This is a genomic window from Shewanella sp. SM71, from assembly GCF_025653905.1.
GTDB lineage: Bacteria > Pseudomonadota > Gammaproteobacteria > Enterobacterales > Shewanellaceae > Shewanella > Shewanella oncorhynchi.
The window spans coordinates 1-57,671 of record NZ_JAKKRW010000022.1; the positions used below are offsets into that span (position 1 = coordinate 1).

Here is a 57,671-nt window from a genome sequence, read left to right on the forward strand (position 1 = left end):
TGATAAAGAGACATGTGAAAATCAGGAGCGCAGCCATACCTTACGACCCCGAATACGAAGCTTACTTAAGTAAGCGGAAACAGGCAAAGGAAGGTCGAAACTCTTGGTTCGATCCTGTCTTAGCTGCTATATAGGGTGCTGGGTAACAGAACACGCCTTAGTGGAGGCTTGAGCCGTATGCAGTGAAAGTTGCACGTACGGTTCTTAGGAGGGCGGCACTTGGTAACAGATGCCGTCTATCCGACAAAAACGAGTTAGAGGCAGAGCATATTGAGGTTACTCATCTAAATCCTATAAGAATGTGATAGCTAAGTGAGTGCGAATAAATATCCTTTTATATGATTAAAATAGTTAGAAATTTATAATGTAAAACATCAATAATCATGTGCTTATTAGATGTTTTTCCGATTTTAGCTTTCTAAAAAAATTCTTATCTGATTGATTTTTATGTTTTAAATTACCATCTCCAAAACCGATGGTTGCGGGTTCGAGTCCTGCCACCCCTGCCAAATAAAACAACGGCTTGCATAGAAATATGCGAGCCGTTTTCTTTTGCGTTGAATAAAGCGTAAAAAATGATTTTGCTTGGATTGAATAACTTGCCATTTTTTAACACTACCAATTGCCGGTACTATTTCCATTTTTTTGTCGTAACCCTCCAACATAACTGCGGCTTGTAGGCTATTTACTGCCAATGCTTGTTCATCAAATAGGTTGTTGGCGAAGTCACTAATCCGCCAGTTTTTAGCTTGATAATCGACGCTAAAGCGAGTTACCACATAATCATCTGCAACTGTCATCGCCGTTATAAATTGAGCTGCCTGTGCTATCAAAGTCTTGGCTGTGTTCGAAATAAGATAGGCCAATCAAAGCCACGGTTATTTAAATCAAAACGGTATTTATCCTATCTAAAATTTACGAATGTGTGACTGGTTTGTGCCGTTACTTGTGTAAAAGTCTGCATTGAACCTTTGCCTGTCATGAACCCACAGTACATTGATCAAGACTATTAGCCGTCAGAAATGAGTATTCCACGACACTTTATTTTTTGTTCATCTTTGGGATCTTAGTTCCAAAATCTAAGATTTAGTTTGAATTGAAGGTCATAACAGTACAATATAAGAACTATATTGAATGCATCTTAAGTGTGTTCATCATCGTTCTGCTACTCGGCTAACAACTATGCTAAATATTGATGATCCTACACAAACCGAACGTACTCACGCGTTATGGCGCTTAGGCTTTAGACCTTTTTTCCTCGGGGGAGCAATATTAGCTGCGCTATATATCCCTTTGTGGCTATTAACTTGGTTTACTCCCCAATATAGCTTTTTCCCTTCATCCTTTTGGATCAAGATATTGCCGCTATGGTGGCATCCACATGAAATGCTGTTCGGTTTCGCTATGGCAATTGTGTGTGGATTTTTGCTGACTGCCGTTCAAAATTGGACCAACCAACCCACATTAAAGGGATGGCCACTCGCATTGACCTTTAGCTGCTGGTTACTGGCACGATTATTCCTCTTACTCCCAATGCAAGTTCCGCTCATTTTGCCCGCCTTGTTTGATTCCTTGTTCCTTGGTATGGCAAGCCTTACTCTATGGCGCTGCATTTATAAGGTGAAGCAATGGCGCAATATTGGTTTTCCGCTCATGTTGTTTGCCGCACTCGTGATTAACAATGTCAGCTATTACGCTTTATTTGAACGCGATTTTATCCTTGCCAACCAGATCTGGCAGGCGATGTTATGGTGGTTAGCCTTACTTATCACCATAGTCGGTGGGCGTGTCATTCCATTCTTTACCGCGATGCGCATTAAGGCCACCAAAGCAGAACCCTTAACTTGGATTGAATACCCGCTGATCCTGACAATGATCTTGCTCGTCATTCAATCACTCATCCACCTTATACCTCTGGAAGTCGAGCGAGGCTTACTGCTCATTGCAGGGCTCTTGCAGCTGGTCCGATTTGCACGCTGGTTACCCCATAAAACACTGAAAGAACCTATGCTGTGGTCCTTGCATCTTGCCTATTTAATGTTGCCACTCAGCCTGTTAGCCATGAGTTGGTATCTCGATAATGAATATGCCTATCGCAGTTTGCTTCACCTATTTGCTATTGGCTGTATGGCTACCCTGTGTCTTTCGATGATTTCCAGAGTGTCACTCGGGCACACAAGTCGAAATATTTATGAGGGCCCTAAGATGATCTTGGCATTTATTTGCCTACCGTTAGCGGCACTGCTCAGGGCGCTAATGCCCATCTGGTTTCCGGCCCACACCCAAGTCTGGTTATGGTTGGCTGGCAGTTGCTGGTTTATCGCATTTGCACTGTTTGTATGGCATTACTTGCCGATACTTTCTCGCCCCCGTATCGATGGGCGCCCAGGTTAATATTGATGTTAGGACAAAAGGATACAAAGTGAAAACTTATTTGAAAACAGTTACATTGCTAAAAATGATTTGCTTGCTCGCCATAACTACATGTACATCTGTAGCGGCTTCCGATACTAGCAATCAACAAAAATACCCTAACCAATATCAATCTTGGCAAGCGACCTCTGAACAGGTCGAGCGCGAGGATATGCTCGCCAATTATCCCGCCAGCATCATACTCTGGGCAGGATCTTCCTATGCCAAAGAGTACCATAGCCCACGTGGACACCATTTTGCCGTTGCTGATGTGACGCATACTTTACGTACAGGTGTCCCCCCTAAGGCTGGAGAGAAAGGATTATCCGCCAGTTGTTGGACCTGCAAGACACCGGATGCCCCTAGATTGATTGAACAACTGGGATTTGAAGGATACTCCGCTAAAAACTTTACCGATCTGGGCAAAGAGATCCAAAGCGTAGTGTATTGCAGTGATTGCCATGAATCTGGCACTAATAAGTTAACTTTACCTCGCCCCCATGCCCAAGAGGCTATGGCTAAAATTCACCTGCCATTCGATAAACAAGATACCGATATGCAAGGTGCGCAGGTATGTGGTCAGTGTCATGTCACTTACTATTTCCGTCCGGAAAAAAGTAATGTTGTAAATATTCCTTGGATTTTTGGCAGCACAGCCGACGATATTGAAAAATATTATGACACTCGCCGCTTCTTCGAATGGATCCATCCTCTTTCGAAAACGCCCATACTCAAAGCACGTCATCCTGAGTTTGAACACTGGAGTCGCAGTAAACATGCCGAAGTCGGTGTCACTTGCATTACCTGCCATATGCCAACCCAGCAGGATGCAAAAGGTGTTGAATTTACTAGCCATAAAGTTGATAAAGCCTTACCGCATTTTGATAACAGTTGCAGTGGCTGCCATAGCAGTAAAACCAAAATTGAAACCAAGCTCGCGGCCAATAAATTAACGATTGAGACCAAAGCCCGCGAAGTTGAAGCTCTGCTCGTCAAGGCCCACTATGAAGCCAAAGCGGCATGGGATGCAGGTGCTAAATGGGAGAATATGAATGAGCCCATTATGGCGATACGACACAGTCAGTGGCGCTGGGACTTTGCCATGTCTTCACATGGTTTATATGCACATAATCCACAAGAAGGTAAGCAGCTTTTAGATAAAGCCATCGAACAAGCGAACGAAGCACGTCATCTGCTCGCTGGAATATTGAAGCAACTTAACGTGACTCAAGTTACTTATCCAGATATCAGTACTAAGGAAAAGGCCCATCAAGCGATAGGGTTAGTTGAATCGGATTTAATCAAAGAAAAACAAAAGTTTATTGAAGATGATGTTAATAAAAACTGGCACCCTGTCGCAAAATATGGTTACTAGTTTATTAACGGGTAGCTGATAATTTGAGGGATTTTATAGCTCAAAAGCGAGAGGAAGCTCGAGTATTTATGCTTTGATTCAGTGAGCGTTATGCCAACAAGGCTTGGTCGGTTCTACAGCGATGCTCATCTTCCTTTGCACGAGCAATAACTGCAGTCGAAATGATTCATGTCATTTCGGCTGCAGTTATTGCTCATTGAGATGTTGGTCTGTAACGACAAATTAATCACTGTAATCTGTGTCAGATATCTGTAATTCAGTTTTTTAATGCGTAGAAAGCCGATCCTACTTTGAGGCAACTGATTGATGAAATTCTATTATTTTGGTTGGCTGCCAAAGTGATTGGTTTCGGTGCGAAACTAAAACCAATGTACAACTCTGTTCGCAAATAGCCTTGGCTACACGCTTTTCTGTCTCTTCATCCAATGCCGAGGTGGCCTCATCCATTATCAGAATCGGTGCATTTTTGATAAGCGCGCGTGCTAAGGCAAGCCTTTGGCGTTCCCCTCCCGATAACCCTGCGCCTTGCAGGCCGACTTCTTGGTAAATGCCCAGTTCTGATCTGTCTAATACTTCATCCAGAGCCACTTGGCGTGCCGCTTTATCTACGGCTTGATCGTCGGCATCAGGGTTACCAATACGAATGTTACTGGCAATGGTGCCTGTAAAGATGAGTGGATCCTGCGGCACATAGGCGAAAAAGCGGGCAAGTTCAGTTGCGGGAACTGACGTGAGCGGCACCTTGCCCAAAGTGATCAGGCCTAGGGTGGGATCATCAAAGCGCATCAATAGCTTAAGTAAGCTGGTTTTACCTGAACCGCTCGGGCCACAAATCAGCACGCGTTCACCTGATTCGATAGTGGCATTGATATTTTGCACCGCAGGGGGAAATGTTACGTTATTCAATTCGATTGTATGATTGTTCGGTGTCTTTTGTTGCGCTTGGCTTGGCTCTTTGAGCGTTGGCGCATGAGTCGCTTGTCGATAGTGTTTAATAGCCGCTAACTGATCATTAATGCTTATTGCCGCCACGGCGAGAGTCTCAAGTGGCGCCGCCGCGCGCATGGTCAACATCAAAACAGCGAGCAGCATTATCGTATTGTTTATACCGGATAGCACCAGGTAGAGTGCCATGCCTGCAATAGGTAAAAAACTGGCGATAGCCGACAGTAATGTTGCTATAGCAGCGGCGCGATTAGTTCGTTCCAATGCGATTTCTTGTGTTTGCCAGTTTTGCTCCACCCGTGTTGTTGCGCCGCTATATCCTGCTGCTGTGCGCAGTAACTCTAAGTGGTCGATCAGTTCAAGAGTTGACTGCTCTGCAGCCAATTCAGTGTTGTTTCGGTCCATATCTGCGCGGGCAAGGGCTCGTTGCGCCATACTCTGAATCACAAATGACATCAGCAACAAGCTAGCCAACATTAGTACCAGTGGTATGCCACCGATCAATCCTATGCCAAAGGTAATGCAGAGCGGAATAAGCGGTGCATGAATAAATACCTGAAATTGATGTGCCGGAATACTCATAAAGCCAGGAATACTCCGAGAGACAGTTTCTATGAGTAGTGTCCTGACACTCGGTGTAAACCAAGAGAGTTTCGCTTGTTGCATGGTCGTGCCTAATGCACTGTAGAGCGCATTGGCCAGCCTTGCGCCAGCCCAAAAACCTGAACGCGAAGCCAGTATTGTGGTGAGTATGGTTATTGCGGCAATCGATAGCACTTTTTGCGGTGATTGCTGCTGAGTAATGGCTAAAGCCAGTTGAATGTAGCATGCCGCTTCCAATATGGCCGCCACAGCCCAACCGCAGGCAACAGGTATTAAGTGCTTTATGGCTGCGTAATCTTGGGGACGATTTATCATTGGCCTTCTCCTTCCCTGTGATGCTTGAGTGCGAGCTTGTCATCCGCCAGCTCGGCAAGCGTTAAGTCATGGGTGACCATCACAATCGTTTTGTGGTTTGTTTTTGCGTGATGGCGTAGTGCTGTGAACACGTTAAACGCCGTTTCGCTGTCTAGGGCCGATGTGGGTTCATCAAGCAATATCACCCTAGCGGGTGAAAGAAACACACGGGCAAGATTAACGCGTTGTATTTCACCGCCAGACAGTGTGCTTGCATGAGTATTTAAGGGTTTATCCAATTGCGCACAGTGTAATGCTGCTAAGTAATCGTCATCCGTGGCACAAGGTGCGGTGAGCGCGAGATTGTCGGCGATGGAGGTCGCCAGTAGTCCCGCACTTTGTGGTAATAGCATGATCGCGCGATTAATCGAGGCTTCATCCATCTCTTTGAGTACCATACCAGCGAGTCGAATATCTCCGGCATGTAGCGGCTCCATGCCAGCTAATAAGCGCAGTAATGTGGATTTACCAACACCACTGATCCCTGTAACTGCTGTCACTCTGCCAGATCTAAATTGATAGTTAATGGGCACAGATTGATTGCTTGTAGACAGTGAAGGCACAACATTCGTGAGGGTGAGCGGCATAGGTGTATTAAGCTCAATATTGCCGCTACCAACAGGGACTCTCGACTGCTCAAGAAAATCCGTTAGCCGCTGAGCGGCAGCGCGGCCCGTGGCGAGATAATCAAGCCCATGCCCGAGCTTTAGGGCTGGCGTGACTATGGCCAGACTGAAGAACAAGGCTGCAGCAAGGTTTTCTGGGGGCCATTCATACCCGATGGCATAGACAATGGCAAAAGTACAGACAGCCTGCAGTAGTGATGTGGCCACGGCGACTGAAGTTGATACCTTGCTTACCCGCTCAAGAATATCCCCAATAAAATGTGTCGTTGCCTTTTGGTAATCGGCCATAGCACCAGTTTGTGCGCCATAAATGCGAAATACAGGCGCACCACGGGCGTAGTCATTTACTGCTGCAGTGATATTTCCCATCACATTGACTCGTGCTTCACCCTGTTTTGCAGCAAGCCTTGGGATCACCACCAAATAGAAAAGTGCGGCGACTAGGCCTGGGATAAGGGCAAGTAATGCCACTAAGTCCGCGCTTAAGATCAGCAAACCAATAGTGATAGCAGGGACAATGATAAAGGTCGCTAGCTCAGAGGGTAAATGCGCGATCATATGATGCAATGACGCTATGTCATCGACCATTAATCGCTTTAACTTTTCGCCCTTATATTTTGCCAAGGTACTTGGTGGCAACCTGACAAGATGCGCTGCAACATGACGCCTTAATCTTCCAGAAAATTGCGCCTCAGCATTGTGGTTAACCCAAGATGCGCCAGCGGATAGTAACGCTGACACGACCCCAAATATGAGCGCCCCCGCTAACCATAGCGAATGATGGCCTGCAATAAGTTGAATCATGCACCAGAGTGCACCTAGTGTCGTCACGCCAGCACCTACCGCTAGCAGCATTCCGAAAGTGAGTGCGGGAATCGCCGGACGTAGGGCGAAGGCTAATGTTGAAGTGGGACTGAAAAGTCGCTGCATTTTAATGTTCACCTAAAAAATCGAAGTGGAACAGGCTGGGCTTCGGTCTGGAAAGTGTGATTAACACAAGGCCAATGAAGCGATGAAGTCTTGATATTGCAGAGTAAAAAATAGTCTGAGTGCCAGAGTTTATGGGCAAATGAACATCCACGAGCCAAATTCCTTGTTTCATAAAAATTGAACCGCCATGAGATGGCGACCATATTAAGCGGTCATTTTTATTTATCAACACAGTGTTGATAAATTTTTTGAACGGCGATAATATAATTGATAATTATTCTCATTGGCAACAAATCTTTCGTATAAGGAGTTATTACACATGCCCCGATTTGGTAAGTTTTACCCACAATCAAAGTGGGTTATCGGTTCTCTTGCGCTGGGGCTTAGCGCTATTTCAGGCTCAACTATTGCTGACAGTGGAACTGCTCCGGATAAGCAATCCAAGCAACAAGATGCAGCGGGAAATATTGAAGTCATCACAGTTTACGGTCAGAAAATCGAGCGCACGCTGAAAGAAACGGCGAGCTCAGTGACAGTGATCACTGAAGAACAGTTGAGGAAAAATGCCGACCAATCAACGATTTCTGAAATTCTCGGCGGTACGCCAAACTTAATTTATGCCGGAAATACCGATGCGCCCATTATCCGCGGAACGGATACTAAAGGGCCTGTTGCAGCGGGTAATGCCTACTTATCTAAGCCTGTGCCTGGGGCAACTATCAGTGTTGATGGTAAATATCTGAGCCCCGCAGAACTGGATTTAGGTGCCGCAGGCGTGTGGGATGTGTCGTCTATTGAAGTCTACCGTGGTCCGCAAACGACCAGTCAAGGAGCCAACAGTATTGCTGGCGCCGTAGTCATCCATACCCATAACCCCACTTATACGCCAGAATTTGCAGCGCAAGCACTTTATGGCAGTCGAAATAAGCAGCGTTTTTCGGTTATGGCATCTGGTGCGCTAAGTAATGACTTTGCCGCAAGAATTAGCGCAGATTACAGCGCTAGAGATACCTTTGTTGATTACGTTAACCCAGAATTTACTGCCCATGATTTAGATTTTGAGTTTAAAAACCAAAATCTACGGGCGAAGTTGTTATGGGAACCCGAAAAATACAGCAACTTTTCCGCCATGCTGACTTATTCCTCCACTGAGGCTAAACGTCCCAGAAACGAGGTGGTATCAGAACCCTATGATGACTTAGAAAATCGTTCAATTTTTCAGGATAATCAAGAAGTCAGCAATCATGTTGGAATTTTTGATCTTGAATATGTGTTCGACAATGGGATGAAGTTGCATAACCAACTGCAGTATTCAGAAGGGCAGTTTGATTATCGCTTCGCAGCACCTTATCAAGGGATTGCAAAACGAGATAATGAAAACTTTTCGAATGATATAAGGCTGAACTTTGGTGACAAGAGTTCAGAGTTTAGTGGGGTTGTCGGTGTCTTCTACTGGGATGATAAAACCAACAACAAGCTGAACAACGTATTTGGTAATGCCGACGCCGACCTGAGACATACCAGTTTTGCCCCCTACGGTGAAGTCATATGGCGCTTCTCACCCAAGTGGGCATTCACCAGCGCTCTTCGTTATCAGTCTGATGAAATTAGCCACGATGGTATTGCCAGCTACATCCCAGGTGTGCGCCATCAATATGAAGAGACGTTTACGGCTTTATTACCTAAGGTTGTCCTGTCCTATGATCTGACAGATAACGTCTTGGTCGGCGCTATGATCAGTGAAGGTAAAATTCCTGGGGGAACAGGTATTAACTTCCGCGGCGGCGAATATTATACATTCGATGCCGAATCGGCATGGAACTATGAACTTTTTACCCGTATCGATCTGCTTGAACAACGCTTAATCATAAATAGTAATCTCTTCTACACCCGCTTTAAGGATTCACAACGTTCAGTTACTGACTACCTCGATGGACGTCCCTTTGGTTCTGTCATTATTAATGCTGATGAAGCGCAAAGCTATGGGATTGAATTAGATTGGAACTTTAAAGTTGCCGATAGTTTTAGTCTATATGGTGGGCTGGGTTTACTTGAAACTGAGATAAGTGAATTTAATGACTACCGTGGCGAGGAGTTTGTCGGCAACGAGTTTAGTAAAGCGCCGGGATATATGTTCAATATAGGGTTTGACTATTCAATCACTGACACTATCAAAGTGAGCGGTGATGTGCGCCATACGGATGGATACTTTTCAACGGATACCAATGAGCCTGAGTTAAGAGTGGGATCTTACACTACGGTAAACCTGAATTCTTCCTATCAAATCAACCAATATTTTGAAGCCTTTGTTTATGCACGCAATTTGCTGGATGAACGTGCACCCGTGGCAAAAATGGCTGACAGAAGTACTGGAGGCGTGGATGCATATTTACTTGAACCTCGAGAAATAGGTGTAGGCGTTAGGGCGAAGTTTTAGCGGCTAGCTTCTACCCGCGGTATTGGCTATTGCCATGCAGCGGGTAGCAAGAGCGGTTAGAATGGCTTTTTTGCCTTGGAAACCTTATCGATATGACACAAGTACCGGAGCAACCTACTCAAAAACGCCAGCGTGGCAGACCTAGCCGTATTTCCCGTGAGGCTATCGCCAGAGCTGCGTTGGAGATTGGGGTTGATCAAGCGACCATCCCTGCTATAGCCGCGCATTTAAAGGTCGATCATTCTTCCCTCTACCATCACGTGGCAGGTCGAAATGATGTTATCTCCATTGCTGCTGAGCTTGCTATCAATGAGCTGGACTGGCGAGCGCCAGCAGCCACCGATTGGCGGAGTGAATTGATCATATTGACCGATGCCATTTGGGCACTCTATGAGCGTCATCCTGGCCTCGCTGAGTCTATCCATCAGGCCAGTGTTACGCCGTCATCGGGTATACGTTCTTTTGCTGAATCGGTCGAAAAGCTGCAACGCAAAGGCTTCTCCCTCGATGAGGCTGTGCTTGCCGTTGATATCTTAGTTGACATGGTGGGGGAGTGCTTTTTGGGATGGTGGTCAACCACTAAACCAGAAGCCGATGGTCGGACACGTAAAGAGCGAATTATCGCAATTTGGGAAGATGAAGCCACCAAGCTCCCTGATAAAGCTGAGCAGATAAATGCGATGGTAGACATCATGAAGGTGGGCGCCCGCAAATGGTGGGAGCGAAAACGTGACTTAGTGTTAGCGGGTATTGCCGTTACCCATGCCCAAAAGGCAGGGGGATCCGATAAGGCTCAAACATAGCGCGTCGATATGAAAACCTCATAGCGGCTGCAGATTAGTACAAGATTTATTGCGTATAGGAAGTATCAGCTTGTGAAGGTGGTTTATGCACTGACGTGCTTTTTTGTGCTTTGTTTTGCCTCATTGCTGCTAGGCGCAAAGTATGCATCTGTAACGCAGATGCTGACGTTATCGGATGATGTCTGGTTGGTGTTATCTGCGAGTCGCTTGCCGCGGCTCTTTGCCTTGATTTGCTCAGGTGTAGGGCTCGCTGTCTGTGGTGTGATATTGCAGCAGATTGTGCAAAACAAGTTTGTTGAACCTGCTACTTGTGGCGGGCTTGATGCCGCCAAACTAGGCATATTAATTTCAATCATTCATGCCCCGAGTATGGGGGGCACCGCCAGAATGTTGGGGGCTTTAGTTTTTTGCTTGCTTGCGAGCTTAGCCTTTATTCTGATTATTCGTGGTATTCGGTATAAGAGTCCGGTGCTCATTCCAATTATTGGGATTATGTTTGGCAGTGTACTCAGTGCGATAGCGGAACTTTATGCATATCAAAACAATATGATGCAGAGTATGCAGGGATGGATGTTGGGTGATTTTTCAAAAATCGTGCAAGGTAACTACGAAATCATCTATCTGATCCTTCCCGTAGTCATACTGACCTACCTTTATGCACAGCGCTTTACCATTGTAGGAATGGGCGAAGGCTTGGCTACCACACTCGGCCTGAGTTATTTCAACCTAGTTATCTTAGGGTTAGTGCTGGTTTCCCTGACCATAGCGACCACAGTTATCACAGTCGGGAGCATTCCATTTATTGGTTTGATTATTCCTAATCTTGTCGCTATGCGTTACGGCGATAATTTAAAACGCACCTTGCCTATTATCGCCTTTGCTGGCGCAACGCTACTGATTATCTGTGACTTACTTGGTCGACTTATTTTGTATCCTTTTGAAATTCCTATAGGTCTAACGGCGAGCTGTTTAGGTGGACTCATATTTTTAGTTATCGTTTGGAAAATCAAATGAAAGACAGTGCATGGCGTTTTTTGAGCTGGGGGCTGCCTATTATGTTGGCAGTCACATTTTTATTGATGGGCTCAGGCTTTGATTTTGACTATGTCATACCGAATCGATTGGTGCGTTTGGGCACTATTTGCCTTGGTGGTGTCTGTATTGCGTTTTCTTCGATACTGTTTCAGACCTTAGCCGGAAATCGCATTTTAACGCCATCTATCATGGGGTATGAAGGGGTTTACTTGATTTTGCAGGCACTGTTGATCCTTATCTTAGGGACGGGCAGCAGTATTCTGATCACCGCTAACAGCAATTTCTTTGTCTCAGTCGTGGTGATGTTGCTTTACTCAATGGCGATTCACCGCTGGCTATTTAGCGGAGATCGACATGATGTGTTCTTCCTACTGCTTGTGGGCTTAGTGCTCACTGTGGTGTTAGGCAGTTTTACTCAGTTAATCCAATATTCTATCAGTCCCGGTGAGTTTTCTATTTTCCAGAGCTACAGCTTAGCGTCGTTCAACCGCGCTCAACCAGAGCAATTGCTTATCTCTCTAGTACTTGTCAGTGCCGTGTGTATTGCCGCTTGGAGAGTGCGTGCTGTACTTGATGTATTACTGATGGGGCGGGAGCAAGCTATCTCTCTTGGTATTGATTATCAAAAAGTGGTGCGCCTGCTATTGGGTCTTATCGCGGTATTGGTCGCAATATCAACCAGTTTAGTGGGGCCGACTGCTTTTATGGGGATATTTGTCGCGAACATGGCCTATGCACTGGCAAGGCATCCGTCGCACTCATTTACTTTGATAACAGGATGCGCCGTTGCTATCTCGGTTTTTCTGATCGCGCAAATGCTTGTTGAGCATCTGTTTAATTATCAAACCAGTGTTGGGCTGTTAATTAATCTATTTTGTGGCGCCTATTTCTTTGTCTTAATTCTTAAACCTCGGAGCGCAGTGTGATAACCGTCAATAACTTATATCAGTCTTATGGCGCGAAACCTGTGCTAAAAAATGTCACTGCACAATTTCCCGAACATCAAATGACTTCTCTCATCGGCCCCAACGGTGCCGGCAAAAGTACCTTACTGATGTCGATTGGTCGGTTACTGAATATCCAGCAGGGCGAGGTATTACTCAAAGGTACTGCTATCCACAATATTCCCTTGAAGGATTATGCCAAGCAAGTGGCAACCATGCGTCAGTTTAACAGCCTCAATTTACGCCTGACGGTCAGGGAGTTAGTGGCATTTGGTCGTTTTCCCTATAGCCAAGGGGCACTCACAAAGGAAGATCATCGCGCCATTGATGAAGCGCTGTCGTTTTTAGCTTTACAGTCATTAGCCAATGTATTTATTGATGAACTTAGCGGCGGACAACGCCAAATGGCTTTTCTGGCAATGGCGATTGCGCAGCAAACGGATTATTTATTGTTAGATGAACCGCTCAACAATCTGGATATGAAACACGCCGTTAGCATAATGCGGGCACTTCGCCATCTGTGTGACGATTACAAACGAACGGTAGTGTTAGTGGTTCACGATATCAATTTTGCGGCTAACTACTCCGACTATATTGTCGGTATGAAGCAAGGCGTTGTGCACTGCGCTGGACCCGTTGAAGAGGTTGTTACAGCGCAAAGGCTGAAAGCCCTGTACGAACTGGATCTTGAGGTGCTGAAAACGAGTCAAGGAACTGTATGTAACTATTTCAACTTCAACTTACAAGGAGAATACAAGTGACGTCGAAATGTAGAAGTGGGACTAAAGTGATAGCGATTCTATTATTTAGCTCGGCTTTTTTGCTGGCCTGCGACAATAAAACCGAGTCATTACAGCCTGCATCATCGGATACGAGTGCTTCAACGGTTGAGTTGGAGTTTGCCCCGATAGAGGTAGATCATAAGTTGGGCACTACTGTTATCACAAAACGGCCAGTACGCGTTGCCGCCTTAGATATGAATGAAGTCGACTATCTCGAACAGTTGGGTGTTCCCATTGTCGGCATGCCAAAGGATTTTGTTCCTTACTACCTGAAAGACTACAGCAACAATAGTGATATCGTTGATTTAGGCGCTATCGTTCAACCCAATATGGAACGTATTTATGCACTTAAACCCGATTTGGTGCTGATGTCATCCGTTCAAGCTAGTCATTATCAAGCGCTTTCCAATTTGGCACCAACCATTCATTTGGATATTGATTACCAAGACAGCAACAGCGATTACTTTGGTATAGTCACAAAACACTTATTGATGCTGGGTAAATTATTCGATAAGCAAACCTTGGCAAAACATAAAGTGGATGAACTGGAAACTAAGATCCAAGCCGCCAGAATGGTCATTAAGGACAGGCCAGAAAAAGCATTGGTGGTGCTACATAATAATGGCGCTTTTCGATTTTTAGGTATTCGTTCACGCTATGGGTTCATTTACAGTGCGCTAGGGGTTAAACCCGCTAGCTTATCAGAGCAGATGGGATTGCACGGTCAACCTGTATCAAGCGAGTTTATTCTTGAAAACAATCCCGACATCATTTACGTGGTAGACAGAACCGCAGTGATGGAGCGAAGCCCCGTATTGGATAAACAGTCCATAGATAACCCTCTCTTGCGTGAGACCAATGCTTGGAAGACGGGGAACATTATTTTTGTGGATCCCGAGGCTTGGTATATCACAGGTGCGGGCATAACATCCCTTAATATTATGATTGATGATGTGTTAAAGGGTTATGTAAAGTAGCTGGCTGCAAATAGTCTATGGACGGCATAGCTAATGACTCATGAGATAAGTTACCTCTTGTAACATTTAAGCCCTACGGCTTAGGTAAATCGGTTTGCAACTTTAGTAGTGCTTAACATACAATCGCCTGCCAAATTATCTGAGGAAGTAGGGTTTGAATAGTGTGATACAAACAAGACGCACCCTAGCAATATGGCTTGCTGCCATATTGGTGCTATTGTCTGTTGCCATTGCTGTTCACAGTGTTTCCCATGCTAGTGAAGACTCCAAGGCCAATTGTTCGCTGTGCTTACATCAGCACCTGTTGCAACATGCGCTAACCAGTACACCCTTTCATTTTCAACTCGCTCAACAGGGTTATATTTCGGTTGAGTTTCAGGCCGTTTCCTTTAAGCGACCTTTTAGTCGTTTCTTCAATAGTCGTGCTCCGCCCATAACAGCATAAGTTACTGTTTATTCAATTTATCTTAATTAACTTTGAGCGCCTTGGCTTAGCTAAGGCGCCGATGCTGTTTATTTTCGGAGTGAAAATGACTTCTTTTTATGTCCCTAAGCGCACTGCGCTGTTGCTGGGCGCCTTGTTTGTGCTCAATCCTATTTCAATGTTGTTGGCCGCAGAAAGCAGTCAATCGAGTTCACAAGCTATTGATACTGTGAGTGACGCAGTGCTTGACACTGACATTGAACGTTTAAGTATCCACTATCGCCAAGCCTATCGTGGCAATGTGTCCTCAACTGAACTTCCCCAAGCGATCAGTGTGTTAGACGAGCAATTGATAAAAGATGCGGGGCTGACGCGGTTTCAAGATGTACTGGACTATTCCGCGAGTGTGGCGCGGCAAAACAATGGCGGTGGTTTATGGGATAGCTTTTCCCTACGCGGCTTTCCGGGCAACGAAAACATGCCATCGGGGTATTTAATCAATGGCTTTAATGGTGGCCGAGGCTTTAGTGGTCATAGAGATTTATCAAACGTTGCCTATGTCGAGATTTTAAAAGGCCCAGGTTCAGCACTTTATGGCCGCTCGGAGCCCGGTGGCACAGTTAATATCGTCACTAAGAAACCCCAATATGAAACCAGTGGTTATTTAAAGGCGTCGGCTGGGAGTTTCGACCAATATCGGTTAGAAGGTGATGTGACCTCAGGTTTAACCGATAACTTGGCATTTCGGATTAATGGCGCTTGGCAGGAACACGATAGTTTTCGTGATTATGTGTTTAGCGATAAAAAAATCGTTACGCCGTCTGTGCGTTGGCAGATTTCCGAAAAAGCTTCCTTGCTGTATGAAATGGAATATCTCAAGCAGGAACAGCTATTCGATCGCGGCATTATTGTGCTCAATAACGATATTAATACCGTACTCCGCTCGCGTTATTTAGGTGAGCCTAATGATGGCGCAACGGAGGTGAATGCCACAGGGCATCAGCTGACCTATGACTATGAATTAAATGATGATTGGTCATTAACTGCTGGCTATAACTACCGAGACTCTAGCTTGAAGGGTTATTCGTCTGATGCTGAGTTAGCAAAGGGGCGGCAATCGCTATTTGATGATGGTCGCACGCTGACTAGGCAGCACAGATATCGTGACTACGCCTCTGAGGATAATTCACTGCGTCTAGAGTTAAGTGGTCATGTGGATACGGGTTTTATTCGTCATAATTTGCTACTTGGTGCCGATGCCTATCACTACAATTTGAAGACGGGACTGTATCGTTATCGGGGCAAAAAAGGTGAATACGCCATCGATATCTATGCCCCTCAATACGGTGGGCCTCAGCCAGAGGTGAGTTTGTTGTATGAGAATAACGAGACTCAAAAGGCGTGGGGGACCTATCTGCAAGATCAAATGGATTTAACTGAAAAGTGGAAGTTGCACCTTGGGCTAAGGTTCGATAGTTATCAGCAAGATATCAGTGAAGTCGCGAAAGATACTCTGTCAGAGCAAACCGATAGTCGAGTCAGCCCCAAGGTGGGGCTGGTGTATTTATGGTCCGATGCCTTAAGTTTCTATAGCTCTTATTCTGAAGGCTTTTTACCGCTTTCTGGAACTGACTTTGCGGGTAAGCCCTTCGAAGCGGAAGAGAGTCAGTCGGTTGAACTGGGGATGAAGTTTAATGGTACTTGGTTAAACGATCTTCCTATAAACGGTAGTTTAGCCGTGTTCGATGCCCAAAAGAGCAATATCTTGACCTCAGATCCTATCAATGTTGGTTTTTCTGCCACCTTAGGTAAAGCTAAAAGTAGCGGGGTTGAACTCGATTTAGCCGCCGAACTGACGGAGGATTTACAAGCAAAATTATCCTATGCCTATCTTAATACCCGTACCGCCAATGACAGCTTGAATCCTGATTGGGGCGTGCTCATTCCTGCAGGCAGTCCACTGGTGAATGTGCCAAAGCATACCGCGAGTGTGATTCTGAAACAGGATTTGAATAGGCTTTCTATTGATGGTCATCTAGGGCTTAGCTGGCGTTATGTGGATGCGCGTCTCGGTGATTCTGCCGATCCGAGTTTTCAATTGCCTTCTTATCAGTTAGTTGGGTTGTTTATGAACACCCACTTAAGCGACAACTTAAGCCTTGGAGTGAATCTGGATAACTTACTGGATGAACATTACATCGCGAGTAGCTATTCCGCTCTTTGGGCCGTGCCGGGTGAGCCACGTAGCATTAAAGTGAGTGTCAGCTATGAATTCTAATATCAGTGCTAACCCAGCGTTATCTTCAGGTTTTGCTGAGCAAGAACTGGGTCGTTCTATTGGCCGCACCCGGATTAATAGTATCGATATGATGCGCGGCATGGTGATGCTTATCATGTTACTCGACCATGTGCGGGAGCGGTTTTTCTTTCACATGCAGGTGAGCGATCCTATGGATTTGAGTTCGACCTCTTGGGGGCTTTTTGTGAGTCGCTTTGCCGCCCATTTTTGTGCGCCGGTCTTTGTGTTCTTAACCGGGGTTTCTGCATGGCTTTATGCCAATCGTAGCCATGGCGAGCCACGTTCAGCACGTATGTTTTTGATTAAACGCGGGCTGTTTTTAATCGCGCTGGAAATTTTTGTGATTAACTTCTCTAACCTCTCTTGGATGGTCAGCTATTACACCCTTTGGTTGCAGGTGATTTGGGTGATTGGTCTGAGTATGTTAGCGCTCGCTGCGCTGATAAACCTGCCTAGACCTTGGATGGCCCTTTTAGGATTTGCGATTGTTTTTGGCCATAATCTGTTGACGCCAATTGGTTTTCAGCCCAATGAGTGGGCTTACGGTCTGTGGACCATATTGCACGACCGCGGTTATCTCGTCAGCGAAGGTGCGCTTAGGGTTAAGGTGAGTTATCCCGTGCTGCCTTGGATTGGGGTGATCTTACTGGGTTATGTTGCAGGGCCACTTTTTAGTAATAAGCCGAACGGAAGCCATCTTGATGCATCGGCTCGCCAGCAAAAGCTATTGTTTTTGGGGATCAGCTGTTGGGTACTTTTTGCGGTGCTACGTGGGTTTAACCTTTATGGCGAAACCTTGCCTTGGCAGTCGGGAGCACATTTGGGTGAAACCTTGATGTCGGTATTCAATTTAACGAAATACCCGCCATCATTAAGCTTTTTACTGGTGACCTTAGGCGGCATGTTCTTTTGCTTAGTGGCCTTTGAGCGGTATTTTGCATCAAGTGGGAAAGTGGGAGGGGGATTGGCGCGAGTGGGCCATGGGTTGTCTGTGTTTGGCTCAGTCCCTATGTTCTTCTATATCTTACATTTGTACGTGCTGTTACTGCTTTATACTTTAGCGAAATTCATCTTTGGCGCAAACCATGGTGAGTACTTTGGCGTGAGCAATATAGGATGGGTTTGGTTTATCGCGGGCGTGTTAGCCATCGCATTGTATTATCCCGTTAAGCGATTTAGCGAATATAAAAAGCACAGCACTCAGGCTTGGATTAAGTACCTCTAATCTATTCTGTTTGATCAAGCTTTAAATGCAAAAGTCGCCAAGTGTTTACTTGGCGACTTTTTGCTTTGGTCAGAGCAATAATCTATTTAGCGATTATTCTGCGAGTAAGCTGCGTAGCATCCAGGCATTTTTCTCATGCAGTTGGATGCGCTGGGTGAGCAAGTCCGCAGTCGCTTCATCATTCGCTTGATTCACCAGCGGATACAAGGCCCTGGCATTGCGGATCACTAGCTCCTGATCGCTTAATAGTTCGCGGATCATGGTTTCGGCTTGAGTGACACCTTGATCTTCTTTTATCTCGGTCAGCGCGGCATAGGCTGAATATGAGCCGAGTGCTCTGGCGCCTAATGCACGTACACGCTCTGCGATAAGGTCGACCGCAAGGGCAAGTTCGGTATACTGCTGTTCAAATAGCAAGTGTAAGCTAGTGAACATTGGGCCAGTAACGTTCCAGTGAAAGCTATGGGTCTTAAGGTAAAGACTGTAGCTGTCAGCCAATAGTTGGTTTAGCCCTGCGGCGATTTCTTCTCTGTGAGCTTGATTGATACCTATGTTAATCATGGCGTTTTCCTTCTATTGTCTTACTGAGTGTGTTTAGTCTAATCTTCTGATATTAAATGTAAAATGAGTAAATTAGATTTTGTAAATCTATAAATTCGATTGAACTTCCGAGTGTTAAATCTCGTAAGCGATAAAGCCAGATATCATCTCCTTTCGCCGTGCTGCAGTAACAATGCCATGGCAGAACTGCTATCCTAGCGGCATATTGTGAGTCGATACTTTAATTGAATAAAACTGACCTTAATGAATAAATCAGCCTATTTAACCGCCATGAATGTGACAACTTGGCGAGTGCGCGACACTAAGGTGAAACCTTATTTAGTGATTTGGGATGAAAACGGTGAGTTACCAGAAGCAGAGCCGCTTATTGACGCTGTGCTAACGCTTATCGACATAAAGCGGGACGAATGTGATTTTGACTGTGAGCCCCATACGGGTAAACAGATCGTTTGGGATCTGCGACGTCACAAAGTTAGGCCACGTACCGCATGGTTAGTGTCTGAGCCGTTGGCCGATTTATTGGTGGGTTGGCAGGCTAAAAGCGCGCTCTGGCAGCAGATTTACCAATGGCGCGACCAAGTTAGCGGCCAAGCGCCAAGCAAGTCTTAAGCTCTACTCGTAAATACATTAATAACCAATACTTTGGAATACCGGCGTTGAACATCCCACCAGTAGATAGTCTATTCACAACACCATTCGCAGCACAATTGACAGCAGGTTTGCCTGTTGAGCTTGTGGCTCTCACGCTTGAAGATGTTCCCCAAATGGCGCAGCTTGAATCCTTGGCCCATAGCCATCCCATGAGCGAGGGGAATCTTGCCGATTGTTTTGGTCACTTGTACCGTGTCCTAGGTTTAAAGCTGAGTGCTCACTTAGATGTAGGTGCAAATACTGAGGCAAATATTGACGTCGATTCGGATTCAGATACTTATCACATCGAAGGACTTTTAGGGTTTGCGATAGTGCAGCAAATTATCGATGAAGTGACTTTATTGGATATTTGCCTATTACCGAGTCAGCAGGGCAAAGGTTACGGCAAGTTATTACTCAAAGCTGTGATGGCATCGGCCAAGGTATCGGGCGCTGTGGTGCTTATGTTAGAAGTGCGAGAGTCTAATCTCGGCGCCCGTGCTTTATATCAAAAGGCTGGCTTTATTGAATCGGGACGTCGCAAAGGTTACTACCCGATAGAGGGCGGTAAAGAAGATGCTATCTTGATGGATTTAGCGATAACCCAAGAATGAGTCGAGTATTAGCATTCATGTCGAAAAACGACAGCTATACGAACCACTCTTCATAAACAACAGTCATAAATAACAGCCATAAACAACTGTCATAAAAACAGCCAATAAAAAACAGCGCCTAAGCGCTGTTTTTCTATTTTAATAACCTTGAAATCTACATCACCTAAGCTCTGCATCTAAGCAAGAAGGTTATTTCACTTCTTTACCTTGGGCTTGCAGGTCCGCATGGTAGCTTGAGCGCACTAATGGGCCACAGGCTGCATGGGTAAAACCTAACTCATCGGCTAAGGCTTTAAGCTCATCAAACTCGGCTGGTGGCACATAACGTTCAACCGGCAAATGGAACTTAGACGGCTGTAGGTATTGGCCTAAGGTCAGCATTTCAACCTTATGTTCTCGCAGATCACGCAGTACTTGAGCGATCTCTTCGTTGGTTTCACCCAGTCCCATCATCAGGCCTGATTTAGTGGGCACATTTGGATGACGTTCTTTAAAGCGTTTTAGCAGATCGAGCGACCATTGGTAATTCGCACCTGGGCGCGCTTTACGATAATGCATGGGCGCCGTTTCTAAGTTGTGGTTAAACACATCAGGCGGCTCAGTCGATAAAATATCTAAGGCAGCATCGATACGACCACGGAAATCAGGCACTAAGGTTTCGATCTTGATGTCAGGATTTAGTTTGCGGATCTCACGAATACAATCGGCAAAATGCTGGGCGCCACCATCACGTAAATCGTCACGATCTACAGAGGTAATTACCACGTATTTCAGCTTCATATCGCGGATTGTTTGCGCCAATTTAACTGGCTCTTCAGCATCAGGCTTAAGCGGACGACCATGGGCCACGTCGCAGAATGGGCAACGACGAGTACAAATCGCACCCAAAATCATAAAGGTTGCTGTGCCGTGGTTGAAGCATTCCGCAAGGTTAGGGCAAGAGGCTTCTTCACAGACAGAGTGCAGGCCATTTTTACGCAGCGCTTGCTTGATGTCTAAAATGCGTTGATTCGATGCCGGCAGTTTAACCCGTAACCAATCGGGTTTACGCAACATAGTGTCGCGCTCTGATGGGACGATTTTGACCGGAATACGAGACACTTTATCGGCATCTCTTAGTTTTACTCCGGGTTGTAAACGTTCAGGCCTATTCATGACGCTGCTAATCCTTGATGATGAACTAGGTGTTGATAGCCCAGTAATTGGCTAAAAGTAATAGTAAGTTGCTCGCCCGCTTCAATCACGGTTTGTGGTCCGCCAAGTGCTTTGCATTGCACCATTTCAAGACCGGCATAACCACAAGGGTTGATGCGGCGAAATGGTGCTAAATCCATATCGACATTAAGGGCTAATCCATGGAATGAACAGCCTTTACGGATGCGTAATCCGAGGGAGGCAATTTTACGTTCATCCACATATACGCCCGGCGCATCGGCCTTGGCATAAGCGTTAATGTCGTACTTGGCGAGCATATCGACAATGCTTTGCTCTATATGAGTAACGAGTTGACGCACGCCGACTTTACTACGTTTTATGTCGAGAAGAGGATATACCACTAGTTGTCCAGGGCCGTGGTAAGTGACTTGGCCACCACGGTCCACTTGGATCACAGGAATATCGCCAGCATTCAAAATATGCTCGCTTTTACCAGCTTGGCCTTGGGTAAACACGGGGGGGTGTTCTACTATCCACAGCTCATCTGGGCTCTCACTATTACGCGTGTCAGTGTAGTGCTGCATGGCATGCCACACTGATTCGTAATCTTGTTTTCCAAGATGCCGAATGTGCAAAGTCGTGTCTTGCAAGGGCAACCTCTCCCCTTAGAATTGAGTGGCGCTATTATACGCCTCTTGACCATAAATGTAAGACAGATCACATTTCATGGCCTTGAGGAATATTTATAGTACGCGGCGTACGCCTTCGATGGCGGCAAGTTCAGTGTACAAAATTTCGATATGGTCTTTGCTGGTCACTGTCACGCGGATAGTAATGGAGTGATAGCTACCTTTGCTCGACGTTTTTGTCGAAGGTGAATAATCACCCGGTGCATGTTTTTGTACCACAGCCACGACTTTGTCAGTTAGCGTTTCGTGGGCTTCACCGACGACCTTAAAAGGAAATGCGCAAGGGAAATCCATCAGTTCATCAAATTTAGTGTCTAACATACTCAGTACTCTTAGCGGCTATATTGGGATATATATGGTGGCGATTATACCCGATTCAAGGGCGATGCACTCCCCAAAAAAATAAAGCCACCCTAAGGTGGCTTTATTTATGGGACTTAGCTTAGCTAAACCATCCAGAAAACATCTGCTTAAAGTAATCGACTAATTTACTAAACCAGCTACCTTCGTTGACTTCTTGCAACGTCACCAGTGGGAACTGGGCAATGTCTTTACCATCAAGTTGGAAGAATAGACGGCCTACAGTTTCACCTTTTTTCAACGGTGCATCTAATGGCTTAGTCAATTCGAAGTTTGCTTTCAAGTCTTTACCGCGGCCACGGCTGATCGTAATCGGTGTATCAGTTGCGACGCCTAAATCAACAGTGCTCTTGTCACCGTACCATATTTGTTGGGTTGTGAAGCTATCACCCGCTTTGTAAGGCGTGACAGTTTCAAAGAAACGGAAGCCATAGGTCAGTAACTTTTTACTTTCAGCTTTACGGGCTGATTCACTTTGAGTACCCAGAACCACAGAAATCAAACGCATGCCGTCTTTGGTTGCAGATGCCACTAAGTTGTAACCTGCACCAGAAGTGTGGCCTGTCTTGATACCGTCCACGCTCATGCTGTTATCCCACAACAAACCATTACGGTTATATTGTTTGATACCGTTGAAGGTATAAAATTTTTCGCTATAGATGCGGTATTCTTCTGGAACGTCGCGGATTAAGGCTGCACCTAACAATGCCATATCATAGGCAGTTGTTTTGTGGTTTTCTGAGTCTAATCCATGGGAGTTTTCGAAGTAACTGTCACGCATACCCAGCTGTTTTGTCCATGAGTTCATCATGTCAACGAAGGCGCCTTCGGTGCCAGCGATATGCTCTGCCATAGCCACACACGCATCGTTACCCGATTGGATGATGATACCGCGGTTTAAATCCCCAACTTTAACGGTAGTACCGACTTCAATGAACATCTTCGAGGAGTCAGAGAAGTTTTTAGACCAGGCATTTTTACTGATAGTCACATCATCATCGACCGAGACATTGCCCGCTTTGATTTCTTGACCTATGACATAGCTGGTCATCATTTTAGTTAGGCTGGCTGGGTTAAGGCTTTCATAAGCGTTACTCTCAGCGATAATCTGGCCCGAATTATAATCCATCAAGACGAAAGCCTTGGCGGCCACTGCAGGTGCATCAGGTGTAATAATAGGCTGCGCAGCATAAACGGGGAGAGACACACTGGAAATTAGCAGCAATGTTTTAATGGGACTTTTTACAAAATTCATCATTAACTTGGCACGTCTTTTGGTTGTATTAAATGGAAAGGATTCGAGAAGATCTCCAACAGTGTACCACTTTCTGACTGTGGGTTTTAGTGAAGGTTCCTTCATCTCTATTTTTAAATCAATTCTGGTCCGAGCAAACAGTAATTACTCATGGACTATATAGCCCTCAGGAAAGCCATTTTGCTGGACGTTATTGAGCAGTTTGTCTGCTAATTCAGGTTGGCCTATGGGGCCGAGCTGTAGTCTAAACATATTGTTTGCGGCTTGTACACGGGTCTTTACCTGATATTTTCGCTCCAGATTTTTCGCCATGGTATTGAGTTTGGCTTTATCTTTCGATGCGACTAACTGAATGTAATGATTACCTGTATCTTGCGCGCTGGCAATAGCCGAATTAGTGGCCGCGACACTGCCGACATACACCACATCGAGTTTGATCCGCGCGGTTCCTTTGCCGAGCATGCCGAGTTTATAGGCGGCGGCGTAGGAGACGTCGAGAATACGGTCTGAGTGGAATGGCCCGCGATCGTTGATACGAATGATCACTTGCTTATTGTTATCTAAGTTAGTGATCCGAGCATAACTTGGCAGTGGCAGCGTTTTATGGGCACCCGACATGGAATACATGTCATAGGGTTCGCCATTGGATGTCTCATAGCCATGAAATTTTTCACCGTACCATGAGGCACGGCCCGTTTCACTAAAACCTTGGCCTGTGTTCATCACAGTGTAAGACTCGCCGTAAACCGTATAAGGCTTGTTACCGCGGCGACTATAGGGCTCGTACTTAGGCGTGGCATTTGGCACATGGTCCACATTGGGTGGATTGAGTGGCAGCTTGTCATTCTTTAGCGAATAGCGCCCCTTGTTGGGGTCCATATTTTTTTTGTTTGTGCTGGAGCTAGCTTGGTTTGGGCTCGAAGAACACGCAACAAGTGTGAAGCACGCAACCAAAGCGACAAGCTGTAAAAGATTATTTTTTAGCGGCATGCTGTTCCTTTAATTGTTGGCTAAATTGATAAACGGCCATTGAATACAAAGGACTGCGATTATAGCGAGTGATTACATAAAAATTGTTTAAGCCAATCCAATAATCATCGTGATCGGCTTGTTCCAGTTTAATGAGTAAGGCTTTTTGCGAGACATCCAAGTCCCTCGCATCAGCCAAGGACAAGGTTGGCGTTAGAATATTGGCGACTTTATAATTGAGCTTTTCGCCTGCCCATACTTTCGCTTTTGGCGCTGTTTGGCTGCTATTGACCAGCGGTAAAGCAACAGGAGCATTGGCTTGCCAACCGTGTTCATGGAAATAATTGGCAACACTGCCAATCGCATCCTCTGGGCTTTGCAATAAATCGCGGTTACCACTGTTATCGAAATCGACGGCGTAATGGCGGTAACTTGAGGGAATAAACTGCCCATAACCCATGGCACCCGCATAGGAGCCTTTGAGGGTATTGATATCTAAGTGTTCTTCTTTGACTAATTTCATCAACTCACCAAATTCCTTGCGGAAAAAGGTGGCGCGAGGCGGATAGTGAAAACCTAAGGTATAGAGGGAATCAATTACAGGGTAATTACCTGTGAACTGGCCGTAGAAGGTTTCAATCCCAATAATGGCAACGATAATCTGTGGGTCGACTTGGTACTTAGCTGCGGCTTTAGCAATGGTTTTCTCGTGTTTTTTCCAAAAAGCGAGCCCAGCATCAAGACGTTTTTCTGTTAAAAAAATCGGGTAATACACATGCCAAGGTTTTGCTTCCCATGGGCGGGTCATCGCATCGATAACCCCTTGGTTGTATTTTGCTTTGTCGAGAAAAGCGAGCACTTCTGTCCGAGTAAAACCTTGTTTTACTTGAGCTTGGATAAACTCTTCTTTGAGTTCAGCGGGAGTGGCGGGTACTAATACTTTATCCACTGCTGGAGCCACTGGCGTGCTTGAAGCGGGTGCCTGCGCGGGTGTCGGTTCATTTGCCGTGGTGCATGCGACTAAGCATGAACTTAAACACAGTAAACCGAGTGGAGCCAAATAAGCTCGGAGAGTAGGCATAAAAAAGTCCCTAAAATTATCTATCTACGAAACGTCTATGGGTATGAATGCTCATAAGAATGCCAAACCCTGTCATCAATGTCAGCATGGAGGTTCCACCATAACTGACAAGGGGCAGTGGTACACCTACCACGGGCAGGATACCTGAAACCATGCCAATATTCACAAAAACATAAACGAAAAACGTCAGCGTGATACTGCCTGCCAGTAGACGAGCGAAACTGGTTTGTGCGCGGGAGGCGATGACTAACCCACGGCCTATGATGTAAAGGTACATAATTAACAGTAAGATACTGCCAATTAAGCCAAATTCTTCACCGATCACCGCAAAGATAAAATCGGTATGGCGCTCGGGAATAAACTCAAGCTGTGATTGAGTGCCTTCGAGCCAACCTTTGCCCCAAAGCCCACCTGAGCCGATGGCGATTTTCGACTGGATAATGTGATAACCCGCGCCGAGGGGATCTTGCTCTGGATCGAGCAGGGTTAATACCCGCGTTCTTTGGTAATCGTGCATCAAGAAATACCAAAGGATCGGCAGGAAGGCGAGTACTGCCGCGATAAAGCTGCCAACAATGATCCAGCTCATACCCGATAAAAACAGCACGAAAATCCCCGATGCGGCCACCAAAATTGAGGTGCCTAAGTCGGGTTGTTTAGCGATCAATAGGGTTGGTACAAGTAAAATCACTCCTGCGCCAGCGAGGTAACGTTTCTTGGGGGGAAGAGGGAACTTACTGATATACCAAGCCATTGTGATGGGGAAGGCGAGTTTAATAAGCTCTGAGGGTTGGAACTCCATAAAGCCTAAGTTCAACCAGCGCTGCGCGCCTTTATTGATTTCACCGAAAAAGTGTACCCCAAGCAGCAAGACAACCCCCGCAAGATAAATGGGTAATGCCCAACGTTTAAGCGCTTCAGGATTGATTTGTGCCATGGTAAACATGATGCCTAGCGACAACACCATACGGAATAGTTGTCGTTCCATCATCTCTAAATCTGCACCGCTGGCAGAATAGATGACAAACAGGCCAAAGCCCATCACAGCTAATAGTCCGAGCAATAATGGCAAGTCTATGTGCAAGCGTTGCCAGATGTTTTGATATTGGCTATGGGTACTCATGGTATGGGTTTCCAAGTATCTCTAAGCATATATTCATCGAGCATAGCTCGAGCGACTGGGCCAGCATTTGCGCCGCCCCAACCTGCGTTTTCCATCACGACGGCGAGGACGATTTTAGGATCCTCGAAGGGCGCATAGGCCACAACTAAAGCATTATCGCGGAAATGTTCGGCAATTTTACTGGCATCGTATTTAGTATTTTCCGCCACGCCAATGACCTGTGCAGTACCGGTTTTCATTGCGGCAGTGTAAGTGGCATCGGTAAAGCGTGACTTATTTGCAGTTTGGCGCATAGCTTCGTTGATGATGTTCCAGTTACGGGGATTTTTAAGTTCAATTGGCGGTAACTCATTAATCGGTGAGTCAATTTTGGCAGTATTGTCTTTAATGGATCTCAGCAGATGTGGCGGGAGACGGCGGCCTTTGTTGGCCATAATCCCAACGGCATTAGCGAGTTGTAATGGCGTTGCCGTCCAATAACCTTGGCCAATACCGACGGAAATGGTGTCGCCTATATACCAAGCTTGATTGTACTTTAAGCGTTTCCATTCCTTGGATGGCATATTGCCAGCCGATTCTTCAAAGATATCAATCCCTGTATTTTGGCCAAAGCCAAATTGTTCCATAAAGCGGGCGATATGATCGACACCGACCTTATAGGCTAACTCATAGAAAAAGGTATCGCAGGATTCTACAATCGCGCTATAAACGTTGACCCAGCCATGCCCCCAGCGTTTCCAGTCGCGGTATTTACGTTCAACACCAGGTATTTGCCAAAAACCGGGATCCCACACTCGGGTACTCTCGCTAATGGCTTTCTCATCAAGGCCTAACAGTGCGAGGTGAGGCTTGATGGTAGACGCAGGTGCATATTGACCTTGAGTCGCGCGATTGATCAAAGGACGGGATTTATCATTGAGTAACGCACTGTAATCTTTACTATTAATGCCTTGTACAAACTGGTTTGGATCATAGCTTGGGCTCGATACCATAGCTAATACTCCACCGTCACGGGGATCGATGGCAACAATAGAACCACGCAGACCTGTGAGTAGTTCCACCGCTTTTTGTTGCAGCTTGAGATCTAAGGTGAGGTAAATATCTTGCCCCGGCTCTGGCGGAACAATTTTTAAGGTGCGAATGGCGCGGCCGCGGTTGTTCACTTCTTCTTCTAAGTGTCCGGGTTTACCATGCAGCAAAGATTCATAAAATTTTTCAATGCCTTGCTTACCAATGTCTTTGGTTGCCGCATAGTTTTTCCACAGATCGCTGCGTTCAAGTTGGGCGCGATCTCGGGTGTTAATTTTGCCTACATAGCCCAGCACATGAGTGATTTGCGCGCCGTAGGGATAGTTACGTTTAAGACCCGCTTCGACCGAAATACCCGGAAATCTGTGTTGGTTAACACTAAAAATGGCCACTTGTTCTTCGGTGAGCTGGTTTTTCAGTGTTAGCGGTTTGAAACGGCGATGAAATTTCAGGGCGTCAGTAAAGGTTTCGCGCTCGTCATCGCTGATCTCAATTAACTTGCCGAGTTCATCTAAGGTCTCTGACATGTTACTGATTTTTTCGGGTACGAGATCGAGGGAATAAAAGGGTAAATTTTCAGCTAAAAGTATGCCGTTGCGATCGTAAATGAGACCACGACTAGGGGCAATTGGAACAACACGGATGCGATTATCATTTGAGCGAGTTGCATAATCTTTATAGGATTCAACCTGTAAATGATAAAGGTTGGTGACTAATACGCAAAATAGAGCGAAAACGCAAAAAAAAGTGAAAAGCGCCCTGCGCTTAAAAAGAGACGCCTCGGCGGCGTGATCATGCATTGTTATCCGCTTTTTTGGCGACACTTATGCTATCTCCGGCTGATCCCATGACGGGTGGTTGACACTCGTTAACATCAAGATCCCGCTATTCTCTATGGTAGGGGTGATTCGTGTTCACGCTCCACGCGCGGTACAAACTTTCGGCAACCACCACCCGTACGAGTGGGTGAGGTAAGGTTAATGCCGATAGACACCAACTTTGGTTTGCCGCTTCTTTGCAAGCTGGTGCTAATCCTTCAGGTCCACCAATCAGTAAACTGACGTCGCGACCATCGAGTTGCCATTTAGTCAGTGCGGTTGCTAGCTCGGGGGTCGTCCAGTTTTTGCCGGGGAGATCTAAGCTAACAATATGATTGCCTTTGGGAATGGCCGCCAACATTTGTTCGCCTTCTTTTTGAAGTATCCGGACAATGTCGGCATTTTTCCCCCGCTTTCCAGCGGGTATTTCGATAAGCTCCAGCGCCATATCACGGGGAAAACGGCGCTGGTATTCTTCGAAACCACGGGTAACCCAATCGGGCATCCGTGTTCCTACTGCGATGAGCTGTAACTTCATCAGTCTTGCTTTTCTGACCAGAGCTTTTCAAGCTGGTAGAAATCACGGGTTTGATCTTGCATAACGTGCAGGATCACATCGCCCATGTCCACAAGAACCCATTCGCTGCTTTCGCGGCCTTCAACACCTAAAGGTGGAATACCGGCTTTTTTCGCTTCAACCACAAGGTTTTCGGCGATAGCTTTAACGTGAGTCTTTGATGTACCTGAACATATGACCATGTAGTCAGTGATGTTAGATTGCTTGCTGACATCCAGAACAACAACGTCTCTGGCTTTCAAGTCGTCGATCTTGTCGACAACAAACTGTTTTAATTCCGCGCTCTGCACGCTGGCGTACCTCATTAATTTTAAATAGCGCGGTAGTATACCAGTGTTGCTGCTGGGAATACATTGTCATTGGCAGTTGAGTTGGCGATATCTGCTTACGGTTCGAGCTAAGGTAAGTAAAGTCGTTGATTTTGGATGTAATCTAGCGTGACGGGCATGAGTAAATCGGTGGGAATTTCGCCTTTTGCCAGTTGTTCGCGGATTTGAGTTGAGGAAATATCCTGTGGTGTAATCGCTACAGGGAAAATCTGCCCACAGTTTTTATGGACACTGCTAGTACGACCTTCGTCTGTCCCTTGGGGCGCTTGACTGCGGGCCGTCAATATCTGCTGCATAGGATGTTCTGCATCGAGCTGCCAACCCGGGCGCTGGCAGACAACGAGATGGGCAAAGTCGAACAGGCGTTGCCACTCATACCAGCTTTTTAATTGGAGGAAAGAGTCCATCCCCATGATAAAAAACAGCTCGTCTTCCGAATGTAAGGCTTTCAGCTGCTCAAGCGTGACAACTGTGTAGGAAGGCGTGTCACGTTTAGCTTCGATGTCGCACAGTGCAAATCCGTCGAGTTTCTGACAGACATCAGCTACCATTTTGAGGCGCTGTGTTGTGGTTAAGTTCGGCTGCTGTTTATGGGGCGGAATATGGTTCGGCATCAGTAGGATTTTATCCAAGGCTAATGCTTGTTTCACTTCCATCGCCGGACGGATATGACCATAGTGTATCGGGTCAAAGGTGCCGCCTAAAATACCAATACGCATATCAACTCTTTGGTTAATCAATGATTAGTCTATGGCTATATGTGCCAGGTGCCGATGGGCTCTAGGATCAAATAACAGACACAGGTGGCTCAGACCGGTCCAATCCTCTTTACCCTGCTGCTTTAAGTTGAGCTCAAGTTTCGAGGCAAGGGCGAGCATATGTTCGAGTTGTTCAAGGCTGAGTCGTTGCAGCGCCGCTTGATACAGTGGTTTACGTTTATCCCAAATTCGATGTTTACCCCAGAGTGCACTGAGCGCAACGCCTTGGGCTTGCTCGCATTTCAAATTGAATAACAAACCGAGTTCTTTAAACAAGGCCCACAGCAGGATAGGTAAGGCAGTGCCTTCGCCATTGAGCTGGGCTAGCATGTGCTGCGCGCTATCCTGTTTATTATTCAGCAATGCATCCGTGAGTTGGAATACGGTGAAGCGCGACTGATCTTCAAAATAGTGGCCCAGTTCGTCGGCACTGACGGGTTTTGTTGGGCTCAGGAGTTGCAGCAACTGCATGGCTTGATCGGCGGCCAGTAAATTCCCTTCATACAGAGAATGCAGCATAGCACGGGCATCAGGCTGCAGATTGAGCTTAAAGTGCTTGATGCGGCCATCGAGCCAGCGCATAAACTGCTCGCCCTCTGGCGTAGCGCAGGGCAGATACATGCCATGGGCATCTAAGGTCTTAAACCATTTACTGTTGGTTTGCTCTGTGGCGAGCTTTGGCCCTTCGATAATCAACAGCATATCGGGATTGGGCGTCTGCAATAGGGCTTGCAGTGTGCTTGAGCCTTCGGCACCGGGCTTAGCTTGGGGAAGGGTTAGCTCAATCAAGCGTTTACTGGAAAACAGGCTCATGGCCTGCCATTCCTGAGTCAGATCGTTCCAATTAAAGCCCGTCTCTTGAATGAGTTGGACTTTTTCATCGAATCCCTGACGCTTGGCGAATTGGCGGATCTGATCTTTGGTGGTTTCAATCAACCAAGGATCATCCCCAAAAATCAGATAACAAGGAAATAACTGGTTAAGGTGGCGGGAGAGTTGGTCTGGATAGACTCTCATTTAATGATAGCCCCGCATTAATTCACCTCAGTACTGGCCATTGCTTGCAGAATACGATCGGCAGCTTGGATACGCATTTCCTTCGTCAGCAATTCCATTTCACGGCTCTTTGCCAATGCGGTACGTGGATCGTCTAAGTAGTCGCGGCGAATTTCAACCTTGAAAGGCTGCGCTTCTTTACCTGGCAGTGCCACAGCAAATTCGACTAAATAAATCAGCTCATACTCGGCGACGTTACCTGTGGGATACAAAGATAAGGTCGAGCGTTCAAGGGAGTCGGTGATTAATCTTAATACTGGAACATTCTCTGCGGCGTCGACAACTTGGATATTGTTCAAGCGCAGGCGTTCACGCACCAAACGAGTGAGTTCACTGTATTCATCCACACTGCTCAAACTCAAATGATTGAGGGCATCAGGGATCTGATAACTGCGTTGAAGCTTAAAACCGCAACCAGCGCTGGTCATAATGACTAGTGCCATGATTGCGAAGCATATGCGTTTGATTAGCATAGATTTCGCGGTTTCCTATTCGTGGTATACCCTGCTGACTTGAAGTTGCAGCTATGCTGCAACTTCATTGGCTTTGAGTATAGCGAGTTATTAGCAGCCGTTAATTGGCCACTATGCTGAGCAGTTTGCCCGGCACATAGATCACTTTACGTACTGTCAGACCGTCTAGGTATTTGATCACGTGTTCATCACTCATGCCTAAGGCTTCTACTGATTCTTTATCAGCGTCGGCGGCTACTGTGATTTTTGCGCGAACTTTACCGTTGACTTGCACAACGATGAGCTTGCTGTCTTCAACTAGCGCAGCTTCATCAACGATTGGCCATTGGCTGTCTTCGATGTTGCTTGCATTACCTAACTCGTTCCACAGGTTAAAGCTCACATGCGGAATGATAGGGTACAGCAAACGCACTATGGCGGATAAGGCTTCGCCGATAATGGCGTTGTCTTGGCCTATGGTTTGTGGTGCTTTTTGCAGATGGTTCATCAGTTCCATCACGGCGGCAACCGCAGTGTTGAACATTTGACGGCGGCCGATATCGTCGGTCACTTTCGCGATCGTCTTGTGGACTTCACGGCGCAGCGCTTTTTGATCGGTAGTTAACTTGCTGACATCTAAGGCTTCGCTGTTATCTTGGTTCACATGCTCGTTTGCAAGTTTCCACAGACGTTTAATGAAGCGGTGTGCGCCTTCAACGCCAGACTCTTGCCATTCCAGAGTTAATTCTGGTGGTGAGGCGAACATCATAAATAGGCGAACCGTATCGGCACCGTATTTTTCGACCATGACTTGAGGATCGATACCATTGTTTTTCGACTTAGACATCTTGCACATGCCGGTATAAACCAGCTCGTTGCCGTCTTTGTCGATAGCCTTAGTAATACGGCCCTTGTCGTCTTTTTCTGTAGTCGCTACATCTAAAGGCGAAACCCATACACGGGCGCCTTTTTCGTTGATGTAGTAGAAAGCATCGGCCAACACCATGCCTTGGGTCAGCAGTTGTTTGGCTGGCTCGTTAGAGTTAACCAGACCCGCATCCCGCAGTAATTTGTGGAAGAAGCGGAAATATAACAAATGCATACAAGCGTGTTCGATACCGCCAATGTATTGATCCACAGGTAGCCAGTAGTTGGCTTTAGCGGGATCTAACATTTCGTCTGCATGCGGGCTGCAGTAACGGGCATAATACCAAGAGGATTCCATAAAGGTATCGAAGGTATCGGTTTCGCGCAGCGCATCTTGACCGTTGACTTGGGTTTTGGCCCATTCTTTATCGGCCTTGATTGGGCTTTGAATACCGTCCATCACGACATCTTCTGGCAGTAATACTGGCAGTTGATCTGCAGGCGTTGGGATCACAGTGCCGTCGGCTAAGGTCACCATAGGAATAGGTGCACCCCAGTAACGCTGACGTGAAACACCCCAATCGCGTAGACGATAGTTGACTTGGCGCTTGCCTTTACCTTCGGCGACTAACTTATTAGCGATGGCATTAAAGCCTGCTTCAAAGTCTAAACCGTCGAACTCACCCGAGTTAAACAGTACGCCTTTTTCGGTATAAGCGGCTTCGCGAATGTCCACTTCGCCATCAACAGGCTTGATCACAGCCTCAATTGCTAGACCGTATTTTTTTGCAAATTCAAAGTCACGTTGGTCGTGCCCAGGAACTGACATTACGGCACCTGTGCCATAGTTCATCAACACAAAGTTAGCTGCCCAAATCGGCACTTGCTTACCAGTGATCGGATGAATGGCGAAAAGCCCTGTAGCGACACCGCGTTTTTCCATAGTCGCGAGTTCGGCTTCAGATGTTGTGCTGTTTTTGCACTCATCGATAAAGGCGGCAAGCTCAGGATTGGTTTGCGCGGCGATTTCAGCTAATGGATGACCTGCGGCAATCGCCACATAGGTCACACCCATTAAGGTATCTGGACGTGTGGTATAGATATCGAAGGTTTTATCGTGACCTGCGACGCCGAAGGTCATTTCTACACCTTCGCTGCGACCAATCCAGTTGCGCTGCATGGTCTTAACCTGTTCAGGCCAGCCATCTAAGGTATCGATATCGTTTAACAATTCTTCTGCATAGGCAGTGATCTTAATAAACCACTGTGGAATTTCTTTTTGTTCCACAGGGGTATCACAGCGCCAGCAGCAACCGTCTTGAACTTGCTCGTTCGCCAGTACGGTTTCATCGTTTGGACACCAGTTGACTGAAGCTGTCTTTTTATAGACTAGGCCTTTCTCGTACAACTTAGTGAAGAACCATTGTTCCCAGCGATAATATTCAGGGGTACAAGTGGCGATTTCACGGCTCCAATCGTAACCAAAACCCAGCAATTTCAGCTGGTTCTTCATGTATTCTATGTTTTCATAGGTCCATGGTGCAGGCGCAGTCTTGTTGTTAATTGCGGCATTTTCTGCGGGCAAACCAAATGAGTCCCAACCAATAGGCTGGAGCACGTTTTTGCCTTGAAGACGTTGAAAGCGTGCAACTACGTCACCTATGGTATAGTTGCGTACGTGTCCCATGTGGAGTCTGCCAGAAGGGTACGGAAACATCGAAAGGCAATAAAACTTTTCTTTGTTTGCGTCTTCAGTGACTTCGAAGGTTTTGTTGTCATGCCAGTGCTTTTGCACTAAGGCTTCAATTTCTGAGGGATTATATTGCTCTTGCATCACTCTATTTCCGGCAGTGCCGCCTATTATTGGATCTAACGCCATATCAGCGCGAGTAAGATCTGCATAGAATAAACTAGAAGCGATGCATTAAAAAGGTTCGTATGAAGGAGTATTGGTTATGAATGATAGAAGTAACGCGTTACTAGGACTGTATCAAGCCTTAATTACCGAAGTGAAATCTCAATTTGCAGAAGATAACACTATGACTGTAAAGAACTTATTCAACTCTGTCACTCAAGGTAAGGAGTATTTACGTCTTAAAGAACAGGCAGGGGAAGATGAACTCGCTTTAGTCGAACAATTCTTAAAGCGTGATATTACGAGTTTTCTCCGTGAGCAGAACGCGGATAGTTTGAGTCATAGCCCAACCGTGATTACTTTAGAGAATACGCTTTGGCATTGGCTCAGTGAAATCACCGACCGCAGCCAAGTAGAATGGCATGAGTTAACGCAAGATTTTAAGCACCAAGGCTACTACAAGAGTGGTGACATAGTGAATCAGGGCATCATGGTGTGCACTAACTGTGGCAATGAAATGAGTATTGAATTTCCAAGTCCCATCCCTGATTGTCCAGAGTGTGATCATGAAGAATTTACCCGCGAGCCGCTAACGCCTTAATCAAGGTGATGATGTTATGCAGCTAAAACGACGCCTCAGCGTCGTTTTTTTTGAGTTCTATTAGACCTAAATGGCTCATATCTGCATTATGTTGCGGCATGAAAACATGCACTAATTAGTGTTGTATCAACTGTTGGTACGAGAATAGCTGAGGATTTGACCGCCAAAGGGCGCCAATAAAAATTCAGTGTGAATGGGTTTATGTTGTGTATGTTCGTAACCTAAGGTCACCATACGTTTGCTGAATTTGGCATGATTACCACGACCGGGATCGACTAAGACTACATCACAAATTGGTTTAGCATGCTGCTCAATAAATTGTGATAAGAGATCGGCATGTTCTTGTTCGTACAAGAGATCGCTGCCGATAATGAGATCAAATAAACCTAAATTAGTTTGTGCATCTGCCCACCCAGTTCGAACAAATGGAATCGCACGACCATGATTTAAATCGACATTCTGCTTAAGGAAATTCTCTGACTCGGGGTGATAGTCGGTTGCTGTGATATCGGCATGTCTGTGGTTTAGCACTAGACTTGCCAGCCCTATACCGCAGCCAACTTCAAGAATGCGTTTATTATCAATTTGATAATCGGCCATATGATGGGATAGCACTTGGCTAGACGGCCAAACTATGCCAAATAATGGCCAAGTTGCGGAGGAAATACCGAGCTTTTCAGCTTCGCCATCTATGTCTTCAAATTCTTGGTTATTTCTTAGGGTTCTGACATGAATGTCGAGATCCCCAAATTCGTGGGTTTGGTAGCGCACGCGAAGCTGTGCCATAGAGTTGCCTTGACTGTGTACCTTGGTTAAGGAACGAGGTAATGGTACCAATCATATTGGCTATGCAGACACAGTTACTGTGATTGGTATAAGGCCACGTCTAATCGTTCACCTTAACGTGGAACGCGCAATCAGCCTAATGTATTCGCAGACAATTGCGGGATAACACAGGTTAACTGAGTGTCAGCCTAACAACCTTGGGTGTTGATATCATATTGAGGCGCAGTGTTGGCATCGCTGGCTTGGGTGTAGCGGAAATAGCATTGGTCATCATTCACTAAGGAATTGTTGTTAAGATCGTAACCTATATAAGTGATATCAATGCCTTGATATTGAATGATAAGTTTATCATCTGAGGTGATCCATTTTTCCACGTCGGTATTATCGAGGTAACCCCATTTTAATCGTGTATCTGGAGTGCCATCACCATTGAGGTCGATATCAATAATATCATCGCGCCCAGCTACCGCTTGGCTCAGTAGGCTAGGCATTTGGGTTTTTGAGTAAGCTAGCATATTGGCTGTTTTAACGCTGGTCTGTACTTGGCTTAAGGTTTGTACCCGCGCTTCTTTACTTAAACCGATAAATTTAGGCGCGGCGATCACAGCCAAGATCCCAAGCACAATAATCACAACGACAAGTTCAATTAGGGTAAAACCTGCTACATCTTGTTTATTAACTTGGTAATGCACGGCCTAAATCCTATTGCGCTTTAAAACGTCGGGCAAGACCAAGCAGAACGATTAAACCACAGAGTATCAGTAGGGGCATTTGGCCTAATTTTGCAAACCAAGTTTGCCCTGTGACTAATGGAATGGTTGCACTTAGCACACCTATTTCAAATTGTGGCAATGACGCTGTGATATTGCCATGCTCATCGACTATGGCTGTCACGCCATTGTTGGTTGCGCGTAATAGAGGCCGACCCAATTCAACCGCGCGCATTTGAGCGATCTCCATATGCTGTAATGGCCCATTTGAGCTACCAAACCATGCATCGTTAGAGACAGTTAATAGTATATCTGTCCCTTGATTAACGTTGTCGCGCAACTGTTCGGGAAAGGCTATTTCATAACAAATTGCTGGCGCGATTTTATGGCCTAGTGCGCTGAGATTAGGCTGTTGATATTCGCCTCGCGTAAAGGACGACATGGGCAAGTTAAAGAAAGGTGCTATCGGGCGCAGCAGCGCTTCAAAGGGGACAAACTCGCCAATTGGCAACAGATGGTGTTTCTTAAATTGATTGCTACCATCGCCCTCATAGTCTGGGCCTGCTTGTTGTTTCTGATTATGATTACCAAGCACAATCAATGAATTATAGAACTCATTGTTTTGATGGCTAATAATGCCTGTGATAATTGAGGTATGGTTTAGATTGGCGACTTTATTGGCGTTATCTAAAAAGTCCTGCACCATAGATTCTGGCGCTGGAATTGCTGCTTCTGGCCAAATAATGATATCGGCATCCAGATGTTCGCGGGATAAATCCATGTATTTTAACAGCGTCGGCCACAGGGCATCGGGTTCCCACTTCATGCTTTGGGGAATATTGCCTTGTACCAGTGCCACTTTAACATTTTCACCCGTAGGATGAATCTCCCAAAGTTTAGGCGCAGCCCAAACGGCCAGGATACTGAGCGGCACTAAAAGCAGTAAACTCTTATAACGCTTAGTAAAACAAAGCGCTAATGCACCAGCGAGCATGGCCAATACAAAACTTATTCCCAGTGTGCCTATGATACTGGCAAGGGGTTTTAACGGCCCTTGAGTTTGCGAGTAACCCGCCCATAACCAAGGGAAGCCTGTCATTACCCAGCCACGAGCCCATTCGGTCAAGATCCATAACGCGGGGAATAGGGCGAGATTACGCCAAAGACCAAATCGAGTATCACCATCATGGCTCAGCGTTTTAGTTAACCAAACCAGCGCTAAACCAGTTAGCGCGGGATACAAGGCTAAATACAAGGCTAACAAGGCCATTAACCCAACGGAGGCAATGAGCGGCATACCACCAAAGGTATCCATGCTCACGTGAACCCAGCTGATCCCTACGGCAAAACAGCCAAATCCAAAGCTTAACCAATAGTAAAAGCTTGCCTTAGCGCTCAGCGTTCGGCTGTGCCAGAGGGCAATAGCCATGGCAAACGGATAGATTATCCAAATGGAATAGGGCGCAAATGAAAGCGCCGTACTGGCGCCAAGGGCAAATGCCAGTACGAGTCTCACAGCACTAGGTTGGGACTGTTGTTGGGCAAAAGCCCGGATTTTTTTTAGCACGAGTGATTATTCTACGTCTTCGCCAGTATTAGGATCGGGGAGTTTAACTCTGAGTTGGATTAAACGCCTAGTGTCAGCATTGATGACTTTAAATTCTATGCCTTCAATGATGATGCTCTCGTTGCGTTCTGGCAGATGGCCAAAGGCGTGTGAGACTAAGCCACCGACGGTATCAAACTCTTCATCGCTGAATTCAGTGTTGAATTCTTCGTTGAAATCTTCGATTGGCGTCAAAGCCTTAACCATATAAACCGTGTTACCAACTTTGCGGATCTCGGTTTCTTCAGTGCTATCGTGGTCGAATTCGTCTTCAATTTCGCCGACAATTTCTTCAAGAATATCTTCGATAGTCACAAGACCCGATACGCCGCCGTACTCGTCAACCACAATCGCCATATGGTAGCGTTGAGAGCGGAATTCTTTTAGCAGAACATCGACGCGTTTGCTTTCGGGCACAACCACGGCGGGACGGATCACGCGATCCAGTGAGAAGGGCTCATCACTGTTGGAGAAACCGTAAGGGATCAAATCTTTGGCAAGCAATATGCCTTCGATATGGTCTTTATCTTCGTTAACGACGGGGAAGCGCGAGTGACCTGAACCAATCACAGTCGCAAGTAACTCTTCGACCGAGTTGTCTATCTGGAGGGCGACAATTTGAGCTCTTGGGATCATGATATCCCGAACACGCATATCAGAAACGTCTAATACACCTTTTATCATCTCGCGGGTGTCTTGGGTGATCAAATCGCGCTGCTCGGCACCATCAATCACATCAACTAGATCTTCGCGATTTTGAGGTTCGCCCTGAAATAGCTGACTTACTCTATCAAACCAACCTTTCTTGTGGGCGTTCGTACTAGGGGGGATATCGTCACTCATAGTTTTCTCATTAGCTTTTGATAGGGATTATCTTAGCTAATTATTGTTCCTTATATGGGTCAGTAAAACCTAAGCTTTCAATGAGTTGAGTCTCTAATGACTCCATCTCTTCGGCTTCTTCATCGTCGATGTGATCATACCCTAGCAGATGCAAGCAACCATGTACAACCATGTGTGCCCAGTGCGCTTCTAGTGGTTTTTGTTGTTCACGGGCTTCATTTTCAACGACTGCCGCGCAAATGACAAGATCTCCGAGTAAAGGAAGTTCAATTTCTGGTGGTGCTTCAAAGGGAAATGACAGTACATTGGTCGGTTTGTCTTTACCGCGATAGGTATTGTTGAGCATTTGGCTCTCGCGGCTATCGACGATACGTATGGTTAATTCAGCTTCATCCATGCTATTGCCAATTGCGGTAGTGACCCAAAGGGCGAATTGTTCGTCCGTTGGTAGCCACTCACTGGTGCTGGCATGTTGAATATCTAAGGCTAACTCAAGACTCATGTGTTGCGGCTTCCTGCTGTTGCTTTTGGTACTGGCTTTCTTTTTTGGCTTTTAAGGTTTGCTCTTTTAACTCGAAGGCTTCATAGGCTTCAACGATACGGGCAACCACTGGGTGGCGCACTACATCTTGGGAGACAAAAAAGTTAAAGCTGATTTCTTCGACTTGGCTTAACACTTCAATCGCGTGACGTAGCCCTGACTTTTGATGTTTAGGTAAGTCGGTTTGAGTGATGTCGCCTGTGATCACCGCACGGGAATTGAAACCGATACGGGTAAGGAACATCTTCATCTGCTCGATTGTGGTGTTTTGGCTTTCATCGAGAATAATAAAGGCATCGTTCAAGGTACGACCGCGCATATAGGCAAGCGGTGCCACTTCTATTACATTTTTTTCGATTAAGCGTTCCACTTTTTCAAAGCCAAGCATTTCGAACAGGGCATCGTAGAGCGGACGCAAATAGGGGTCTACCTTTTGACTTAAGTCACCGGGTAAGAAACCGAGTTTTTCACCCGCTTCCACCGCAGGGCGAGTCAGCAGAATGCGGCGCACTTCTTGGCGCTCTAACGCATCTACTGCCGCTGCTACGGCAAGGTAGGTTTTGCCCGTTCCTGCAGGACCAATACCGAAGGTAATATCGTGACGCGTAATATTGGCCACATACAAGCTTTGATTCGGATTGCGTGGCTTAATGACACCGCGGCGGGTTTTGATATTAATACCGCTGTCGTCGTTAGCGTCTGCTTGCTCTAGGGCAATGGCCGCTTGAATGGCGATATGGACTTGCTCAGGCTCAAGATCGGGCGTGCTGCCTTTAACCGTTTGGGTCTCGATGTAGAGTTCTTTTAGTAAGTTGTTGGCGCTTAAACAATTGCGTGGCAGTCCGGTGATCTGGAAATGATTGTTCTTACGGACGATTTCAACGCCAACGCGACGTTCTATCTGCTTGATATTGTCATCGAATGGACCGCACAGTGAAGCCAAACGGCGTGTTTCTGCGGGTTCGAGATACAGATTCATGGTAGTTAATTTACTGGACAAATAGCACTCCCAATAGCGAATAAGAAAGCAAGGTACGAGGTTGGTTAACCATCGCAAGATAATTTTAGTTTACGAGCCATAGCCGATAATTGCTAACGGAAAATAACAATTGCCTCGGTAGACTTAAACAAAAGTGCGTGAAAGCAAAAGGGCGACTAAGTCGCCCTTCTTTATATAGGTACTGATATCGGTACTGTTTAAGCCGATTTAAAGCTTATGGCTTAAATTGAGTCACACCCAGTTCATCATCTTGCTTGCGCTTGGCTAGAATTTCAGCCGGGCGCAGGCTACGACGTAGATCCATTTCATCTTCGCCGCGGATAAAGACACCGCGCAGTGAGTTAGTGTAAACGTCGACGATTTCGACATCCACGAAAGTACCAATGTGTTTTGGCTGACCTTCGAAGTTCACGACTCGGTTGTTCTCAGTACGGCCGCGCAGTTCCATAGGATTTTTCACCGATGGTCCTTCAACCAGAATACGTTGCACTGTGCCCATCATGTGGCGGCTGTAGCGCATGGCTTGCTGGGTGATGCGGTCTTGCAGAATCGCCAGACGTTGTTTTTTCTCTTCCATATCGACGTTATCGGGTAAATCTGCCGCTGGCGTGCCCGGACGTGCGCTATAGATAAAGCTGAAGCTGTGGTCGAAACCTATGTCTTCAATCAACTTCATGGTATCGGCAAAGTCTTCTTTGGTTTCGCCAGGGAAGCCAATGATAAAGTCCGAGCTGATTTGAATCCCTTCACGGGCTTTACGCAGGCGGCGGATGATTGACTTATATTCAATCGCCATATGGCCGCGTTTCATCGCTGTGAGAATACGGTCAGAACCCGATTGCACTGGTAAGTGCAAGAAGCTTACAAGCTCAGGGGTATCTTCGTAAACGTCGATGATATCTTGTGTAAATTCAATCGGGTGACTGGTCGTGAAGCGGATACGGTCGATACCGTCGATGGCTGCCACGAAGCGCAGTAATTCCGCAAAAGTACAAATTGCGCCATCGTGAGTTGCGCCGCGATAGGCATTCACGTTTTGGCCGAGCAAGTTTACTTCGCGCACACCTTGCTCCGCCAATTGGGCGATTTCAAGGATAATATCGTCCGATGGACGGCTGACTTCTTCGCCGCGAGTATAAGGTACAACACAGAACGAGCAGTATTTGCTGCAACCTTCCATGATAGACACAAACGCGGTTGGGCCTTCGGCGCGTGGCTCTGGCAGACGGTCGAATTTTTCGATTTCAGGGAAGCTGATATCGATAACCGCTTTATCACCACGGCGCACTTGCTCGATCATCTCGGGCAGACGGTGCAAGGTTTGTGGTCCGAAAATAATGTCGACACATTGGGCTCTGTCTTTAATGGCTTTGCCTTCTTGTGAGGCAACGCAGCCGCCCACGCCAATAATCAAATTAGGATTTTTATCTTTAAGCGTCTTCCAGCGTCCTAGCTGATGGAACACTTTTTCTTGCGCTTTTTCGCGGATAGAACAAGTGTTGAGCAGGAGAATATCTGCCTCAGACGCTTCTTCAGTCAAGGTATAACCTTGGTATTCGCCTAACAGATCAGCCATCTTGGATGAGTCATACTCATTCATTTGACAGCCCCAAGTCTTGATATGGAGTTTCTTACTCATCAGTTGTGTCGCCCTAAGATGACCAATAAAAATAGCGCGACATTTTACCTGCTGTTACGGCTGCTGACCAGCTTTGTCCACACTTTTAGCTGTTGGCTTTTGCCAAGGGCGATACCCTCACAAATGCTAGGTTTTTATTGTTCGGCTGCATTTGGGCAAGATTAATATTGTTAACATGCTGAGCTTTCGTTATTTCCAGCAAACTATTCGGGCTTGAATGCCTATGTCTTCACGGATTTCGAATCGAAATGCGCTCAACATTTCCGTGGTATCTTGATATAAGGCATAATCGAGCGGGTTTGTGAAAAGTCGCTTGAGCAGAAATACAGAAGGGCTTAAAGGTGCTAACTAAGGTCGTAACTAAGGTGGTAAGTAGGATGAGCCAGATTGAAGATACACATGCACAGATGATATCCGACACCACAGATTCTAACGTTACTCATGCTGAAGGCACTGAGTTCGATGTCATTCTTGTCGGCGGCGGCATGGTTGGTGCGGCGACGGCAATTGGATTAGCCCAACAGGGTTTGCAAGTGGCGGTGATTGAATCTTTTGCGCCAGAGGCTTATCAAGCCGAACAGCCATTAGATGTGCGAGTCTCGGCCATCAGTGTGGCTTCTGAAACGCTGCTTGAACGTCTTGGCGCCTTGGACTCATTGCTTAAGATGCGTAATGTGCCTTATTTGGGCTTAGAAACTTGGGAGCTTGATGGCTGCATCACCCAATTCCACTGTTCACAAATTGGCGCCAGCCATTTAGGCCATATAGTCGAAAACCGTTTAATCCAACTTGCCCTGTGGCAACAGATGACACAATTAGCTGGCATCACCTTATATTGTCCCGATAAAGTGGTGGCATTTGCCCGCGATAGCGACGGTGTGAGTGTGCACTTACAGTCAAATAGTAAACTGACCGCTAAGTTGTTGGTTGGCGCCGATGGTGCTCACTCGCAGGTACGTCAATGGGCGGGAATTGGCATTTCGGGTTGGGATTACGCTCAATCGGCCATGTTGATTAATATCAACACCGCACAGGGGCAACAGGATGTGACTTGGCAGCAGTTTACGCCCAAAGGACCGCGTTCATTATTACCTTTACCAGGCAATAACGCTTCGCTGGTGTGGTACGACGATGCCAATCGAATTAAGCAGTTAATGCAGCTTAATAATAAACAGCTTGCAGATCAGATAAGAGTGCATTTTCCAGCGCGTTTGGACGCTGATTTTACCGTTGAGAATAAAGGCAGTTTTGGCCTCACTCGTCGCCATGCCCAGCGCTACTATAGTCATAATGTGGTGATTTTAGGCGATGCCGCTCACACCATTAATCCCCTCGCAGGCCAAGGGGTGAACCTTGGGTTTAAGGATGTCGAAGCGTTTTTGGCGGTCATCAAGGATGCATTAGCTCAAGATAATATCTGGTGGTCGAATGAGGTGCTTGCCCAATATCAGCGCAAGCGTTATCGCGATAATCAATTGATGATGACGGCGATGGATTTGTTTTACGCCGGTTTTAGCAACGATATTCTGCCGCTAAAGCTGCTGCGTAATGGCGCGTTAAAGTTGGCAAACATCAATTCCCCGCTCAAAAAGACTGTCCTTAAATATGCTATGGGGCTTAATTAACGCTGAGTTGTTCTGTGTTCTGACCTTGTGTTCTGCTCCTGTGCGATGACGTGGTATTTGTTGACTTGGGGTTTGAGTGCTAAAATGCCGCGTTTTTAGCTGGTATGGTCAGTTCAGTCGGCACTTTGCGCGGCTGTCATCGACGAAATAACGATATTGAGTGTCATGAGCGAAATAAAATTAATAGTTGGTCTGGCTAATCCAGGTGCTGAATATGCACACACTCGCCATAATGCGGGGGCTTGGTACGTACTTGAGTTAGCGAGAATTTGCGGCGTGACTTTAGTGGCCGACAGTAAGTATTTTGGCTTGACTGCCAGAGCAGTATTGCACGGTAAAGATGTCCGCTTATTGATCCCGACGACTTATATGAATTTAAGCGGTAAAGCGGTTGGCGCTTTGGCGAATTTTTTTCGTATCACGCCGGAAGAGATTCTGGTCGCTCACGATGAACTCGATCTGCCGCCCGGTGTGGCTAAGTTTAAGCTCGGTGGCGGTCATGGCGGCCACAATGGTCTGAAAGATATTATTGCTAAACTGGCTAACGATAAAAACTTCTACCGTTTACGCTTAGGTATCGGTCATCCCGGTGATAAAAATCAAGTGAGTGGTTACGTACTGGGAAAAGCACCTGCTAAAGAGCAAGAACTTATCGAGGCGGCGATAGATGAAGCCGTGCGTTCTACCGAAATTTTGTTTAAACAAGACATGGTGAAAGCCATGAACAGATTACACTCCTTTAAAGCGGAGTAGGTTTTGCCTTTGGCGAGACTCAAGTGTTAAGTGATTTAATTATTCAGTAATGTGCTGCCATAGGGCAGGACGACTAAACCTCGCTGATGAGTGTGACTTGTCAGCCAATAATCGAGAGAAAGGTAAGCATATGGGTTTTAAATGCGGCATTGTTGGTCTTCCTAACGTAGGTAAATCAACGCTTTTTAATGCGTTAACTAAGGCTGGCATCGAAGCGGCTAACTTCCCGTTTTGTACCATTGAACCTAACACAGGTGTTGTACCTGTGCCGGATCCACGTCTGGATGCGTTAGCTGCGATAGTGAATCCACAACGTGTGTTACCTACCACCATGGAATTCGTGGATATCGCGGGTCTTGTGGCTGGCGCATCTAAAGGTGAAGGCTTAGGTAACAAGTTCCTCGCTAACATCCGTGAAACCGATGCGATTGGTCATGTCGTACGTTGTTTTGATGATGACAACATTGTTCACGTTGCTAACAAGGTTGATCCAGCTGGCGATATTGAAGTCATCAACACTGAATTAGCGTTAGCTGACTTAGACAGTTTAGAGCGTGCGGTTCAGCGTCAGCAGAAACGTGCTAAAGGTGGCGATAAAGACGCTAAGTTTGAAGTGGAAGTATTAGAAAAAATGCGCCCCATTTTAGACGAAGCTAAAATGTTGCGTTCAATGGATTTATCGAAAGAAGAACTGGAAGCGGTGGCTTACCTGAACTTCTTAACCTTAAAACCGACCATGTATATTGCTAACGTTGCGGAAGATGGTTTTGAAAATAACCCGCACTTAGATGCCGTTCGCGCCATTGCTGCGACAGAAAACGCTATCGTTGTTGCCGTATGTGCGGCGATTGAATCTGAACTGGCCGAGATGGAAATCGAGGAGCGCGATGAGTTTATGGCGGATCTGGGTATCGAAGAACCAGGTTTAGATCGTGTGATCCGCGCAGGTTATGAATTACTGAATCTGCAAACCTATTTCACCGCAGGCGTGAAAGAAGTGCGTGCTTGGACTGTGCCAGTGGGTGCGAGTGCTCCGCAAGCGGCGGGTGTTATCCATACCGATTTTGAACGTGGTTTTATCCGTGCCCAAGTGATGGCATTTGACGACTTCATTGCCCACAAAGGTGAAGCTGGCGCGAAAGAAGCCGGTAAGTTACGCGTGGAAGGTAAAACCTATATTGTTAAAGATGGCGATGTGATGCATTTCCTGTTTAACGTATAACAAAGCTTATTCACGCTGTAAGTCTCGATAAATTAAGCTAAGTATGAGCAACAAGGTGTTATTTAGCACATCTGTTGCTCAGTTTGGTGAAGTAATAGCCGAACAGCTTAACCTAAGGGAAATAGCGAAAAAAAGCTGTTGACCTAGATACCTCGAATAAGCATAATACGCCCCGTTCCTCGCTGAGAGGGGCGTGTAATATCGATGTGGCAATGTAGCTCAGCTGGTTAGAGCACAGCACTCATAATGCTGGGGTCGCAGGTTCAAGTCCCGCCATTGCTACCATTTTATTTAAGATAAATTTCTTATATAAAATGAATCACGATTTTACTCTAGCATTGATTGCTAGCATCTATTCACGATGTAAACATGAAGCTGTGCGGGAATGGTGAAATTGGTAGACACGCCAGATTTAGGTTCTGGTGCCGCAAGGTGTGAGAGTTCAAGTCTCTCTTCCCGTACCATTTTTTAGATATATGAATTTAGAAACATCGGCGATAGCGGATGTTTGAAACAGAGTTAGTTGGGGTATCGCCAAGTGGTAAGGCACCGGGTTTTGATCTCGGCATTCCAAGGTTCGAATCCTTGTACCCCAGCCATTTTTTCTCAGTTTCCAAGTTGATTGGGGTATCGCCAAGTGGTAAGGCACCGGGTTTTGATCTCGGCATTCCAAGGTTCGAATCCTTGTACCCCAGCCATTGGCAATGTAGCTCAGCTGGTTAGAGCACAGCACTCATAATGCTGGGGTCGCAGGTTCAAGTCCCGCCATTGCTACCATATTTAACTCTGTTAAAGTGATTTATCAGAGAAAAATCCAAAAATGTTGAATAGACAATTTTGGTACATTTTGATGCGGGAATGGTGAAATTGGTAGACACGCCAGATTTAGGTTCTGGTGCCGCGAGGTGTGAGAGTTCAAGTCTCTCTTCCCGTACCATCAAAATGCAATCTTCGATAGAAGATTAAACACAGTTTATTGGGGTATCGCCAAGTGGTAAGGCACCGGGTTTTGATCTCGGCATCCCAAGGTTCGAATCCTTGTACCCCAGCCAAAAAGTTAAAAAGCCTGTCCGAAGACAGGCTTTTTGCTTTTTAAATTTTAACTATTTTCAGCTTAGCGTTATTTTGCTTTCAGTTTCCCTTCAATTAGCCCGTCCAGCCTTTCCCTTGTCTCTATAATTCCCGTTGGTTGTGGCAATTCAGCTATTTTCAAAGTTAATCCACAGTGCCATTTGAGCTGGCACTGTGGTGATCCGTTTTATTGCTTTTTGACTTCAGGAGCAACGGGTGGCGATTTTATTTCTGCTGGAGCTGCAGGAGCCGCTGGAACGGCGACTTTTGCAGCTGCTTCAGTGATATTGATTGGCATTGCAGCATTCTTAATGACTGTATTCTCTGTGACTGCACTATCAATAACGGCACCTTGGGCCGCTTTAACATCACCTGTTGCAACGGCTTTGACAGCATCAGGTATTGCTAATTGTTGCTGTACTTGATTTGCGCCCGCTTCTAAGGCTTTTTGTTGTAACTTCTGTGGATCGGTATAGTCGGCTAATTCCTTCGGCCAACTTGGGACCCGTTTTTCTGCCTGATTACTGAATTGCTCAGAGAACACTGAGGGCGCGCCGCCTTTCATTAGCATGACTGCCATTTGGTTGGTGTCTGAGTTCCAAACTAGACCCGCTTTTTCGGCCATTTCGGGGACAGGGGTGTAAGTCGACACTAAGTAGATGAGTGGACCTTCCTGTTGGATCTTGTCGGCCGTTTTGAGCAGGGACAGGGTGGTATCGTAATTTTTACCCAGCAATTCCTGCATACGGTTTTTGATGAGCGGTTGTTCGAATAATCCGACATCGTTCGGATCTAAACCTACAAGGGGTTTAAGCAGGGCCCACATGAGCTGGCCTTGAGGTGACATTAATAATAGTGGTGCAACACAGGCGTTGAGCATTAATGCGAGCCACACAATATGCAGGCAGCGCATTTTTTTGAGCAGAGATGTACTCAAGATGATATTTCCTTGGAAGTACCAGCAAGTCGCCGGCGGCGGATTGTAGCTGATTGGCATAAGGTAAACGAGAGGGTGGCAAAGTAAATTTTAAGCAAAAAAATTAGCCCAAATGTTGGATTTTATCCTTTTGAATTTGAAAGGTATTTACAGGTGATACAATAAATTATTTGCTGCTAATTTAATCGAAGGTAATGGTTTTTGAGTGCTAAAAACAGATTTACCCCTAAGTGCTTTATTTTTAGCACTTATTTTTCCTCTTACTTTTTAACTTCTTTTTCAGTATTGAATATGTAAAGTTTGTAAACTTTGTTCTGTTTGATAATCGATCTCATTTAATCTCGGCGCATTAAATTAGTTTAATGCAGCTCATTTCTATCTTTAGCTGCATAGGGAAAGCAGACTCTGGAGGTATTTCTCTTCGGTTTGTTTTTGAGAGTGCATCATTGAAATTAAGAGTCAGTAAGTCGTCTTTGTCCTTTGCCCGCATTATTCATGTTTATGTGTCTATGGCTTTATTGTTGCTGATGCTGTTTTTTGCGGTGACAGGTATAACGTTAAATCATCCTAATTGGTTTTCTCAAGCTGATCAGGAACCTAAGCGGGAACAAGTGCCAATCCCGGCCTATTTGTTACCCGTTAATGCCCAAGACTCACAATGGCGTCTGGCTGCGGGTCATTGGTTGAAAAGTGAATGGGCTATGGATATGGCGAGTGCCGATATCGATGAAGATGAAATTAGTTTAGTCAGCAAAGGACCTGGTACTTATCGGAGTCTGACATTGGACTTGCTCGACGGCCAAGCCTATGTCGAAACCTTAGATTACGGTGTCGTTGCCGTAGTGAATGATTTGCATAAGGGCCGTAACACAGGCACAGCTTGGGCTTGGATACTCGATCTCAGCGCTGTGCTTATCATTTTATTTTCGCTCACTGGGGCTTATTTGTTGCTGCCTCAAACCAAGCGCCTCAAAAAGTCATTGTTATACATGGTACTCGTCAGCAGTAGTTGCGGGCTTGTGTATGTTTATTTTGTTCCATAAGGAGTGTAGGCCGAGTATGCGTCATCTTATTCGTACCATTGCGGTGAGTGCTTTGTTTGTCAGTTCTGTGGCGTTTGCGACGCCTAAAATGACAGTCGATTTAACCTTGCCTGAAATTACCGAAGGGCAATATCACAGACCTTATGTGGCCGTATGGGTTGAGGATGCCAAGGGGCAAACGGTTAAAACCTTAAGCCTTTGGGTATGGGATGAAGGCCATAAATGGTTGAAAGATATCCGTCGTTGGTGGCGTAAAGCCGGACGCGAAGATATGAGCTTTGTTGACGGTATTGCATCTGCGACACGTCCCGCGGGTCATTACAAAATCGATTGGGATTTAAAAGATGAGGCGGGAAAAGTGCTTGAACCTGCCACTTACACTGTATTTATTGAAGTGGTGCGTGAACACGGTGGTCGCGATCTTGTACGACAAAATATCGATTTAGCTGCAGGAGATTTCTCTGTGCAGTTGCCCGCCACGACAGAAACTGGCGTTATCGACATACGCTTAAGCGGCATGGCTCGTTGAGTCAATCCATTAAATATTTAGCCCGTATATTAATCGTTAAACTTAAGGAAAAGGCATGAAATTACGTCTTATTACATTACTTGGCACACTTTGTATTAGCCCATTGGCAAGTAGCCACGACAGATGGATTTTACCTAGCCACTTCAACGTTTCGGCTGAAAGTGAAGAAATTGTGTGGATTACCTCAGATGTGTCTGCCAGCAATCAAGTGTTTATGATGGATAAACCTTTTAGTGCCAGTGATGTGCGTGTGCTACAGCCAAATGGAAAACCAACGTCTCCAAGCTCAAGTTACACGGGCGGACGTAAGTCGGTGTTTGATGTACAACTGATGCAAGATGGCACTTATAAGTTTGAAAAAGAAGTTTCACCTCGTTATTTTTCTCAGTATAAAGTTAAAGGAAAAGAAGGGGTTGTACGCAGCCGTATGGATAAAAAAGCCACAACTGCTGCTATGCCAAAGGGAGCCTATGAACTTGAAAGTTCTTTAAATGTGTCGCGGGTTGAAACCTATGTCACACGTAATAAGCCAACTGAGGAAGTGTTAAAGCCTAAGGGGGAATATTTAGAACTAGTGCCTGTGACTCATCCTGCAGATATTGTTGAGAACGAAGCTGCTACCCTGCAATTTGTTTTCGATGGTAAGCCCGTTGAAGGCGTTAAAGTCGCCATTATGAAAGACGGTAGCTTATATCGTAACAAACCAGAGGAAATCGAATTTACCTCAGATAAAGACGGTAAAGTTTCAATGATCTTACCTTCAGCAGGACGTTATCTCTTACATGCGGCAATTGAGCGCCCTAATGCAGATAAATCCCTTGCTGATAAAACGGTTAGTGAAATCTTTTTGACCTTTGAGGCTGGGCTTGAATAAATGAGTTAACCTCTATTTGAGGTTTTTGCTTTGAGTCTTAATGCCCACGGTCTAAATGGCGAGTGGGCATTTTTGTTCCCATTTCGAGCTAAAACTTGTGCGAAATTTCCTTAGGTATACAGATTTGAATTTGATTACTGGTAACTCTGCTTAAGGTTGGGTAAGCTGCGTCAATGCATTGTTCTTGGTGCATCAAAAGCGCATAACGATTAGAATAGCGCAATTCCACCCTCATTTGACTGTGTTGACCTTAGCGTTGGCACGGGTTGCTTTTGTTTTAAAGGAGACGAAAGAAGTTATGACTAAGGTTCCTATGACAGTTGTCGGTGCAGAGCAGCTGCGTAAAGAGTTAGATATTCTCAAGTTTGACCGTCGCCCTAAAATCACTGAAGCAATTGCTTCAGCGAGAGAGTTAGGCGACTTGAAAGAAAACGCGGAATACCATGCGGCTCGTGAGGAACAAGGTATTTGTGAAGCACGTATCCGTGATATTGAGGGTAAGTTATCTAACGCGCAAATTATCGACGTCACTAAGATGGTGAATAACGGTCGTATCATTTTTGGCGCCACTGTGACTATTTTAAATCTCGATACCGATGTTGAAGTGACTTATCGCATAGTCGGCGATGACGAAGCGAATATTAAAGAAAACCTGATTTCAGTGAATTCACCAATAGCCCGCGGTTTAGTCGGCAAAAATGAAGGTGATGAAGTGTCTATTACTACGCCAGGTGGTATGACAGATTACGAAATCATCTCAGTACAGTATTTATAATCTGCTTATAATACTTTGCTTATAGTGTTGTGAGCGTGACTCATGCGATATCGCTAAAACCGTCCTAGGGCGGTTTTTTGTTATCCGCGAATTAAGTTTGTTTACGGCTTGAGTTTAGGGCTTTAGCCAAGGATATCGATCGCGCTTCAGCGTTGAATTCGGGGTAAGATGGACAAAGTTTAATTTGTCTCTTTGTAGGTTTTTACCTAAGCTGCCATCCTAGCAAAATCAACATTGGCGAAATGTGTATGTTGTTTTTTTGCGCGAGTTTCACTTTATGGACCCACAGTTAAGCATCAAAAGCGAACAGTGAATAGGTTCATCTTTAGTTTGATAACGTTTTATAAGAGGGCACGCTTTGGTCAAACATTGGCGTACAGGATTGATGTTAGTTTGCGTGGCGATCATGTTGATTGCGCACTCGGCTAGCTATGCGCCAAAACCCTCAGTACAGCGCAGTGATGCAACTCGCCATTATGCTCAGATGCATACTGTGAGTCTTGATAGCTCGACTCCCCATACAAAGCGAAGCGCTGAGCCTCAAAGCTTGCCCGATGCCGATGTTATCGCCCAAGACAATGCGCAGCTCAATGCCCAATCTAATGCACAGTCTGATGCGCAAACCGTTGAAAGCTGCGGCTCACCGAATAGCCATGATATCGATCTAGTCAGTTCAGACTCAGAATCACAGCCAGCACCTTGTCCGAGCTCTGACTATGTAAGTCATTCTGATGACTTAGATTTTGCCCCGATAAATTCGCCGCGATTTATCAGTCTTGCCCAGCACGATGTGCGTGAGGTCAAGCCAGTATATGTACTCGCTGTAGACTTTACTGCCGAACCGACATCCAATGTCGTTGAACCCACCGATCTTGATATCACATCAGATTGGACGCTTTCTGCTGTTTCTTCCCCCGCCCGAATTTCGGGTTGGAAAGTCTCAAATCTTCAATATCGATTTAGCCAACAAGCCGCTTAACTCGCCTATTTAGGCATGATGTTGATAGGAGCCTACTCTTATCGATTTTTCATGCTGTTGCCTTTTTGTACTCACCGAAACTTTTTATAGCTGCTTAAGTAAGCAGTGATGATTTGAGCCTTACGAGCTTAGCCGCTGGTACTCAATTACGTGTTTCGGACTGATATCAATATGTTCGCTTAGCGATTTGATTCAAATGCTGAGTGTTAAATAGCGAGTTAATCCCATGGAAAGAAAACCCAATCAACGGCTGCTAAATCAATATTCAGCTTGGAAATACTTAGTGCTTATCGTCACTATTATAGTGATGCTATTCAGTGCCTTGCCGACATTTTACGGTGAGGATGCGGCGGTGCAGGTGGGCGCGAAGGCGGGGTTAACGCTCACACCTATTGCCCTTCGATATAAGCTACAAGCTGAAGGCGTGACGGTAAAACGTATCGACCAAAAAAATGGTGAAACCTTAATTGTCCTCGATGCGGATAACCAACAAACCTTAGTCAAAACTTTAGTCTCTTCTATGGTCGCAGAGCCAAAAGAATTGACTTTATCCCTTGCCAGTGCGGCGCCAAGTTGGTTACAAAACTTAGGCTTTCAGCCGATTAAACTCGGGCTCGACTTACGCGGTGGCGTACAGTTCTTACTCGATGTTGATATTGATCCTGTTTATCAAACTCAGGCCGAGACGCTTGTTGATTCGCTACGTCAATTCATCCGTGAGCAGAAAATTCGTGGTGCTAGCGTGCATTTGGACCAAAGTCATCAGTTAAACATGACGTTGCCGGATAATGACGCCCGTGCTGCTGTGCGTCAAATGATGAAAGAGTCCTATCCTAATTGGCAGCTATCCAATGCAGATGGCGCGGGTTTACTGATTAAGTTGAGCCAAGAAGAGCAAACGAAACTGCGTAATTTGACAGTGCAGCAAAACTTACAAGTGATGCGCAGCCGTATTGAAGAACTCGGTATCACTGAAGCTTTAGTGCAGCGTCAAGGGGAGCATCGAATTCGGATTGAATTGCCTGGAGTACAAGATCCTGCAGCCGCTAAAAACGTTATCGGTGCTACGGCGAGTCTGGCCTTTTTCGAGGTTAAAGAGTCTGGCTCCGTTAATGCTATGGTGCTCAATGACAAGTCTGGTAAGCCTATTTATGTGAGCCGCACACCAGTGCTGGGTGGCGATCATATTGTCGATGCGAGGGCGAGTTTAGGCGAGATGGGCATGGCGGAGGTGAACATTAACCTTGACCGTGTGGGCGGGCAGAAAATGTCTGAGTTTTCCCGTACCAATATCGGCAAACCTATGGCGACGTCTTACAGCGAATACAGCCGTGATGAGCAAGGCAAGGCAAAGCAAACACAAGAGATTATCAGTGTTGCGACGATTCAATCCCAACTTGGAGATCGTTTTCGCATTACGGGTGCAGGTTCCTATCAAGAAGCACAACAATTAGCTCTGTTACTGCGAGCGGGCTCTATGACGGCGCCAGTGACTATTGTTGAAGAGCGCACTATTGGCCCGACGCTGGGTGCTGAAAACATTGAAAACGGTTTTGCTGCCCTTGGTTTAGGGATGGGGATTACCTTGCTGTTTATGGCGCTTTGGTATCGCCGTCTCGGTTGGGTGGCGAATATAGCGCTGATCTCCAATATGGTGATCCTGTTTGGTTTACTGGCACTTATCCCTGGCGCTGTGTTGACCTTACCTGGGATTGCGGGCTTGGTGTTAACAGTCGGTATGGCTGTCGATACCAACGTGCTGATTTTCGAGCGAATAAAAGACAAGTTAAAGGAAGGTCGCAGTTTTGCGCTGGCAATTGATACTGGGTTTGATAGCGCGTTTTCTACTATTTTTGACGCCAACTTCACCACTATGATCACTGCAGTGGTGCTTTACTCCATAGGTAATGGTCCAATCCAAGGTTTTGCCTTGACCTTAGGTCTAGGTCTATTGACCAGCATGTTTACCGGTATCTTTGCTTCAAGGGCCTTGATCAACTTAGTTTATGGACGTGATGCTAGCCGTCATGTGAGGGTATAACCATGAAAAATATCAATCTAACTAAATGGCGTTATGTTTCGAGTGCTATCTCTATTTTGTTGATGCTAGTGTCATTAACCATCATCGGCGTGAAAGGTTTTAACTGGGGCTTAGATTTTACTGGCGGTGTCGTCACCGAAGTGCAGATCGATAGAAAAATTACCAGCAGTGAATTGCAACCTTTACTCAACGCTGCTTATCAGCAAGAAGTGAGTGTAGTTTCCGCCAGTGAGCCGGGACGTTGGGTGTTGCGCTATTCCGATATAAAGAGTGCCGATACAGAGCAAGGTAATATCGATATTCAGCAGGTATTAGCGCCGCTTAACTCTGAAGTGCAAGTGCTTAACAGCAGTGTTGTCGGGCCGCAGATTGGTCAAGAATTGGCAGAGCAGGGCGGTTTGGCGCTGTTAGTCGCTATGCTGGCGATATTAGGTTATTTAAGTTACCGCTTCGAATGGCGACTCGCATCGGGTGCCCTATTCGCTTTAGTGCATGACGTAGTGTTCGTGCTGGCATTTTTCGCCTTGACTCAGATGGAGTTTAATTTAACGATACTTGCGGCTGTACTGGCGATTTTAGGTTATTCCTTAAATGATTCGATTATTATCGCTGACCGTATTCGTGAATTATTGATTGCTAAGCCAAAGCTTGCGATTCAAGACATTAACAACCAAGCAATTGTGGCGACGTTTTCTCGCACTATGGTGACATCAGGGACAACCTTAATGACGGTCGGTGCGTTGTGGATCATGGGCGGTGGACCGCTGGAAGGATTTTCGATTGCAATGTTTATCGGTATATTAACTGGCACATTCTCTTCGATTTCAGTTGGTACCTCATTGCCTGAGCTATTAGGCTTAACGCCTGAGCATTATAAGGAACAAGTGATTTCTGAAACACCTTAGGGCTATGCTAATCGCTTAAATTAACAGCGAAAACAAAAAGGCCACTCGATTGAATGGCCTTTTTGTTAACACGATAAAATCAAGAAAAATTACTTTGCCTTTGGCAAAGCAATTTTCATTTCTGGTGATTGACGATAAATCACCAGAATATGACCAATAAGTTGCACTTTTGCGGATTGAGTTTCACGTACTATGGCATCAACGATGGCATTTTTTAGCTCTCTGTCGGCAGAGGCTACTTTCACTTTAATCAGTTCATGATAAGCGAGTGCGCTTTCAATTTCAGCGAGTACACCTTCAGTCAATCCATTGGCACCAAGCAGCACCACTGGCTTTAGCGGATGCGCTAGACCTTTTAAATGCTGTTTTTGTTTGGTTGTTAAGTTCATTTCTACCAACTTTTGCTGAGTTACTGTTGAAAAACGGCTATTCTACCCTTATATAGCCTTTGTGTAACTCTCAATTGTTGCGGATTTTAAATGTCAGGTATAAAACGTACGGCCAGTTCTAATCGCTGGATGCTAGAACACTTTGATGATCACTATGTCAAACTCGCCCAAAAAATGGGCTTGCGATCTCGCGCTGCGTTTAAGCTTGAGGAGATCCAGCAAAAGGATCAACTGATCCGCCCAGGCATGACTGTGGTTGATCTCGGTGCCGCTCCGGGAGGTTGGTCTCAAGTGGCAGTTAAATTAGCGGGAGATAGAGGTAAAGTCATCGCCTGTGACATTTTGCCTATGGATCCCATCGTCGGCGTCGATTTTTTGCAAGGGGATTTTCGTGAAGATAAAGTCCTTCAAGCATTACTTACTCGCGTCGGTGATGCTAAAGTTGACGTTGTGTTGTCTGATATGGCACCCAACATGAGTGGTTCAGATAGTGTTGATCAGCCCCGTGCCATGTATTTAGTGGAATTGGCGTTAGATATGTGCCATCAAGTATTGGCTCCTAATGGCTGTTTTGCGGTAAAAGTCTTTCAGGGGGAGGGCTTTGACGAATACATGAAAGCGGTAAAAACAGTGTTTAAAGTCGTTAAAACACGTAAACCAGACTCTTCACGGGCTCGTTCCCGCGAAGTCTATCTTGTGGCGACTGGGTACAAGTTGTAGTAACCTAGCGTTAATAATCGCAAGACTTAATGAGGTCTAGTAATTTGAGTGACATGGCAAAAAATCTAATACTCTGGGTTGTCATCGCCGTTGTGCTGATGTCAGTGTTTCAGGGTTACTCCCCCTCTTCTTCGTCATCGCAGAAGATGGATTATTCTACCTTCTTAGATAATGTCCGTGATGGACAGGTCGCAACTGTTGAAGTTAAGAGCGACCAACGTACTATTGAAGGTGCTAAACGAACTGGTGAAAAATTCACTACTATCATGCCGTTATATGACCAAGATTTAATTAATGATCTTGATCGTAAAGGCATCACTATGAAGGGCCAAGAAGCCGAAGAGTCAGGGTTCCTTACCCAAATCTTCATCTCTTGGTTCCCGATGTTATTGCTTATCGGGGTATGGATTTTCTTCATGCGCCAGATGCAAGGCGGCGGTGGCAAAGGCGCTATGTCCTTTGGTAAGAGCAAAGCCAAGCTGATGAGCGAAGATCAGATTAAAACTACTTTTGCCGATGTTGCCGGTTGTGATGAAGCAAAAGAAGAAGTGAAAGAGCTGGTTGATTACCTGCGTGATCCAACTAAATTCCAAAAATTGGGCGGCCGAATTCCAACGGGCGTACTGATGGTGGGTCCTCCAGGTACAGGTAAAACCTTGCTGGCGAAAGCCATTGCGGGTGAATCTAAAGTACCTTTCTTCACTATTTCAGGTTCTGATTTCGTTGAAATGTTCGTTGGTGTTGGTGCATCCCGTGTGCGTGACATGTTCGAACAAGCGAAAAAATCTGCACCTTGTATTATCTTCATCGATGAAATCGATGCGGTCGGTCGTCAACGCGGCGCAGGTTTAGGTGGTGGTCATGATGAACGTGAGCAAACACTGAACCAAATGCTGGTTGAGATGGACGGCTTCGAAGGTAATGAAGGCGTTATCGTTATCGCGGCAACTAACCGTCCAGACGTACTCGATTCTGCGTTATTACGTCCGGGTCGTTTTGACCGTCAAGTGGTCGTTGGTTTACCAGACGTGCGCGGTCGTGAGCAGATTTTGAAAGTGCATATGCGTAAAGTACCGCTTTCTGAAGATGTGAAAGCAAGCGTGATTGCCCGTGGTACGCCAGGTTTCTCGGGTGCTGATTTAGCTAACTTAGTGAACGAAGCTGCCCTGTTTGCGGCTCGCGGAAATCGCCGAGTTGTAGGCATGGAAGAATTTGAGCGTGCAAAAGATAAAATCATGATGGGTGCTGAGCGCCGTTCTATGGTGATGTCTGAAGCCGAAAAAGAAATGACCGCTTACCATGAAGCAGGCCATGCGATTGTGGGTTGTTTAGTACCAGAGCACGATCCTGTGCACAAGGTGACTATCATTCCTCGCGGCCGTGCCTTAGGTGTGACTTTCTTCTTACCTGAAGCTGACTCAGTGAGCCAGAGCCGTCGTAAGTTAGAAAGCCAAATTTCGGTCGCCTACGGTGGTCGTTTAGCAGAAGAGCTTATCTACGGTACTGAGAAAGTGTCGACTGGCGCATCACAGGACATCAAATATGCGACATCTATTGCGCGTAACATGGTGACTCAGTGGGGCTTCTCGGACAAGTTAGGTCCATTGCTGTATGCAGAAGAAGATGGTGAAGTCTTCTTAGGTCGCAGCATGGGTAAAGCCAAAGCGATGTCCGATGAAACTGCAACTATTATCGATGCTGAAGTAAAAGTCTTTATCGACAAAAACTACGCT

General features: G+C 45.9%; 53 protein-coding genes and 7 tRNA genes (1 of these 60 running past the window's edge). 33 read left to right on the plus strand and 27 right to left on the minus strand.

From position 1 onward, the window contains the following. Positions 1-452 precede the first annotated feature (452 nt). Positions 453-866, minus strand: coding sequence for a hypothetical protein (locus tag L5L97_RS18640; RefSeq protein ID WP_263183408.1), 414 nt, complete (start codon positions 864-866; stop codon positions 453-455). A 316-nt stretch (positions 867-1,182) separates the two neighbouring features. On the opposite strand from L5L97_RS18640, the gene L5L97_RS18645 reads away from it, so the two are divergent. After that, positions 1,183-2,394, plus strand: a complete 1,212-nt coding sequence (locus L5L97_RS18645) for an NnrS family protein (RefSeq protein ID WP_263183410.1) — start codon at positions 1,183-1,185, stop codon at positions 2,392-2,394. Beyond that, on the plus strand, positions 2,378-3,787 hold the full coding sequence (locus L5L97_RS18650) for an ammonia-forming cytochrome c nitrite reductase subunit c552 (protein ID WP_263183411.1): 1,410 nt from the start codon (positions 2,378-2,380) through the stop codon (positions 3,785-3,787). The genes L5L97_RS18645 and L5L97_RS18650 overlap by 17 nt, the downstream gene beginning before the upstream one ends. Before the next feature lie 285 nt (positions 3,788-4,072). On the opposite strand, the gene L5L97_RS18655 is transcribed toward L5L97_RS18650, so the two are convergent. Together L5L97_RS18655 and L5L97_RS18660 are read right to left on the minus strand one after the other, a co-directional pair. Beyond that, the gene (locus tag L5L97_RS18655) at positions 4,073-5,650 is read right to left on the minus strand and encodes an ATP-binding cassette domain-containing protein (protein ID WP_263183413.1); all 1,578 of its coding nucleotides are present in this window, start codon (positions 5,648-5,650) and stop codon (positions 4,073-4,075) included. After that, a complete protein-coding gene (locus tag L5L97_RS18660; RefSeq protein ID WP_263183416.1) occupies positions 5,647-7,245 on the minus strand; it encodes an ATP-binding cassette domain-containing protein in 1,599 nt (532 codons plus the stop codon). Before L5L97_RS18660 ends, L5L97_RS18655 begins: the two co-directional genes overlap by 4 nt. Positions 7,246-7,564: 319 nt before the next feature. Between L5L97_RS18660 and L5L97_RS18665 the strand changes: the two genes are divergently transcribed. The 9 genes from L5L97_RS18665 (at position 7,565) to L5L97_RS18705 (ending at position 18,171) form a co-directional block, all read left to right on the plus strand. Continuing rightward, positions 7,565-9,682, plus strand: coding sequence for a TonB-dependent receptor (locus L5L97_RS18665; RefSeq protein WP_263183418.1), 2,118 nt, complete (start codon positions 7,565-7,567; stop codon positions 9,680-9,682). Positions 9,683-9,774: 92 nt separating this feature from the next. Beyond that, complete coding sequence (locus L5L97_RS18670) at positions 9,775-10,485, plus strand: TetR/AcrR family transcriptional regulator (protein ID WP_028761496.1); 711 nt, start codon at positions 9,775-9,777, stop codon at positions 10,483-10,485. Between the two features lie 72 nt (positions 10,486-10,557). Next, complete coding sequence (locus L5L97_RS18675) at positions 10,558-11,499, plus strand: ABC transporter permease (RefSeq protein WP_317629547.1); 942 nt, start codon at positions 10,558-10,560, stop codon at positions 11,497-11,499. Then, positions 11,496-12,446, plus strand: a complete 951-nt coding sequence (locus tag L5L97_RS18680; RefSeq protein WP_014611500.1) for an iron chelate uptake ABC transporter family permease subunit — start codon at positions 11,496-11,498, stop codon at positions 12,444-12,446. Before L5L97_RS18675 ends, L5L97_RS18680 begins: the two co-directional genes overlap by 4 nt. Then, positions 12,443-13,225, plus strand: a complete 783-nt coding sequence (locus tag L5L97_RS18685; RefSeq protein ID WP_113939275.1) for an ABC transporter ATP-binding protein — start codon at positions 12,443-12,445, stop codon at positions 13,223-13,225. The genes L5L97_RS18680 and L5L97_RS18685 overlap by 4 nt, the downstream gene beginning before the upstream one ends. Further along, the gene (locus L5L97_RS18690) at positions 13,222-14,223 is read left to right on the plus strand and encodes a siderophore ABC transporter substrate-binding protein (protein ID WP_263183421.1); all 1,002 of its coding nucleotides are present in this window, start codon (positions 13,222-13,224) and stop codon (positions 14,221-14,223) included. Before L5L97_RS18685 ends, L5L97_RS18690 begins: the two co-directional genes overlap by 4 nt. 154 nt (positions 14,224-14,377) lie before the next feature. After that, positions 14,378-14,668, plus strand: coding sequence for a DUF2607 family protein (locus L5L97_RS18695; protein WP_263183424.1), 291 nt, complete (start codon positions 14,378-14,380; stop codon positions 14,666-14,668). Between the two features lie 85 nt (positions 14,669-14,753). Then, positions 14,754-16,925, plus strand: a complete 2,172-nt coding sequence (locus tag L5L97_RS18700; RefSeq protein WP_263183426.1) for a TonB-dependent siderophore receptor — start codon at positions 14,754-14,756, stop codon at positions 16,923-16,925. Continuing rightward, entirely contained in the window at positions 16,915-18,171 is a 1,257-nt protein-coding gene (locus tag L5L97_RS18705; protein ID WP_263183428.1) for a DUF1624 domain-containing protein, read from the plus strand. The genes L5L97_RS18700 and L5L97_RS18705 overlap by 11 nt, the downstream gene beginning before the upstream one ends. A 93-nt stretch (positions 18,172-18,264) precedes the next feature. Here the strand turns inward: L5L97_RS18705 and dpsA are convergent, their stop codons facing one another. Next, complete coding sequence (gene dpsA / locus L5L97_RS18710; RefSeq protein WP_028761488.1) at positions 18,265-18,732, minus strand: DNA starvation/stationary phase protection protein DpsA; 468 nt, start codon at positions 18,730-18,732, stop codon at positions 18,265-18,267. Between the two features lie 243 nt (positions 18,733-18,975). On the opposite strand from dpsA, the gene L5L97_RS18715 reads away from it, so the two are divergent. Then, positions 18,976-19,341 carry a hypothetical protein gene (locus L5L97_RS18715; RefSeq protein WP_028761487.1) on the plus strand — a complete coding sequence of 122 codons (366 nt, stop codon included), beginning with the start codon at positions 18,976-18,978 and terminating at the stop codon, positions 19,339-19,341. A gap of 47 nt (positions 19,342-19,388) precedes the next feature. Beyond that, positions 19,389-19,976, plus strand: coding sequence for a ribosomal protein S18-alanine N-acetyltransferase (rimI, locus tag L5L97_RS18720; protein ID WP_372838228.1), 588 nt, complete (start codon positions 19,389-19,391; stop codon positions 19,974-19,976). A 189-nt stretch (positions 19,977-20,165) separates the two neighbouring features. Here rimI and lipA read toward each other — a convergent pair whose 3' ends face one another. From lipA to leuS, 14 genes are all read right to left on the minus strand, one after another. After that, entirely contained in the window at positions 20,166-21,131 is a 966-nt protein-coding gene (lipA, locus tag L5L97_RS18725; protein ID WP_028761485.1) for a lipoyl synthase, read from the minus strand. Beyond that, positions 21,128-21,781 (minus strand): lipoyl(octanoyl) transferase LipB, encoded by a 654-nt coding sequence (gene lipB, locus L5L97_RS18730; protein WP_028761484.1) that lies wholly within the window; start codon positions 21,779-21,781, stop codon positions 21,128-21,130. The genes lipA and lipB overlap by 4 nt, the downstream gene beginning before the upstream one ends. Before the next feature lie 93 nt (positions 21,782-21,874). Further along, positions 21,875-22,141 (minus strand): DUF493 family protein YbeD, encoded by a 267-nt coding sequence (ybeD, locus tag L5L97_RS18735; protein WP_006082758.1) that lies wholly within the window; start codon positions 22,139-22,141, stop codon positions 21,875-21,877. A 121-nt stretch (positions 22,142-22,262) separates the two neighbouring features. Next, positions 22,263-23,438 (minus strand): serine hydrolase, encoded by a 1,176-nt coding sequence (locus L5L97_RS18740; protein ID WP_028761483.1) that lies wholly within the window; start codon positions 23,436-23,438, stop codon positions 22,263-22,265. A 141-nt stretch (positions 23,439-23,579) separates the two neighbouring features. After that, entirely contained in the window at positions 23,580-24,425 is an 846-nt protein-coding gene (locus tag L5L97_RS18745; RefSeq protein WP_131523223.1) for a septal ring lytic transglycosylase RlpA family protein, read from the minus strand. Next, a complete protein-coding gene (gene mltB, locus L5L97_RS18750) occupies positions 24,409-25,485 on the minus strand; it encodes a lytic murein transglycosylase B (RefSeq protein WP_263183431.1) in 1,077 nt (358 codons plus the stop codon). Before mltB ends, L5L97_RS18745 begins: the two co-directional genes overlap by 17 nt. A 16-nt stretch (positions 25,486-25,501) precedes the next feature. Continuing rightward, positions 25,502-26,608, minus strand: coding sequence for a rod shape-determining protein RodA (gene rodA / locus L5L97_RS18755; RefSeq protein WP_028761480.1), 1,107 nt, complete (start codon positions 26,606-26,608; stop codon positions 25,502-25,504). After that, positions 26,605-28,461: a penicillin-binding protein 2 gene (gene mrdA / locus L5L97_RS18760; RefSeq protein WP_131523225.1), complete on the minus strand. Its 1,857-nt coding sequence runs from the start codon at positions 28,459-28,461 to the stop codon at positions 26,605-26,607. Before mrdA ends, rodA begins: the two co-directional genes overlap by 4 nt. Positions 28,462-28,522: 61 nt before the next feature. After that, positions 28,523-28,993 carry a 23S rRNA (pseudouridine(1915)-N(3))-methyltransferase RlmH gene (rlmH, locus tag L5L97_RS18765; protein ID WP_006082752.1) on the minus strand — a complete coding sequence of 157 codons (471 nt, stop codon included), beginning with the start codon at positions 28,991-28,993 and terminating at the stop codon, positions 28,523-28,525. Further along, positions 28,993-29,322, minus strand: a complete 330-nt coding sequence (gene rsfS / locus L5L97_RS18770) for a ribosome silencing factor (RefSeq protein WP_006082751.1) — start codon at positions 29,320-29,322, stop codon at positions 28,993-28,995. The genes rlmH and rsfS overlap by 1 nt, the downstream gene beginning before the upstream one ends. Before the next feature lie 107 nt (positions 29,323-29,429). Beyond that, a complete protein-coding gene (nadD, locus tag L5L97_RS18775; RefSeq protein ID WP_263183433.1) occupies positions 29,430-30,080 on the minus strand; it encodes a nicotinate-nucleotide adenylyltransferase in 651 nt (216 codons plus the stop codon). A gap of 24 nt (positions 30,081-30,104) precedes the next feature. Then, positions 30,105-31,136, minus strand: a complete 1,032-nt coding sequence (gene holA, locus L5L97_RS18780) for a DNA polymerase III subunit delta (RefSeq protein WP_263166984.1) — start codon at positions 31,134-31,136, stop codon at positions 30,105-30,107. 17 nt (positions 31,137-31,153) lie between these two features. Then, a complete protein-coding gene (gene lptE / locus L5L97_RS18785; RefSeq protein ID WP_263183436.1) occupies positions 31,154-31,648 on the minus strand; it encodes an LPS assembly lipoprotein LptE in 495 nt (164 codons plus the stop codon). Between the two features lie 100 nt (positions 31,649-31,748). Continuing rightward, a complete protein-coding gene (gene leuS / locus L5L97_RS18790; protein WP_263183438.1) occupies positions 31,749-34,328 on the minus strand; it encodes a leucine--tRNA ligase in 2,580 nt (859 codons plus the stop codon). A 121-nt stretch (positions 34,329-34,449) separates the two neighbouring features. Here leuS and L5L97_RS18795 point away from each other — a divergent pair, with 121 nt between their 5' ends. After that, positions 34,450-34,950 (plus strand): zinc ribbon-containing protein, encoded by a 501-nt coding sequence (locus L5L97_RS18795; protein WP_028761474.1) that lies wholly within the window; start codon positions 34,450-34,452, stop codon positions 34,948-34,950. Between the two features lie 126 nt (positions 34,951-35,076). On the opposite strand, the gene L5L97_RS18800 is transcribed toward L5L97_RS18795, so the two are convergent. The 7 genes from L5L97_RS18800 to miaB form a co-directional block, all read right to left on the minus strand. Continuing rightward, positions 35,077-35,736: a class I SAM-dependent methyltransferase gene (locus tag L5L97_RS18800; RefSeq protein ID WP_131523229.1), complete on the minus strand. Its 660-nt coding sequence runs from the start codon at positions 35,734-35,736 to the stop codon at positions 35,077-35,079. A gap of 188 nt (positions 35,737-35,924) precedes the next feature. Beyond that, the gene (locus tag L5L97_RS18805) at positions 35,925-36,428 is read right to left on the minus strand and encodes a type II secretion system protein (protein WP_263183441.1); all 504 of its coding nucleotides are present in this window, start codon (positions 36,426-36,428) and stop codon (positions 35,925-35,927) included. A 10-nt stretch (positions 36,429-36,438) separates the two neighbouring features. Next, entirely contained in the window at positions 36,439-38,013 is a 1,575-nt protein-coding gene (lnt, locus tag L5L97_RS18810; protein WP_263183442.1) for an apolipoprotein N-acyltransferase, read from the minus strand. 6 nt (positions 38,014-38,019) lie between these two features. Beyond that, the gene (gene corC, locus L5L97_RS18815) at positions 38,020-38,895 is read right to left on the minus strand and encodes a CNNM family magnesium/cobalt transport protein CorC (protein ID WP_006082742.1); all 876 of its coding nucleotides are present in this window, start codon (positions 38,893-38,895) and stop codon (positions 38,020-38,022) included. A 40-nt stretch (positions 38,896-38,935) separates the two neighbouring features. Beyond that, positions 38,936-39,397 carry an rRNA maturation RNase YbeY gene (gene ybeY, locus L5L97_RS18820; protein WP_105251690.1) on the minus strand — a complete coding sequence of 154 codons (462 nt, stop codon included), beginning with the start codon at positions 39,395-39,397 and terminating at the stop codon, positions 38,936-38,938. Then, positions 39,387-40,436, minus strand: a complete 1,050-nt coding sequence (locus tag L5L97_RS18825; RefSeq protein WP_028761469.1) for a PhoH family protein — start codon at positions 40,434-40,436, stop codon at positions 39,387-39,389. Before L5L97_RS18825 ends, ybeY begins: the two co-directional genes overlap by 11 nt. Before the next feature lie 214 nt (positions 40,437-40,650). Continuing rightward, on the minus strand, positions 40,651-42,075 hold the full coding sequence (gene miaB / locus L5L97_RS18830) for a tRNA (N6-isopentenyl adenosine(37)-C2)-methylthiotransferase MiaB (RefSeq protein WP_006082739.1): 1,425 nt from the start codon (positions 42,073-42,075) through the stop codon (positions 40,651-40,653). A 377-nt stretch (positions 42,076-42,452) separates the two neighbouring features. Between miaB and L5L97_RS18835 the strand changes: the two genes are divergently transcribed. From L5L97_RS18835 to L5L97_RS18880, 10 genes are all read left to right on the plus strand, one after another. Then, on the plus strand, positions 42,453-43,700 hold the full coding sequence (locus tag L5L97_RS18835) for an FAD-dependent monooxygenase (RefSeq protein ID WP_263183443.1): 1,248 nt from the start codon (positions 42,453-42,455) through the stop codon (positions 43,698-43,700). Between the two features lie 165 nt (positions 43,701-43,865). Next, entirely contained in the window at positions 43,866-44,453 is a 588-nt protein-coding gene (gene pth, locus L5L97_RS18840) for an aminoacyl-tRNA hydrolase (RefSeq protein WP_028761467.1), read from the plus strand. Positions 44,454-44,583: 130 nt separating this feature from the next. After that, positions 44,584-45,675, plus strand: coding sequence for a redox-regulated ATPase YchF (ychF, locus tag L5L97_RS18845; RefSeq protein ID WP_028761466.1), 1,092 nt, complete (start codon positions 44,584-44,586; stop codon positions 45,673-45,675). Positions 45,676-45,883: 208 nt separating this feature from the next. Further along, positions 45,884-45,960 (plus strand) — tRNA-Met (locus L5L97_RS18850). A 94-nt stretch (positions 45,961-46,054) separates the two neighbouring features. Then, positions 46,055-46,139 (plus strand) — tRNA-Leu (locus L5L97_RS18855). A gap of 60 nt (positions 46,140-46,199) precedes the next feature. Further along, a tRNA-Gln gene (locus L5L97_RS18860) sits at positions 46,200-46,274 on the plus strand. Between the two features lie 24 nt (positions 46,275-46,298). Then, a tRNA-Gln gene (locus tag L5L97_RS18865) sits at positions 46,299-46,373 on the plus strand. A 2-nt stretch (positions 46,374-46,375) separates the two neighbouring features. Then, a tRNA-Met gene (locus tag L5L97_RS18870) sits at positions 46,376-46,452 on the plus strand. A gap of 75 nt (positions 46,453-46,527) precedes the next feature. Beyond that, a tRNA-Leu gene (locus tag L5L97_RS18875) sits at positions 46,528-46,612 on the plus strand. 40 nt (positions 46,613-46,652) lie between these two features. Then, positions 46,653-46,727 (plus strand) — tRNA-Gln (locus L5L97_RS18880). Between the two features lie 206 nt (positions 46,728-46,933). Here the strand turns inward: L5L97_RS18880 and L5L97_RS18885 are convergent. Further along, on the minus strand, positions 46,934-47,659 hold the full coding sequence (locus L5L97_RS18885; RefSeq protein ID WP_263183480.1) for a hypothetical protein: 726 nt from the start codon (positions 47,657-47,659) through the stop codon (positions 46,934-46,936). Between the two features lie 470 nt (positions 47,660-48,129). On the opposite strand from L5L97_RS18885, the gene L5L97_RS18890 reads away from it, so the two are divergent. The 7 genes from L5L97_RS18890 (at position 48,130) to secF (ending at position 54,829) form a co-directional block, all read left to right on the plus strand. Further along, complete coding sequence (locus L5L97_RS18890; protein WP_212599331.1) at positions 48,130-48,726, plus strand: PepSY-associated TM helix domain-containing protein; 597 nt, start codon at positions 48,130-48,132, stop codon at positions 48,724-48,726. A 16-nt stretch (positions 48,727-48,742) separates the two neighbouring features. Beyond that, positions 48,743-49,255, plus strand: coding sequence for a DUF2271 domain-containing protein (locus L5L97_RS18895; RefSeq protein WP_105251693.1), 513 nt, complete (start codon positions 48,743-48,745; stop codon positions 49,253-49,255). 55 nt (positions 49,256-49,310) lie between these two features. Beyond that, complete coding sequence (locus L5L97_RS18900; RefSeq protein WP_212599330.1) at positions 49,311-50,129, plus strand: DUF4198 domain-containing protein; 819 nt, start codon at positions 49,311-49,313, stop codon at positions 50,127-50,129. Positions 50,130-50,427: 298 nt separating this feature from the next. Further along, positions 50,428-50,904, plus strand: a complete 477-nt coding sequence (greA, locus tag L5L97_RS18905; protein ID WP_028761461.1) for a transcription elongation factor GreA — start codon at positions 50,428-50,430, stop codon at positions 50,902-50,904. A 385-nt stretch (positions 50,905-51,289) separates the two neighbouring features. Continuing rightward, positions 51,290-51,883: a hypothetical protein gene (locus L5L97_RS18910; protein WP_263183446.1), complete on the plus strand. Its 594-nt coding sequence runs from the start codon at positions 51,290-51,292 to the stop codon at positions 51,881-51,883. 226 nt (positions 51,884-52,109) lie between these two features. Continuing rightward, positions 52,110-53,924 (plus strand): protein translocase subunit SecD, encoded by a 1,815-nt coding sequence (secD, locus tag L5L97_RS18915; RefSeq protein WP_263183448.1) that lies wholly within the window; start codon positions 52,110-52,112, stop codon positions 53,922-53,924. Positions 53,925-53,926: 2 nt separating this feature from the next. Continuing rightward, positions 53,927-54,829, plus strand: coding sequence for a protein translocase subunit SecF (secF, locus tag L5L97_RS18920; RefSeq protein WP_028761458.1), 903 nt, complete (start codon positions 53,927-53,929; stop codon positions 54,827-54,829). An 89-nt stretch (positions 54,830-54,918) separates the two neighbouring features. Here the strand turns inward: secF and yhbY are convergent, their stop codons facing one another. Beyond that, positions 54,919-55,218, minus strand: a complete 300-nt coding sequence (yhbY, locus tag L5L97_RS18925) for a ribosome assembly RNA-binding protein YhbY (protein ID WP_006082725.1) — start codon at positions 55,216-55,218, stop codon at positions 54,919-54,921. Between the two features lie 90 nt (positions 55,219-55,308). Here yhbY and rlmE point away from each other — a divergent pair, with 90 nt between their 5' ends. Both rlmE and ftsH read left to right on the plus strand, forming a co-directional pair. Next, positions 55,309-55,938, plus strand: a complete 630-nt coding sequence (gene rlmE / locus L5L97_RS18930; protein ID WP_263183451.1) for a 23S rRNA (uridine(2552)-2'-O)-methyltransferase RlmE — start codon at positions 55,309-55,311, stop codon at positions 55,936-55,938. A 29-nt stretch (positions 55,939-55,967) separates the two neighbouring features. Then, on the plus strand, positions 55,968-57,671 hold the 5' portion of the coding sequence (ftsH, locus tag L5L97_RS18935; RefSeq protein ID WP_173913187.1) for an ATP-dependent zinc metalloprotease FtsH. Its footprint extends 267 nt past the window's final position; only the first 1,704 of its 1,971 coding nucleotides appear in the window; it begins with the start codon at positions 55,968-55,970; the stop codon falls past the right edge of the window.

Bases quoted from the DNA above. Each gene is read 5' to 3' on its own strand.
- L5L97_RS18645 (WP_263183410.1), top strand. From the start codon at position 1,183: ATGCTAAATATTGATGATCCTACACAAACCGAACGTACTCACGCGTTA.
- L5L97_RS18650 (WP_263183411.1), top strand. From the start codon at position 2,378: ATGGGCGCCCAGGTTAATATTGATGTTAGGACAAAAGGATACAAAGTG.
- L5L97_RS18655 (WP_263183413.1), bottom strand. From the start codon at position 5,650: ATGATAAATCGTCCCCAAGATTACGCAGCCATAAAGCACTTAATACCT.
- L5L97_RS18660 (WP_263183416.1), bottom strand. From the start codon at position 7,245: ATGCAGCGACTTTTCAGTCCCACTTCAACATTAGCCTTCGCCCTACGT.
- L5L97_RS18665 (WP_263183418.1), top strand. From the start codon at position 7,565: ATGCCCCGATTTGGTAAGTTTTACCCACAATCAAAGTGGGTTATCGGT.
- L5L97_RS18670 (WP_028761496.1), top strand. From the start codon at position 9,775: ATGACACAAGTACCGGAGCAACCTACTCAAAAACGCCAGCGTGGCAGA.
- L5L97_RS18680 (WP_014611500.1), top strand. From the start codon at position 11,496: ATGAAAGACAGTGCATGGCGTTTTTTGAGCTGGGGGCTGCCTATTATG.
- L5L97_RS18700 (WP_263183426.1), top strand. From the start codon at position 14,754: ATGACTTCTTTTTATGTCCCTAAGCGCACTGCGCTGTTGCTGGGCGCC.
- L5L97_RS18705 (WP_263183428.1), top strand. From the start codon at position 16,915: ATGAATTCTAATATCAGTGCTAACCCAGCGTTATCTTCAGGTTTTGCT.
- dpsA (WP_028761488.1), bottom strand. From the start codon at position 18,732: ATGATTAACATAGGTATCAATCAAGCTCACAGAGAAGAAATCGCCGCA.
- L5L97_RS18715 (WP_028761487.1), top strand. From the start codon at position 18,976: ATGAATAAATCAGCCTATTTAACCGCCATGAATGTGACAACTTGGCGA.
- lipA (WP_028761485.1), bottom strand. From the start codon at position 21,131: ATGAATAGGCCTGAACGTTTACAACCCGGAGTAAAACTAAGAGATGCC.
- ybeD (WP_006082758.1), bottom strand. From the start codon at position 22,141: ATGTTAGACACTAAATTTGATGAACTGATGGATTTCCCTTGCGCATTT.
- L5L97_RS18740 (WP_028761483.1), bottom strand. From the start codon at position 23,438: ATGATGAATTTTGTAAAAAGTCCCATTAAAACATTGCTGCTAATTTCC.
- L5L97_RS18745 (WP_131523223.1), bottom strand. From the start codon at position 24,425: ATGCCGCTAAAAAATAATCTTTTACAGCTTGTCGCTTTGGTTGCGTGC.
- mltB (WP_263183431.1), bottom strand. From the start codon at position 25,485: ATGCCTACTCTCCGAGCTTATTTGGCTCCACTCGGTTTACTGTGTTTA.
- rodA (WP_028761480.1), bottom strand. From the start codon at position 26,608: ATGAGTACCCATAGCCAATATCAAAACATCTGGCAACGCTTGCACATA.
- rlmH (WP_006082752.1), bottom strand. From the start codon at position 28,993: ATGAAGTTACAGCTCATCGCAGTAGGAACACGGATGCCCGATTGGGTT.
- nadD (WP_263183433.1), bottom strand. From the start codon at position 30,080: ATGCGTATTGGTATTTTAGGCGGCACCTTTGACCCGATACACTATGGT.
- holA (WP_263166984.1), bottom strand. From the start codon at position 31,136: ATGAGAGTCTATCCAGACCAACTCTCCCGCCACCTTAACCAGTTATTT.
- lptE (WP_263183436.1), bottom strand. From the start codon at position 31,648: ATGCTAATCAAACGCATATGCTTCGCAATCATGGCACTAGTCATTATG.
- leuS (WP_263183438.1), bottom strand. From the start codon at position 34,328: ATGCAAGAGCAATATAATCCCTCAGAAATTGAAGCCTTAGTGCAAAAG.
- L5L97_RS18795 (WP_028761474.1), top strand. From the start codon at position 34,450: ATGAATGATAGAAGTAACGCGTTACTAGGACTGTATCAAGCCTTAATT.
- L5L97_RS18800 (WP_131523229.1), bottom strand. From the start codon at position 35,736: ATGGCACAGCTTCGCGTGCGCTACCAAACCCACGAATTTGGGGATCTC.
- corC (WP_006082742.1), bottom strand. From the start codon at position 38,895: ATGAGTGACGATATCCCCCCTAGTACGAACGCCCACAAGAAAGGTTGG.
- ybeY (WP_105251690.1), bottom strand. From the start codon at position 39,397: ATGAGTCTTGAGTTAGCCTTAGATATTCAACATGCCAGCACCAGTGAG.
- miaB (WP_006082739.1), bottom strand. From the start codon at position 42,075: ATGAGTAAGAAACTCCATATCAAGACTTGGGGCTGTCAAATGAATGAG.
- L5L97_RS18835 (WP_263183443.1), top strand. From the start codon at position 42,453: ATGAGCCAGATTGAAGATACACATGCACAGATGATATCCGACACCACA.
- pth (WP_028761467.1), top strand. From the start codon at position 43,866: ATGAGCGAAATAAAATTAATAGTTGGTCTGGCTAATCCAGGTGCTGAA.
- ychF (WP_028761466.1), top strand. From the start codon at position 44,584: ATGGGTTTTAAATGCGGCATTGTTGGTCTTCCTAACGTAGGTAAATCA.
- L5L97_RS18885 (WP_263183480.1), bottom strand. From the start codon at position 47,659: ATGCGCTGCCTGCATATTGTGTGGCTCGCATTAATGCTCAACGCCTGT.
- L5L97_RS18895 (WP_105251693.1), top strand. From the start codon at position 48,743: ATGCGTCATCTTATTCGTACCATTGCGGTGAGTGCTTTGTTTGTCAGT.
- L5L97_RS18900 (WP_212599330.1), top strand. From the start codon at position 49,311: ATGAAATTACGTCTTATTACATTACTTGGCACACTTTGTATTAGCCCA.
- greA (WP_028761461.1), top strand. From the start codon at position 50,428: ATGACTAAGGTTCCTATGACAGTTGTCGGTGCAGAGCAGCTGCGTAAA.
- L5L97_RS18910 (WP_263183446.1), top strand. From the start codon at position 51,290: ATGTTAGTTTGCGTGGCGATCATGTTGATTGCGCACTCGGCTAGCTAT.
- secD (WP_263183448.1), top strand. From the start codon at position 52,110: ATGGAAAGAAAACCCAATCAACGGCTGCTAAATCAATATTCAGCTTGG.
- secF (WP_028761458.1), top strand. From the start codon at position 53,927: ATGAAAAATATCAATCTAACTAAATGGCGTTATGTTTCGAGTGCTATC.
- yhbY (WP_006082725.1), bottom strand. From the start codon at position 55,218: ATGAACTTAACAACCAAACAAAAACAGCATTTAAAAGGTCTAGCGCAT.
- rlmE (WP_263183451.1), top strand. From the start codon at position 55,309: ATGTCAGGTATAAAACGTACGGCCAGTTCTAATCGCTGGATGCTAGAA.